The following is a 57671-nucleotide window of genomic DNA, read 5'->3' as shown; positions in this document are numbered from 1 at the left end:
GTGGAGCTCATCACCACCATGGCCAAGCCGGTGGTGGCCGCCGTCAACGGCGTCGCGGCGGGCGCCGGCGCCTCACTCGCCTTCGCCTGCGACCTGCGGGTCGCCTCGGAGCGGGCCAAGTTCGCGCTCGCGTTCTCCGGCATCGGGCTCGCGCCCGACTCGGGGGCGTCCTGGACGCTGCAACGCCTCGTCGGCGCGGGGCGCGCCGCCGAGCTGATGCTGCTCGGCGAGCCGGTCGACGCCGCGCGGGCGCTGGAGCTGGGGCTCGTCACGCGGGTGGTGCCGCCGGACGACGTGCTCAAGGCCGCCGGTGAGCTGGCGGTACGGCTCGCGCAGGGGCCCACGCGCGCGTACGCGGCCACCAAGCGGGCGCTGGCCTACGCCGCCACGCACACGCTGCCGGAGGCGCTGGAGCTGGAGGCGGTCCTGCAGGACGAGTGCGCCGCCACCCGCGACCACCGTGACGCCACCCGGGCCTTCCTGGCCAAGGAGCGCCCGTCGTTCACCGGCCGCTGAGCACGCCCGTCGCCGGGGTGCGCGCCAGGCAGCCCTCGATGTGGTCGTTGACCAGGCCGATCGCCTGCATGAGCGCGTAGGCGGTGGTCGGGCCGACGAACTTGAACCCGTGCCGCTTCAGCTCCTTGGCCAGCGCCTTGGAGCCCGGCGTGACGGCGGGCACGTCGGCCATCGTCCTCGGCGTCGGGGAGTCCGGGTCGGCGTGCCGCCACACCAGCTCCGACAGCCCGCCGGGCAGGTCGAGCGCGACGCGGGCATTGTTGATCACGGCCTCGACCTTGGCGCGGTTGCGGACGATCCCGGCGTCGCCGAGCAGCCTCTCGACGTCCTTCTCGGTGTACGCGGCGACCTTCGGGATGGCGAAGCCGTCGAAGGCGGCGCGGAAGTTCTCCCGCTTGCGCAGGATCGTCAGCCACGACAGCCCGGACTGGAACGCCTCCAGCGCCACCCGCTCGAACACCTTGTCGTCACCGTGGACGGGACGGCCCCACTCGTCGTCGTGGTAGGCCGTGTAGAGGGGGTCGGCCAGGCCCGGCCAGGTACAGCGGATCAGCTCGGTCACGCGCGCTCGTCCCCGTCCTTGCCCGCCACCGCCCGCACCGGCTCCTCCCGCGTGCCGGCGGCCTTACCGCGCGGGTCCGCGACCTCTTCGCGCGGGTCCGCGGTCTCCTCGTGCGGGTCCGCAGTCTCTTCGCCGGTGTGCGCGGCCTTCTCGCCGAGCCGGGGCTCGGGCTGGGGGCCGGCGGGAACGCCGCCCGCATCCGCCGGAACGTCGTCCGCGGCGGACGTGCCCGGCTCTTCGGCGGGCGCGACCTCGGCGGCCGGGACCGCGGTCGGCTCGGGCTGAACGGCGATCGAGTCAGTCTGGGCGGCGACCGGGTCGCCGTCCTCGGGCAGGCTGGGCAGCTCGGCAGGACCGTCGGGCTCGTGGTCGGTGCGTGGCGCACCGCCGGGCGAGGCGTACAGCTCCTGGCGCGCGTGCAGGCGGCTCGACATCAGCTCCGAGACCCGCTGCTCCAGCACGGCGATGCGCGTGTCGCGGGCGCTGATCGCGCTGGCCGCTCTGCGCAACGTCTCGTCGACGCTCTGTGTGTGATAGCCGACGAGGTTGACCGGAAGCTGGAGCGCCATGAAGTCGACAGCCGTGAGCCGCGTGGCCTCGGGCAGGTCGAGGGGCGGCACGTCCGGCGGGAACTCGGTCAGCTCACCGCCCCTGCCAAGGGAGACCAGCACCACGCAGGCGAGGATCGCGAGCGCGGCGATGGCGAGAATGACCAGCACATGGGCATCGTACTCATACCATCGGTGCATGAGTCCCGCAGTTGTCGCACCCGGTGCGTCTCCGGACCCCGCCTGGACCCCTGCGGGCTCGCCCGCCGAGGCCGCCGCGCTCGCGCGGGCGGGCGCGACCGTGCTGGTCACCCTGCCACCGGAGCTCGACGCCGCGCTGGCCGCGGCGGCCGTCTACTGCTGGCACGGCGCGCGGGTGTTCGTCACCGAGCACACCGACCAGGTACGCCTGGCGCTGGAGATGACGGAGTCGCTGGCCGGCCGCCGTCCCCCGGCCCTGGCCCGCCGCGCCCTGGCCTGAAAGCCGTCCGGGCCCGAGGCTCCGTGACCTGAGGCCTCTGGATTCAGCCCGTGGCCTCGCCCAGCTCCTCCGGCGTGGGGCGCACAGGCTGCGCGCGGCTCTCGATGTGGTCGAGCGCCTCCTCCACCGACGTCGTCCACGAGATCGCGTCGAAGACGTTCGCCCGGGTGAACCCCTCGTCGTACATCCCTTCCACGAGCGCGCGCAGCGGCGCGTACAGACCCCACGGGTCGAGGATGACAAGGGGCCGGTCGTGGATGCCGAGGACGCGGGCCGTCCAGATCTCGAACAGCTCCTCCAGGGTGCCGATGCCGCCCGGCAGCACGAGGAAGGCGTCGGACCGCTCGTCCATGACGCCCTTGCGCTCGCGCATGCCGGGGGTGACGATCAGCTCGTCGGAGTCGCGGTCGGCGATCTCGATGTCCACCAGCACCTGGGGGATGACGCCGATCGTGCGCCCGCCCGCCGCCCGGGCGGCGGCGGTGACGGCGCCCATGCAGGAGACGGTGGCACCGCCGCTGACCAGCGTGTGGCCACGTCTGGCCAGCTCGGTGCCGGCATGCGTCGCCAGCTCCACGTACTTGGGGTCGATCTTCTGACTGGACGCACAGAACACGCAGACATTCACGAAATGTCAGCCTATTGGGGTTCGGCGGAGTGGCCCGCGGCCGCCTCGATCTCCTCCTGGCGCAGCCGGGAGCGCGCCTGGTCGGACTCCACGACGATGCGCACGGCCTCGTCCACGTCGTCGGTGACGGTGATCAGGTCGAGGTCCTGCTCGGCGATCTTGCCGGTGCCCAGCAGCGTGCTCTTGATCCAGTCGATCAGGCCGCCCCAGAACTCCGACCCCATGAGCACGACCGGGAACGAGGTGACCTTGTGCGTCTGCACCAGCGTGAGCGCCTCGAACAGCTCGTCCAGCGTGCCGAAGCCGCCGGGCAGGGCGATGAAGCCGCACGAGTACTTCACGAACATGGTCTTGCGGACGAAGAAGTAGCGGAACTCGATGCCCAGGTCCACGTAGTCGTTCATGCGCTGCTCGAACGGAAGCTCGATGCCGAGTCCCACCGAGACGGCGCCGTCGACCTCGGAGGCGCCGCGGTTGGCCGACTCCATCACGCCGGGCCCGCCGCCGGTGATGACGGCGTAGCCGGCCTCGGCGATGGCCCGGCCGAGCGCGCGGCCCATGGCGTACTCGCCGGAGTCGGAGGGGGTGCGGGCGGAGCCGAAGACGGTGACGGCGCGCGGCAGCTCGGCGAGCTGGCCGAAGCCCTCGACGAACTCCGCCTGGATCCGCAGCACCCGCCACGGGTCCATGTGGACCCAGTCGGCGGGGCCCTGCCGGTCGAGCAGGCGCTGGTCGTGCGTGGATTCGGGGACGAGGCTGCCACGGACCACGGCCTGGCCCTGGCGGCGCTCGCGACGTGTCGTATCCATGCGGATCACGCTAGCCCTCCTTCTGTGCCCCCTGAACCAGGGGCCGTTCCCTCCGGCGCCGGCGCACCTCCCTGCGGACCGGGCCGTGGACGGCCCAACGACTGGGCCGTGCGAGCAAAATAGCAGGTCAACGCCCGTATGGGGGGTGGCAAAAAATCATGAAAAAAGAGGGGAACCGGATTTCGACTCACCTGCGTCTAACTGCCGAGGGTGCTGCTCGGGACTGAAAGTGGCTTTCCCCGCCAAATGGCCGGCGAGGAAAGCCACTTTCATGTTCCGGGGTCTCGTGTCAGGCCGAGAGCCAGTCGAGCATCGCCCGCTCGCTCTCCACGATCCTCTGCCGGGAGACGTACTCCCCCTGCTGGTGCGCCAGGTTCGGGTCGCCGGGGCCGTAGTTGACGGCCGGGATGCCCAGCGCCGAGAACCTCGCCACGTCCGTCCAGCCGAGCTTGGCCCGCGGCTCGCCGCCCACGGCCGCGGCGAAGGCGGCCGCCACCGGGTGCGTCAGGCCCGGCCGGGCGGCCGGGGCCCCGTCGGTGAAGCTCACCTCGAACCCGTCGAACACCTCCCGCACGTGCGCCCGCGCCTGGTCCTCGGTGAGGTCGGGCGCGAAGCGGTAGTTGACCGTGACCACGCACGTGTCCGGGATGACGTTGCCCGCGACCCCGCCGCGCACACCGACGGCGTTCAGCCCCTCGTGGTACTCCAGCCCGTCGACGACCGGCCGGCGCGCCTGGTAGGCGTTCAGCCGGGCCAGGACCGGCTCGATGCCGTGGATGGCGTTGACCCCGAACCACGACCGGGCGCTGTGCGACCGCTTGCCCGTGACCAGCACCTCGGCCCGCAGCGTGCCCTGGCAACCGCCCTCGATCACCCCGTCCGTCGGCTCCATCAGCACGGCGAAGTCGGCGGCCAGCCAGTCGGCGTGCTCGCGGGCGACCCGGTTGAGCCCGTTGCGCTCGGCCTCGACCTCCTCGCAGTCGTAGAAGACGTACGTGACGTCGCGGTTGGGCGCGGGGAGCGCCGCGGCGAGCTTCAGCGCGACGGCGACGCCCGCCTTCATGTCGGAGGTGCCGCAGCCGTAGAGGAGGTCGCCCTCGACGCGGCTCGGCAGGTTGGCGTGGACCGGGACGGTGTCGAGATGCCCGGCGATCAGCACGCGCTCGCCCCGCCCCAGTGTGGTGCGGGCGACCACCGTCTCGCCGGACCGGTCGACCTTCAGGTGCGGCAGCGCGCCGAGCGCCATCTCCACCGCGTCGGCCAGCTCGCGCTCGTCGCCGCTCACCGACTCGATGTCGACGATCGCCGCGGTCAGGTCGCGGACGTCCTGGGTCAGGTCCAGCATCACGTGTTCACCCCGTGCTCGCGCAGCGCCTCGTTGAGCGCCGCCTTGTCGTGCCGCTGCCCCGGCTCCAGCCGCTTGATCACCAGCACGCACGGCAGGCCGAACGTGCCGCCGGGGAACTCCTTCTGACGGGTGCCGCCGACGGCCACGCACCAGTCGGGCACCCGGCCACGGGCCAGCTCCTCGCCTGTCTCCACGTCTATCACGGGGATCGACGCCGACAGGATCGTGCCCGCCCCGACGACCGCGCCACGCCCCACCCGGGCGCCCTCGACGAGCATGGCGCGGCTGCCGACCAGCGCGTCGTCCTCCACGACCACCGGCAGCGCGCCGGGCGGCTCCAGCACGCCGCCGATGCCCACGCCGCCCGACAGGTGCACGTTGGCGCCGATCTGGGCGCACGATCCGACCGTGGCCCACGTGTCGACCATCGTGCCGGCTCCGACGTGGGCGCCGATGTTGACGAACGACGGCATCAGCACCACACCGGGTGCGGCGTACGAGCCCCAGCGGGCGATCGCGCCGGGCACCACGCGCACCCCGTCGAACGTGGTCTTGAGCGGCACCCGGTCGATGTGCTGGAAGTCACCCACCTGCGACCTGGCCATGCCGAGCACCTTGAAGGCGAGCAGGATCGCCCGCCTGGCCCGCTCGTCCACCACCACCTCGTCGTCCGACACCTCGGCCACCCGGGCCTTGCCGGTGTCGAGCAGGTCGATCGCGCCCACCACCACGGCACGCGCCTCGGTGTCCCGGGGCGACAGCTCCGCGCGCAGCTCCCACAGGGCGTCGATCGCCGTCGGGATCGGTGACGACGTGCTCTGGTCACTCATGGCCACGGAGCTTATCCGGCCGGGTAGGTTCTCCAGAGTGCGCGTGCGCTTCTCCCGCGGTGTCATCACGATCGCGGCCATCGTCGTCGTGCTCGCGGTGGCGATCTCCGTGGGCCTGTTCAAGCTGCTCAGCAAGGCGCAGCCGCTCGCCCCTCCGGAGGCCTACTGCAGCGTGCGCACCCCGGAGGGCGTCCTCGACCTCGACATCGAGCAGGCGCAGATCGCGGCCACCATCGCCGCCGTCGCGGCGCGCCGCAGGCTGCCGGAGCGGGCCGTGGTGATCGCGTACGCCACGGCGCTCCAGGAGTCCAAGCTCTACAACCTGCCCGGCGGCGACCGCGACTCGGTCGGGGTGTTCCAGCAGCGCGAGTCGCAGGGCTGGGGCAAGAAGAAGCAGCTCATGGACCCGGTCTACGCGACCAACAAGTTCTTCGCGGCACTGGTGAAGGTCAAGAACTACCGGAAGATCCCGCTGGCCGAGGCCGCCCAGGAGGTGCAGCGCTCGGCGGGCGGCTACGCCTACGCCCCGCACGAGGAGGACGCCAAGATCCTCGCCGCGGCGTTCACGGGCCGGGTGCCGCGCGCGCTCCACTGCTGGTACCCGCCGGCCAAGGGGCAGACGGCGCCGCCGAAGCCCAAGGCCGCCGAGGCCCGCCGCCAGCTCGCACGGGCCATCGGCGACCCGGCTGTCACGAGCACGCGCCGCGGATGGCTGATCGCCTCCTGGTCGGTGGCGTACGCGCAGAAGTACGGGCTGAGCCGGGTGGGGTTCAGCGGCGCGGTGTGGGACAACGACGCGGACGTGGAGGGCTGGAAGGCGAGTGGCAAGGCCGGCGGCGCCCAGGTGGAGCTGTCGTAGCCGGACCCGGACCCGCCCGGGGTCAGGGGGCGCGGCTGACGATGGCGATGGAGCCGGGGGCCAGCGGGCTGGCGTAGCTGGCGGTCCACGAGCCGCCCTGGATCCGCTCGAAGGACAGCAGCCTGCCGTCGGAGGCGCGGTAGTCGGCGAAGTCGAGCAGGCCGCGCTCCGGCAGGCCGGTGTCGCCCTCGCACCGGAAGGCCGCCGTGCCGCGCTCGATGGGGAAGAACTCGACGCCCTCCATGATGAGCATGCTCTTGGCGGGGACCATGCCCTGCGTGGGCACCTCGGTCCACATGAACACCTCAAGGTGCGGCGGGTCGCCCTGGCGCATCTCGACCGACAGCCACTGCCGGCGGCGGGCGGTGTCGCGCAGGAGGAACTCCGTCCACTCCTGCCCCTGCCAGGAGACGAAGATGGCGCCCAGCACGCGCGCGGGCGAGCCGTGGACCTCGATCCCGTCGCCGACCTTGATCGTGCGGGGGTCGGCGTAGTCGGACCCGGCATACCCCACCACGCCCACCGGCGCCGGTAACGGGGTCTCGAGGGGAGCGACCTCGACCGGCGGCTCGGCCGTGCGGCCCTTCCTGTCCTGGCGCAGGGTGGCCAGGAAGGCCCCCAGCAGCAGGAGGACGGTGGCGATGCTCAGTCCGAGTACGACCATGGAGGTCATGCCCATAGCTCAGCTCGCTCCACTCGCGGTCTGTCTCGGCGAACGCCCTTGTCAACGCCCTTGTCAACGTGTACGCGCCCGCGGGGCGGGCTGTGCCGGGATCCTACTGGAGGCGGCGTACCGCCGCATCGACGCGCTCGTCGGTGGCGGTCACCGCGATGCGCACGTGCTGCCCGCCCGCCGCTCCGTAGAATTCCCCCGGCGCGACCAAAATACCGATATCAGCGAGCTTGCCGACCTGATCCCACGATTTTTCTCCGTTGGACGCCCAGAAGTAGAGACCGGCCGTCGAATGGTCGATGCGCCAGCCGGCCGCCTCCAGCGCCGGGCGCAGCCGCGCGCGGCGGGCCGCGTAGAGCTCCCGCTGCTCGTCGGCGTGCCCGTCGTCGGCCAGCGCGGCGGCCATCGCCGCCTGCACCGGGGCCGGCATGATCATGCCCGCGTGCTTGCGGACCTCCAGCAGGCGCTTCACCAGCGCCGGGTCGCCCGTGACGAAACCCGCTCGGTAGCCGGCCAGGTTGGACCGCTTGGAGAGCGAGTGGACGGCGAGCAGCCCCTCGTGGGAGCCGCCGCAGACGTCGGGGTGCAGGACGGAGATCGGTCGCTCCTCCCAGCCCAGCTCGATGTAGCACTCGTCGGAGGCCACGATCGTGCCGCGCTCGCGGGCCCAGGCCACCACCTTGCGCAGGTGCTCGGCCGGGAGCACGCGGCCCGTGGGGTTGCCCGGCGAGTTGATCCACACCAGGTCGGGACGCTCGGGGCCGAGCGCCAGCAGGCCGTCCGAGGCCAGCGTCGAGGCGCCCGCCAGCCGCGCGCCCACGTCGTACGTGGGATAGGCCAGCTCGGGCAGCACCACCCGCTTGGCGCCGAGGTAGGTCGGCAGCCAGGCGACGAACTCCTTGGACCCGATCAGCGGCAGCACGTCGCGCTGGTCCACCGTGACCTCGTGCCTGCGCCGCAGCCAGCCCGCCGCCGCCTCGCGCAGCCGCTGGGTGCCGTGCGTCATCGGGTAGCCGGGGCTGTCGGAGGCCGCGGTCAGCGCCTCCTGGACCGCCCGGGGCACCGGGTCGACCGGGGTGCCGATCGACAGGTCGACGACCCCGTCGGGATGGGCGCGGGCGCGCTCCTTGTAGGGCTCCAGCTTGTCCCAGGGAAAGTCGGGCAGGGTGTTCACGGAACTCCAGGTCTCGGTGGTGCGGGCCGTACCGCGACGGCGCACGTCACGGCACCGGCGCGCACCGTGGCGCCGGACCGGCCGGGCGACCGCCCACGGCGTGCGGGCGGCTAGTCGCCCTCACCCTGAGGCGGCAGCGCCGCGACGACCGGGTGGTCCTTCTCGATCTTGCCGACCTTCGAGGCGCCGCCGGGCGAGCCCAGGTCCTCGAAGAAGTCGACATTGGCCTTGTAGAAGTCCTTCCACTGCTCGGGAAGGTCGTCCTCATAGAAGATGGCCTCGACGGGGCACACCGGCTCGCAAGCGCCGCAGTCCACGCACTCGTCCGGGTGGATGTACAACATGCGCTCGCCCTCGTAGATGCAGTCGACGGGGCATTCCTCGATGCACGCCTTGTCCAGGACGTCCACGCAAGGCTGCGCGATGACGTAGGTCACCTCGAGCTCCTTCTTCTCCGCCACCATGGCTGACTCTGACCGCGGTTTGCTAGGCCCTAGTATTGCCGTGCTTGTCGGCTGGCCGAAACGGAGGGTGGCAAACTCATGGCCGCTCGTCTCGTGATCAGCGTCACAAGCGCCGATGTCGGCGCCCGGATCACCACGCGCAGGCGGGTTCCCGGCGGGTTCAGCGACGCGGTCGGCGTCCTGGAATCGTGGGAGCACGGCGTGTTGCGGGTGCGTAAAAAGAACGGCACGCTCGTGGAGATCTCCGAGGAGAGTCTGGTGGCGGCCCGGATCGTACCGGCCGCGCCTCCTCGACCTGAGCGTCCGTAACGGCGAGTATTCGCCGTGTGACCGTACGTATGTGTGCCGCCGCGGCAGCCATCCTCGTCAGCGCCGGGTGCGGCGCGTCCACCACCAGCACGCCGTCCAAACCGCTCCCGCCGGTGAACGTGCGGGCCCTCTCCCTCAAGGAGGGCTTCGGCGACATGGACCGGCTCGTGGCGGCGGCCCGCCAGGAGGGGTCGCTCAACGTGATCGGGCTCCCCCACGACTGGGTGAACTACGGGGGCCTCCTCGCCGCCTTCACCGACAAGTACGGCGTCAAGGTGAACGAGGTCGAGCCGAACGCCAGCAGCGCCCGCCAGCTCCAGGCGGCGGTGCAGCCCAAGCCCGACGTGTACGACCTCACGCTGGACGTGGCGGTGGCCCACGCCGGCCACTTCTCGCCGTACAAGGTGGCGGGCTGGCAGGACCTGCCGGACGACGTCAAGGACCCGACCGGCGCCTGGTACGCCGCCTACGGCTCGTACATGTCGATCGGTTACGACCCGCGCGTCCCCGCGCCCACCTCGTTCGCCGACCTCACCAAGCCCGGCTACACGGTCGCGCTCGACGGCGACCCGCTGCGCGCGGAGACGGCCTTCGACGGCGTCATGGCGGCCTCGCTGGAGCGCGGCACGCCGCACCCGCGGCGCGGGGTGGAGTTGTTCGGCAGGCTCGGGCGCGCCGGGCGGCTCACCGAGCCCGCCAAGGCGAACGTGATCGTGAGCTGGGACCACGTCAACGCCCGCCGCGCCGCGCAGAACCCCGACGGGTGGAGGGTCACGATCCCGAAGGACGCCCCGCTCGGCTCGTACCACGTGCAGGCGATCTCCAAGACCGCGCCGCACCCGGCCGCGGCCCGGCTGTGGGAGGAGTTCCTCTTCTCCGACGAGGGCCAGAATCTGCTGCAGCGCGGCTACGCCCGGCCGGCGCGCGCGGAGGCCATGCTCATGCGCGGCAAGCTCGACACCGAGCAGGCCGCCAAGCTGCCCGTCCCGCCCGGACCGCCGGTCCTGCTCACGATCCCGCAAACCGACGCGGGAAAGTCCTATCTAAAGAGAGAATGGACAAAGAGCGTCCGGTGAGACCGATGTGACTTGGTATGTCATAGCGACGCTCAGCCTCTAAAGTGAACGGACAGCACGGCCACGGGGGCCCGATGTCTGACGAATGTGAGCTGATCGTCTTGCGATATGACGCACCGAGCTTGGAGCGGTGGAGCAGTCGCGCCTACGACGGCAGTTTCGGCTACGTCTCCACCCAGGGCGCTCCCCTGGTCGACCTGCTGGATCCGCGGCCCGGGGAGCGCGTTCTCGACCTCGGCTGCGGCACCGGAGTGCTGACGGCCCAGATCGCCGCGCGCGGCGCCGAGGTGCTCGGCATCGACGGCTCCCCCGCCATGATCGAGAAGGCGCTCGCGCAGCACCCCGGCATCGACTTCATCGTCGGCGACGGCCACGACTTCACCGTCGTCCAGGCCTACGACGCCGTCTTCTCCAACGCGGCGCTCCACTGGATGAGCCGCGACCCGGCCACCGTCATCGCCAACGTCCGCGAGGCCCTGGTCCCGGGGGGCCGGTTCGTCGCCGAGATGGGCGGGGCGGGCAACTGCGCCGAGCTGACCGCCGCCATGCTGACGGCCTGGCGCGAGTACGGGCTGCGCGAGCCCGACCTGCCCTGGTACTTCCCCACGCCCGCGGAGTACGCCCGCCGCCTGGAGCAGGAGGGCTTCGTGGTGCGGCTGCTGGAGTACTTCGACCGCCCCACGCCCCTCGACGAGTGCCCCGGCGGAGCCGCCGACTGGGTGCGGATGTTCGCCTCCTCGGTCATCGAGGGGCTGCCTCAGGAGATCGTCGCGCCGCTGCTGGGCCGGGTCAACGAGCTGGCCGCGCCCGCGCTGCGCAGGGAGACGGGCTGGATGGCGGATTACGTGCGTCTGCGCTTCGCCGCTGTCCGGCGCTGATGCGTAGTCCATGATGCGTAGGGCTGTTTTGCCGGACTATGGTCTGTTCCGTGGGCGGCGAGACTGCGCCCGCACCGCGATACGCACGTTTTGATCAGCTTGACGAGCCTTGCGACGACACGGCGGCGTGAGGGGCCGGTGAACGGAACGGGATGAACTTCTGCCTGAGCGACCTCGTACCACCGTTGAGGTGGAGCGACGCGTCCACGATCACGCTGCTCACCGGGCAGCCGGACCTTCCGGACGCCTGGTGGCGCAGCCTGCCGCTGCCCCGCGTCCTCGCGGTCATCGGGCCGGAGGCGCTGGGAGAGCTGCTCACGGAGATCGCTCTGGAGCAGTGGCCCGCCGCCGCCGTGGGTGACATCCTGCCCGCGCTGCACGTGCTGGACCCCGAGGAGGCGGACGAGCCGCACGTCGCCATCGCGCTCGACCGGGCCGGCTCGTGGGCGGGGCTGCTCGCCCTGACCGGCCGGGAGCTGGTGGACCAGCCGTTCATCCAGGCGCGGGCGGTGCTGGGGACGCTGTTCTCCGCGGTGTTCGCCCGGGTGTCCCCTCTGCCCTCCACCGCTGCCGCGTCCGTCGTGCCGCCCGCCGCCGTGCCCGCCGCCGTGCCCGCCGCCGTGCCCGCCGCCGTGCCGGTGGTCGCCGAGCCTGCCGTGGACGCGCCTGTCGCGGCCGAGCCCGCGCCTGAGCCGGTCGAGGCGCCGGTCGAGGCCGTGGACGCCGCCGGGTCCGAGGAGCCCGAGCCGGAGGACGTCGAGGCCGAGGACGTCGAGGCCGAGGCGGCCGAGGCTGAGGCTGGGCCCGATGTGCCGGAGATCGTGGACGAGGTCGCGGACTCCGAGGCCGAAGAGATCGCGGAGCCCGAGGCTGTGGAGCCCGAGCCCGCGGAGCCCGAGGCTGTGGAGCTGCACGCGGAGGAGTCCGAAGCCGAGGAGCCGCAGGACGAGGAGCCGCAGGCCGCTGAGCTCGACGACCGCCGGCCGGAGGGCGACGGCCCCGCGACGGAGGACGACGAGACCGAGGACGACGAGACCGACGAGGAGCCGGAGGCCGAGGGCGGGCAGGCGGCGCGGGACCTGTCCCAGCTGATCGAGGCGGCCTTCGCCGGGCTCGACGACAAGAGCTGGGCCGTCGCGCAGAACCGGGTCTTCACCGACGAGCCGTCCGCCGTGGACCAGCTCGCCAAGTTGTTCGCCGTGCCGCCGACCGAGATCTCCGAGACCGAGGAGCGGCTGCGGGCCCGCCTGGACCAGTGGCTGGCCAGCGACGAGGCGGCCCCGTACCGGGAGCACCTGGACGAGCTGCGCAGGACGATCGGCCCCGCCGCGCCCCGCGACCGGGTCATCGGAGCCGCGCCCTGGCACGCCAAGGAGATCAAGGCGCTGGAGGTGCCGGCCTGGCAGTTCGTGCTGGCCACCCTGCCGGCCCGGCCCCCGCAGGCGGCCGGGCCGGCCGCCAACGGGGTGCCGGCCGTCCCACCGGCGTCCCCCGCGCCCGAGCTCCCCGTCCGGAAGCCGAGGCCGCCCGCGCAGCCCGGACCACCCGGACCACCCGGACCGTCCATGTTCCAGGCGTTCCTGCCGGCCACACCGGTGCCCGGGGAGAGCAACGGGGGGTCCGGCGAGCACCACGTGGACGAGCCTCCCGCCGCCGGTCAGCACGGGGCCGACCAGCAAGACGCCGATCAGCACGGGGCCGATCAGCACGGGGCCGGTCAGCACGGGAGCGAGCAGCACGGTAGCGGGCAGGGGGCCGGCAAGCCGTACCAGCCGCTGAAGGACGTCTCGCAGACACGGCGCTGCTTCCGGCAGCCGGACGGCAGGTGGTGGCTGCGCGTGGACGTGACGGCGGAGCAGCTCGGCGGGGGCGAGTGCCCGCTGCCGACCGGGTTCGCCGCGTACCTGGGGCTGTCGCCCGGCGAGACGCGGACGGTGCGCAGCGCGGCGGGAGAGCTGACGATGACCTGGCACGGCAGACCAGTGCTGGAGTCGGTGGAGCGGCTGCTGGTGGACGTCGGCGCGAAGGAGGGCGGCCACCTGTTCCTCACCCTGTCGGACGAGGGCGTGCTGCGGGCCAGGCACCTGCCGGTGGCCGCGCAGGGCGCCGAGAAGATCACGAAGGCGCTCCGCCTGGTCGGCTACACCGCTCCGGGCGGCACCCGCGACCAGGCCGCCCGGGTGATCGCCACCCGGATCGGCCTGACGGGGCCCGTGGCCCTGCCGGACCTGCTGAACCGGCTGCGCGAGCGCGGCGACCGCGACCTGCTCGCCCTGCTGGACTGAGCGGGCGTGCCGCGGCTCGCGATCGGCCCCGGGTTCCCCGGGCGGCTCAGCGCACTGGCTCCGCCGGTGCGCAGGGACGCCGTGGTCGCGTTACGCCGGTTCCTGCTCAACGTGGCGGGCGGCCCGCACCCCGAGCGGGTGCGGGGCGCGCGTGACGCGCGGGTGGCGACGCTGCGCCTGGGCGAGGGCCATCGCGGCGTGGTGGTGCGGCAGCGGGACGTGTACTGGCTGCGCACGGTGCTGCCCGACGCCGAGGCGTGGTCGCACGCCCGCCGCCACCGCTTCGGCATCAACCCCGTCCTGGGCGTCGTGGAGGAGTGGGACGCCGACGCGCTGGAACGGGTGGAGCCGGCGCTGCGCAGGTCGGCGGGCCCGGCACGGCTGTTCGACCCGATCTGCGACGGCGACCTGCTCGCGCTGGGCATCGACGTGCGGGCGCTGCCCCTGATCCGGCTGATCACCACCGAGGCCGACGTGGACGCGCTCGAACCCCTCCTGCCGCCCACCCAGCACGCCCCCCTGTCCGTGCTGGCCCGTGGCGGAACCCTGTCGGAGGCGTGGCGGGAGCTCGACGGCTGGCGCGCCGTGGACGAGGAGCCGCGCCAGATCGACACGGAGGACCTGCACGCCGCGCTGCGCCGCAGCCCGGACCGGGCGGCGTTCGTCGCCGACAAGGTGGAGCTGGAGCGGGTGCTTACCGCGCCGGAGTGGTGCACGTTCCTGCACCCGCCGCAGCACCGGCTGGCCCACGCCCCCCGTTACGAGCAGCCGCTGCTGGTCATCGGCGGCCCGGGCACCGGCAAGACGCTCGTGGCGCTGCACCGGGCCGCCCATCTGGCCGCGCGGGGCAAGGGGCCGGTGCTGCTGGTGACGTTCTCCCAGAGCCTGGGCGAGGACCTGTCGGCCCGGCTGGACACGCTCATCGCCGACGAGTCCGTGCGCAAGCGGGTCGAGGTGGACAACCCCGAGCGGCTGGCCATGCGCATCGTGAGCGACGCCGAGGGCCGCCGTCCCGCGCTGATCGGGCCGGGGGCCCGGACGCTGGCCGAGCTGACCGACGAGGCGCTCCGGCTGCTGTCGAGGACGACGGGCGACCTGCTCGACGACGTGGACCCGGGACGCAAGCCGTACCGTCACATCGTCGTGGACGACGCGCAGGACTACAGCCCCGCGCAGTGGCGGCTGCTGCGGGCGGCGGCGCCGCACACGCACGACGACCTGTTCATCGTCGGCGACCCGCACCAGCGGGTGACCGACACGAGCGTGGCACTCGGCGCGCTCGGCATCCCGGCCGAGCAGCGCGAGCTGCGGCTCTCCCACCGGCTGCCGCAGGAGCTGCTGACGTTCGCGGTCCGCGTGCGGGGCGGCGGGCCGGTGGACGGGCTGGTCAAGGGTATGTCTCCGTTGTACGGCCTGCGCGCGACGCGCGACGGCGGGCGGCCGGTGGTGCTGGCCTACGAGTCGCCGGAGGCGGAGCTCGCCGGCCTGGCCGGAACGGTCGGCGCCTGGCTGGCCGAGGGGGTGCCGCCCGGTGAGATCGCCGTGGCCGCGCGCACGCCCGCGCTGGTGCGGGAGGCCCGGCGGGCGCTCGGCGACCGGGAGGTGCGGGTGTCGACGTTCCAGAACCTGAAGGGCCTGGAGTTCGAGAGGGTGGCGGTCATCGGTGTGGCCGCGGGTGTGGTGCCCGAGACGCCGCCCGAGGACCCGGCGGCCCGGGCCCGCGCGCTCCAGCGCGAACGCGGCATGCTGTACGTGGCGTGCACGCGTGCGCGATCGATCCTTTACGTCTCCCATTCAGGAAGGGGCAGCCCATTTCTGTCGTTCTGAGTACATAGTCTGAACTGCGGATATCTTCCCATTGCCGGTTGGACCCGAATGAACCTCAGCCTGAGCGACCTCGCGCCACCTGTGCGCTGGACCTCTCCTGGTCAGGTCGCGCCCATCGTGGAAGATCCCCAGCTGCCAGAGGCATGGTGGCAGGCGATCCCGCTCGACCGCGCCTGCGCCGTCATCGGCACCCAGGGCGTCGCCGCCCACCTCGCCGACCTCGCCGTGGCCTGCTGGGGCCACCTGCTGCTCGGCGACATCCTGCCGCTGCTGCGCTTCTCCGACCCGGCCGAGGCCGAACGCACGCCGGAGATGCTGGGCAAGGACGTGGTGCAGAAGCTGTTCGGCGGGGTGTTCGAGCGCCTGCTGGAGCCCGCCGCCGACGCGCCGGCCGCCCCCGTCCGGCGCGACAAGCCGCTGCCCGACCTTGTCGACGGCCTCTTCAGGGCCATGGACGACCGGCAGCGGGCCATCGCCCGCGACCGGCTCTACGCGATCCAGCGGGTCACCCTGGACGAGCTGGCACAGCGCTTCTCCGTCACCCGGGAGCGCATCAGGCAGATCGAGCGGGACCTGCGCGACCACGTGGAGGGCTGGCTCGGCGGCCCCGACGCGGTGCCGCTCGTCGCGCACGTCACCTGGCTCCGCGGACGGCTCGGGTCCGCCGTGCCGTCCGACGACCTCGCCGCGGCCGTGCCGTGGCACCGCGCGGAGCTGCGCACGCTCGGCATCCCCGCCTGGAGGTTCGTGCGGACGCTGCTGACCGGCTACGAGCAGTCCGAGGGCTGGCTCGTCGCGGGCGGCGCCGAGGAGCTGCGGGAGAAGACGCGCCAGCTCTTCACCGACGGCCCACGGCCGCTCGCCGAGGCCGTCACCATGGTCGCCCAGCTCGGGGTCCGCGAGGACGTCGCCGAGCGCTGGATCAAGTCCGTTCCGCAGCTGCGCGTGCTGGAGCAGCACGTGGTGCCGTGGCCGCGCAGCATCAACGAGAAGACCGAGGCCGTCCTGGCCGTGGCCGGCCAGCCGCTGTCGCCGGAGGAGATCCAGGAGCGCATCGGCGAGGACTACAGCCTCGTCGGCATCCGCAACCAGCTCACCGCCGACGACCGGTTCCTGCGGGTCGACCGCAACAAGTACGGGCTGACCCAGTGGGGCGGCGACGAGTACCTCGGCATCCGGGAGATGATCGCCCGCGAGATCGAGCGGGCCGGCGGCGAGGCGTCGGTCAGCACCATCGTCACCAACCTCACCTCCCGCTACGACGTCAGCGAGAGCTCGGTCCGCGCCTACTCGGGCGGACCGGGGTTCGAGCGGACCCAGCGCGGGTGGATCCGGGTGGCCGGCACCGCGCCCGCCGGCGGCGCGGCGGAGCCGTACCAGCCGCGCAAGGACGTCTCGCTGACGCGCCGCAGCTTCCGCAGCCGCGACGGGCGGTGGTGGCACCGGGTCGACGTCAACGCCGAGCACCTGCGCGGGTCGGGCTCGCCGCTGCCGACCGGGTTCGCGGCGTACCTGGGCATGGCTCCCGGCGGGCAGCTCACCGCCTCCACACCGTCCGGGGACGTGGTGGTGAGCTGGCACAACCAGCCCACCATGGGGTCGATCCGCAACGTGCTGGCCGACTTCAAGGCCGGCGAGGGCGACCACGTCTTCCTGACCGTGTCCGACGGCGGCGAGCTGCTGACGCGCTACCTGCCGGCCGCGCCGGTGGCGATGCCGCCGCTGAACCGGGCGCTGTACCTCATCGGCTACACCGCGCCGGTGACCTCCGAGGCGGAGGGGCTGCGGCTGATCGGCGCCCGGGTGGGGCTGCCGGACACGGCGACGCGCGACGAGGTGCTGGCCCGGCTGCGGGAGCGCGGCGACCGCGACATCCTCGGCTTCCTGGGCGGCTGAGCCCTCGTGTGCCGGCCCCGGAGTCCGGCGCGCGGCGGCGCGGCGATCTCCGGGCCTGGCCGGGCCGGTTAGGCTCGGAGCCATGCTACGGATCCACGACAGCCGGACCGGGACGACCGAGGAGATCGCCGCCGGGCGGGCACTGCGGACGTACGCGTGCGGGACCGCCGTGGCCGGATGGCCGGGCGGGGTGCCCGGCGACGTGCCGGACGGGCGGCCGGACGGGCGGCCCGGACTCGGTGAGCTGCGGTCGCTCCTGCTGGCGGACCTGATCCGGCGGATTCTCGAACGCGGTCGGGTGCGGGTGGTGGCCTGCTCTCCGCGCGGTCCGGGCGAGGCCGGCGAGCAGGCGCTCCGCGACGCCGCCGCGCTGAACTGCCGGCCGGCCGAGCACGCGCCGTCCGTGGCCGAGACCATCCCGTACGTGGTCGAGCTCGTCGGGGCGCTGGTGGAGAAGGGGCACGCTTACGTGACCCCGGACGGGCATGTGTTCTTCGACGCCGGCTCCTTCCCCGGCCTGTCGCCGCTGCCCGCCGGTGAGCGTTCCGAGGGCGGGCGCTCCCCCGCCGACTGGGCGCTGTGGCTTCCCTCCGGCGGCGAGCCCTCCTGGGACTCGCCCTGGGGGCGGGGCGTGCCGGGTGCGCACGTGGTGTGCTCGGCCGTGGCGCTGGGCCTGCTCGGGGGGCGCGTCGACGTCCACGTGGGCGGGGCCGGGCCGCGTGCGCCGTACGAGGAGCGTGAGCGCGCCCAGTCCGACGCGGCGGCCGGGCGCGAGGTGGTGCGGCGCCGGGTCCACGCTGCGGACGTGCGTTTCGACGACCGCGAGCCGGGCGGGCACACGCCGGAGGGCGAAGCGCCGCCGCCCGGCACGGGGGACGCCGGGGGCGGCGGGGTGTCGCTGGCCGAGGTCGTGGGTGCCGGGCTGGATCCGCTGGCCGTGCGGATGGCGTTCCTGGAGCACCACTACCGGCGGCCGACCGTCCTCACCTGGGACTCCCTGCGCGCCGCCGACCGCGCCGTACGCCGCTGGCGGACCCTGGTGGCGGAGTGGTCGGAGTCGCCCAGCGCGCCCATGGCCGCCGAGCACGTCAAGCGCGTCGAGGCCGCCTTCGAGGACGACCTGGACACTCCGGGCGCGCTGCGGGTGCTGCGGGAGCTGGCGGACGACGCGTCGGTGCCGCCGGGGACGAAGTTCGAGTCGTTCCTGCACGTGGATCAGGTGCTCGGGCTCGACCTGTCCAGCGACATCGGCAAGAGCCGCTGAGACCCTCGCCACGGGCGTTCCCGCACGGAACGTGATCATGAATGAATGCGCCGTGACCAGGCGGATTCGGGAGCTCCCGGAGCCGGTGCGAACCGGGCGAGAGGAGTGATCAGGGGCTGTCAGACTAATGGTCCGGCGCGGGAGGACGCGGAGGATCGGAGGTATTCGTGAGGTTGAGGCCCTACGCCTGGCTGCCCTGGCCGTTGCGCTGGCTGGCGCGGGCGCTGACCGTTCTCCTCGCCCTCGCGCTGGTGCTGTCGGGCGTCGTCGCCCACACCGTACGGACGTCGTACCCTCAGGTGGACGGGTCGCTCCGGCTGCCCGGCTTAACCGGGAATGTAGAGATTTATCGCGATAAATCAGGAATCCCGCAGATCTACGCGGACACCTCCGAAGACCTGTTCATGGCGCAGGGGTTCGTCCACGCGCAGGACCGGTTCTGGGAGATGGACTTCCGGCGGCACGTCACCGCCGGGCGGCTGTCGGAGCTGTTCGGCAAGGCGACGCTCGACAGCGACAAGGCCATCCGCACCATGGGCTGGCGCAGGGTGGCCGAGCAGGAGCTGACCGAGCTGTCCGAGCGCACCCGGCGCTACCTCGACGCGTACGCCAAGGGCGTGAACGCCTGGCTCCGGGCCAACCCGAACGCCTCCGACCGCAGCCTCGAATACTCCCTGCTCAAGGTGACCGGCGTCGACGCCGAGCCGGAGCCGTGGACGGCGCTCGACTCCGTCGCCTGGCTCAAGGCCATGGCCTGGGACCTGCGCTCCAACATGGAGGACGAGATCGACCGCGCGCTCGCCCTCACCAAGCTGCCGCGTGACCGGGTCGAGCAGCTCTACCCGGGATACCCGTTCGACGAGCACGCGCCGATCGTCACGCGGGGCGCGATCCGGCAGGACCGGTTCGACCAGACGGCCGGGCCGCGCCTCCGCCTGGGCACGCGCCCTCGCGGACCGGCCGCCGCCGCGCTCGCCCAGGCCGCGCGGACGCTGGACGCCGTGCCCGGCACGATGAGCACCGCCGAGCGCGACGGCATCGGCTCGAACTCGTGGGTCGTCTCCGGCGAGCACACCAGGAGCGGCAAGCCCCTGCTCGCCAACGACCCGCACCTGTCCGCCGCGATGCCGTCGGTCTGGTACCAGGCCGGGCTGCATTGCCGCGAGCTGTCGGAGCGGTGCTCGTACGACGTGACGGGCTTCACCTTCTCGGGCGTCCCCGGCGTCGTCATCGGCCACACCGACAAGCTCGCCTGGGGGTTCACCAACCTGGGACCGGACGTGGCCGACCTGTTCCTGGAGCAGGTGACGGGCGACACGTACCTGTACCAGGGCGAACAGGTCAAGCTGGAGAAGCGGCAGGAGAAGATCAAGGTGGCGGGCGGCGACACCGTCACCATCGAGGTACGCAGCACCAGGCACGGGCCGCTGATCAACGAGGTCATGGGCGACGTCAAGCCGTCGGCCGGCGCGAACGCGGTGGCGCTCCAGTGGACCGCGCTGATGCCCGGCCGCACCGCCGACGCGATCTTCGCGCTGAACGAGGCGGGCGACTGGCACGAGTTCCGGGCGGCGGCCGCGCTGTTCGAGGTGCCCGCACAGAACCTCGTGTACGCCGACACGTCCGGCAACATCGGCTACCAGGCGCCCGGCCGCATCCCGGTGCGCGAGAAGGGCGACGGCACCTGGCCCGTGCCCGGCTGGACGGGCGAGTACGACTGGAAGACCGCGCCCATCCCGTACGACCGCCTCCCGTCGGTGGAGAACCCGCCCGAGGGCTACATCGTCACAGCCAACAACGCCGTCATCGACCCGCGCCGCTACCAGCCGCTGCTGACCAAGGACTGGTCGTACGGCTACCGCTCGCAGCGCATCACCGACCGGCTGCGGGAGGCCGTCGCGAAGGGTGACGTCGACGCCTCCACCATGTCCTCGATCCAGCAGGACACCCGCAACGGCCTGGCGGAGACCCTGGTGCCGGCCCTCATGGACGTGGAGCTCGCCGGGCCCACCGCGCGGGCCAGGGAGCTGCTGAAGGGCTGGGACGGCTCGCAGGGCGTCGACTCGGCGCCGGCCGCGTACTTCAACGCCGTCTGGCGCCACCTGCTGAGCGCCACCTTCGACGACGACCTCCCCGAGGGCGCCCGCCCGAGCGGCGGCGACCGGTGGTACGTGGTGATGCGGCGGCTGCTCGACACGCCCGACGACCCGTACTGGGACGACACCACCACCGAGGGCCGCACGGAGACCCGCGACGACGTCCTGAGGCAGGCGATGGCCGACGCCTACCAGGAGGTGTCCGGGCTGCTCGGCCCCGACGTCCGCGGCTGGCGCTGGGGCGACCTGCACCGGCTCACGCTCACCAACGCCACGCTCGGCACCTCGGGCATCGCGCCGGTGGAGGCGCTGTTCAACCGGGGCCCGCTCAGCGTGGCGGGCGGCAAGGACGCGGTGGACGCCACCGGCTGGAACGTCGCCAAGGGGTACGCGGTCACGTCGGTGCCGTCGATGCGGATGGTGGTGGATCTGGCGGACCTGGACAAGTCCCGCTGGATCAACCTGACGGGCGCCTCGGGTCACGCCTTCCACGCCAACTACTGGGACCAGGCGGAGATGTGGGCCAGGGGCGAGCTGCTGCCGATGCGCTCCAAGCCGGACTCGGTCAAACAGGCCGCCGTCCACACCCTCCGCCTCCGCCCCTGACACCCCCTCCGGCGCGTACGACCGTGGGCCTACCGCGGAACCAACCCTGAGGTTGACGCGCCGAGGCCCCCCGTTTCCGCACCATGGACGGCATGACCCGGTTCTGGTACGCGATCGGCGCGGTGATGGTCCTGGCGGGGCTCGCCCATCTGGGCGTGCTCCTGGTCGACGGCGGCCCGTGGGACGGCCCCGTGTCGTGGCGCAAGCCGTTCACGTTCGGGGTGTCCTTCGGGCTGAGCGTGGCGACGCTGGCCTGGGTGACCGGGCTGGCCGGGCTGCCCCGGCGGTCGCGCCAGCCGATGGTCGGCGTGTTCACGGCGGCGGCGGCCGTCGAGCTGACGCTGATCACGACGCAGGCGTGGCGGGGGGTGCCGTCGCACTTCAACTTCTCCACCGGCCTCGACGCGCTGGTCAGCATGACCCTCGCGACCGGCGGCCTCGTGCTGGTCCTGGTGACGATCTGGGCCACGGTGGCGGTCTCGCGCCGGCGGGCCGGCGTGTCGCCCAGCGTGCTGCTGGCCGTACGAGCGGGGTTCGGCACCTTGCTGGGGGCGATGGCGTTCGGCGCCCTGATGATCGCCCAAGGGGTGACCCAGTCACGCTCGGGCAACCAGGAAGCCGCCTACACGGTGGCAGCGGCCCTCAAGCCGGCCCACGCGGTGCTCATGCACGGCATCCTTCTCCTGCCCGCGCTGGCGTGGCTCGCGGGCCGCGTCCTGCCCACCGAGCGGCGACGGCTCCGCCTCGTCCGGCTGGCGCTGGCGGCGTACGTGGCGGTGGCGGTGGTGGTGTGCGGGTTGTCGCTGGCGGGGGTCACGGCGGCCGCACCGGCGACGGCCTCGGTGCTGTCGGCGGGCGTCATCTCCTCCCTCGGCCTCACCGCGGTGCTCTGGGGCCACCTGCGTCAGGACTCCCCGGCGCGGACGAAGCAGCCTTCAACGTCTTCTCCACACTGACGGCCACGCTGACCACCCACTGCGGACCGGCTCGCCGGTCTGCCTCCGGGTGTGGCGCTGCTCGTGGCGGCGCTGCCCGGCCAGGCGGATCGGGGCGGTCAGGACCGGCTCGCCGCCGGCGCGCCGGCCGTGGCCTCCTCGCGGGTGGTCCGGTGGCCCGGCTCCCTGTCGTGCGTCCGGCCGGCTTCCCGCCTCGGTTCACGACCCGACGCGGAAGCCGCCACGGGCATGGACGACCGCACAGGCACAGGCGACGACACCGGCACGCGCTCCTTGCCGCCGACCGGGGTGAAGGTGCGGGACTCGCCTACCGCGAGGTCCCACAGGTCGTCGCGGTCAAGGCCGTGGGCCTCCCACTCCTGGCGCGCCTGCTCGATCGGCGCCAGCAGCGGCTCACTCGACAGTACGAACGTCCCCCAGTGCATGGTGGCCATCCGCCGGGCCCCCACGTCCAGGCAGCCGCGCACGGCCTCCGCCGGGTTGACGTGGGCGGCCTTGGCGAACCAGTGCGGGTCGTACCCGCCCACCGGCATGAGGGCCAGGTCAAGTCCCGGGTAACGCTCGCCGATCTGCGCCAGCCGCTCGCCGTACCCGGTGTCGCCGGCGAAGTAGACGGAGCCGCCGATCACCCACCCGCCCCACAGCGTCCGGCAGGTGTCGAAGACGCCGCGCCGGCTCCAGTGGTGGGCCGGGACGAAGTCGAGCGTGACGCCGCCGACGGTGGCGGACTCCCACCAGTCGAGCTCGGTCACGTCGGTGAAGCCGCGCCGGTCGAACCAGGGCTTCAGCCGGGCGGGGACGAACATCGGCGTGTCCCTCGGCAGCCGGCGCACCGTGGGGGCGTCCAGATGGTCATAGTGGTTGTGGCTGATCACGACGGCGTCGATCTTCGGCAGGTCGCTCCAGGCCACCCCCGGAGGCGTGAGGCGTCCCCGCACGCCGGGGATCTTGCGCGACCACACCGGGTCCGTCAGGATCGTCAAGCCCTCGACCTGCACCACGAACGTCGAATGACCCACCCACGTCACCATGCTCTCGCCGTCGACCGGGCGGGGCAGGCCGCCCTCGCGGCGCACCGGGATGAGGTCGGCGTCGCCGATGTCGGGGCGCAGACCTCCGTTCCAGGTGACGCTCAGCAGCTCCCGGTATTCGGGGAGGGGCGCGGTGAGTCGGTCCTTGAAGCTGTCTGGCCACTTTCGCGGAGGAATGGGGGAAATCGTCATGATCCGCCCCTTCCCTGCGTGACGGATCAGTCACGTAAGCCGCTTCTCACCTGCGTGCCTACCGGTCCGGCGGTGACTCTCCACGTGGTCTGCGCCAGCGCGGGGGCGCGTGCGGATAGCCGCCGTCGTCGAGCCCCGCCAGGCGCTCGAACACGTTGTACGACGCCTGATGCCCGCACACGACCACCGAGACCAGCATGGAGACCACGTACAGCGGCAGCATGGGCAGGCCCGCGCACCAGGCCCACTGGGTGGCGTGCCGCCCCTCGTGCAGGACGAGCCGCTCGTCGAGCTCGGGCCTTCGGGTGAGGACGACGTTGCCCACGGTGAACGCGCCCGCGATGGGGAAGCGGTAGCGGTAGCCGTGGGCGAGGATGAGCCCGTTGGGTCCGGGCTGCCTGGAGGCTCCGCCGATGACGGAGATGAGCAGACCGAGCGGAGTGGAGAGATTGACATAGTTCGCCACCCGCCGGAACCGATAGCGCCGGTTCATACGTCTCAGCCTTGACCAATCTTGACAAGTCGGAATAATGATCTGAGTCCTGAAATCTCCCCTGAGAGCAGGATCATGAGATTGACGACCCTGGGCGCGCTGCTCGGTGCACTGGCCTTGGCCGGCGCCGGCGGCATCGCCGTCACGCAGACTTCAGCGACCGATCCCCTGGGCTTATCCGCTCCCCCTCTCCGCGTGGTGGTGGCGTCCACCAACACGCCCACGCCCACGTCGTCCCCGACGCCCACAGTCGGGACGTACACCGCGAAGACGAAGGTCGTCAAGAAGGACGGCGTCTCCCATCTGAACGTCTCCATCACGTACGACGGCGCGGCACGCTTCACCGTCAAGCAGAAGGTGTGCAGAGGCAAGTCCTGCAGGACGGCCACCACCGAGCTGCCCGTGACCACCGGCGCCGGGCAGGTCACCAAGAAGCTCGGCAAGGGCACGTACAAGGTACGGGGCAAGCCGAAGGTGCGGGCCAAGGCCCTGCCGTGGCCCACGCGGACCGTGACGGCCACTCCCACGGCGGCCCCGACGGAGACGGTGACGGTCACCGCCGCCCCGGAGCCCGCCGGCACCGTCACGATCTCGGCGACGGAGACCGCCACCGAGCAGGTCACGACGACCGTCACGGCCCCGGCCGAGACGGTCACCGAGACGGCGCCCGCCGAGACGGTGACGGCCACGGTGACGTTCACGTGCCGGCCGTCCACGGAGACGCCCGTGCCCGAGGCGCCGCCGGAGGGCGCGTCCCCGTCCACGACGCCGTCGATCACGCCGCCCTCGGCCACGCCGGTCCCGGAGACCCCGACGCCGACGCCACCTGCCGGCACGCCACCTGCCGACACGGTCTCGCCCACGAACACGGGCGGACCGACGGACACGCTCACACCCACCGACACGGGCACGGTCCCGGCGGAGCCCGTCCCCGCCTGCCCACCGGCCACGGAGCCCCCGGCGGAGCCGCCGTCCGTGTCACCCACGCCGGAACCCACACCGCAGGCGGCCACGACGACCGCCCCGCCCACCCAGGCGCCGCCTCAGTAACCCTTCCATGACCACCACCCCGGAGGACCCGGCCACTGATACCGGCACCGGCTACTCCGGGGTGGGTTAGGGATGGCCGGCACCGCAGGAGCCACGGTGGTGGCTCACGTCGCGCGCGTCGCGGCGCCCGGCCCCGCACGCTGGACGGGCGTGCCCCTGGACGGACGCCCGCCACGTGCGGCGACTGGGCCTTCCCGTGCTGTGCCGTAAAGGGCTGTGCCGTAAAGGATGGAGAGACCCAGGGCCCTGCCGTGCTCTGCCGTGAAAACGCTCAGGAGAACGAGCTGTACCCGCCGGCGTGATACACGAGCGGATCGTCGTCCGAAGGGGTGCCGAGATGGGTCACGGCGCCGACGATGATCGAGTGGTCGCCGCCCGGATGCACCGCCGACGTCGTCGCCTCCAGCGTCGCGATCGCCCCGTCGAACAGCGCCACCCCCGCCGGCGACCGGTGGTGCGGCCAGCGGGCGAGCTGGCCGTCGAGCGCGCGTCCGCGGTGCGCGAAGAAGCGTGAGGCGTCCTCCATCGACGCCGGGAGCACCGACACCCCCCACACCCCCGCCTCCAGCACCGCCGCGTGGAAGCGGGCCACCTTCTCGGCGCAGAAGAGCACCAGCAGGGGATCCAGCGACACGGACGTGAACGAGTTGACGGTCATCGCATGATCCACCTCGCCCACGCGGGTCGTGACGACCGCGACTCCGGTGGCGAACCTCCCGACGACCTTCCGGTACGTCTGCCGGTCCACGTGCCGCTTGAGGGAATCATGGTGCACGGATGTACTTTACGTCGGGTTTCGTGGCATCTGCCCGCGCAGCAGCCACGAGCCGCGCGACGACGCCGGCGACAGCAGGAAGGCGGCCACCACCGCGACCATGCCCCCGTACAGGTAGACATAGCCGGCGGCGCCGCCCGAGATGACCAGATCGCCCTGGGAGAGCGGGAACGAGAACGGCATCGACACCAGCAGCCAGCCCGCGGCCGTCACCGCCGCCCCGGCCCGGGACCGCAACATCCGGCCCGCCCCCAGACACACGGCGAACAGCACCAGCAGCCAGCCGATCGCCGCGACCGGAACGGGGCCGGCGTGCCAGGCGGCCTGCGTGAACCCGCCGACGACGCCCATGACCACTCCCAGCACGAACAGCATGCCGTAGGCCGCGCCTCCCAGCGCGGACTCGCCCTGGCCGCGTCGCTCCGTGTCGAAGCCGCGTTCCTCCATGTGTGACGAGGTTAGTGGATCCCGGCGAACAGGTCGTTCTCGCGGTTGTGGGGCTCCCCGAGGCCGCCCGCCTCGGCCGGGGCCCCCGGCAGCGCGGGCCCCGGCACCCCGATGGCCAGCACGAAGTGCTCGACCCCGAGCGCCTCCTGCCCGATCCCGTTCGACAGCGCGAACCACGGCTCCCGCACCGTGACCTGCGTCTCGTGGGCCCGCAGGGCCGCCAGCTTGGCCCCCACCCACGGCCGCGCGTCGATCTCCGTGGTGATCGCCTCGTCGGGGCTGCCGAACGGCACGTCGTCCACGTCCTCGGCGATGAAGCCCGAGCGCGACTCGCGCAGCGCCTCGGCCGTGCGCCGCATCACGGACCTGGCCGCGGCCGTGTGGTAGAGCTTGGCGATCTGCCACGGCTCGCCCTCCCCGAACGCCGGGTCCGCGGCCAGCGCGAACGCCCGCCACGACACCCGGTGCGCCTGGATGTGGTCCGGGTGCCCGTAGAAGCCGTTGGCGTCGTAGGTGACGAGCACCTGGGGCCGCACCTCGCGGATGACCTTGACCAGCTCCCCGGCGGCCTCGTCCAGGTCGGCCTGCCAGAAAGCGCCGGGACGGTCGTTGGAGGCGACGCCCATCATCCCCGAGTCGCGCCAGCGTCCCGGCCCGCCGAGGAAGCGGTGGTCGCGCACCCCCAGTGCCGCGCACGCCGCGGCCAGCTCGCCGATCCGGTGCGGCCCGAGCGCGTCGTCGCGGTCGGCGGCCAGGTGCGCGAGGTGGCCGGGGATGACCTCCCCCTCCTCGCCGAGCGTGCAGGTCACGAGCGTGACGTGGGCGCCCTCGGCCACGTAGCGGGCCATGGTGGCGCCGGTGCCGATCGACTCGTCGTCGGGGTGAGCGTGAACGAGCAGCAGCCGTCGATCGGTCATGAGTCAGAGCGTAACCAACCACCGCCTCCTGGCAGGATTGGGCCCATGAGTGAGAGCTTCCCGCGTCTGTCGGCCAGGACCCGCCGGTTCACCCTCGGGGTGCCCAGGGGCTTCACGATCTCCCCCGACGGCTCCAGGGTGGTGTTCCTGCGGACGAAGGCCGGCACCGACCCGGTCACCTGCCTGTGGGAGCTCGACACCGAGACCCACGTCGAGCGGCTGGTCGTCGACCCGCGGGCGCTCGACGCCGACGAGGGCGACCTGCCGCCCGAGGAGCGCGCCCGGCGCGAGCGCAGCCGTGAGCAGGCGGGCGGCGTGGTCGCCTACAGCACCGACGCCGCGGTGACGGCCGCCGTGTTCGCCCTGGCCGGCGGCCTGTACGTGACGGAGCTGGCGAGCGGCCGGTCGCGCCGCCTGGACGCGCCGGGCGCGGTGATCGACCCGCGCCTGTCCCCGGACGGCCGGCACGTCGCGTACGTGTCCGAGGGCGCGCTGCGCGTCCAGGACCTCGCCTCGGGCGAGGACCGCGCGCTGGCGACGCCGGAGTCCCCCACCGTGACCTACGGCCTGGCGGAGTTCATCGCGGCCGAGGAGATGGACCGGATGCGCGGCCACTGGTGGTCGCCCGGCGGCGACGCGCTGCTGGTGGAGCGGGCCGACGAGGCCCCGGTCCACACCTGGTACATCGCCGACCCGGCCAACCCCGACCGGACTCCGACGGCCCAGCGCTACCCGGCCGCCGGCACGCCCAACGCGGTCACCGAGCTGTTCGTGCTCGGGCTCGACGGCTCGCGGGTGGCGGTGCCGTTCGAGGACGAGTACCTGACCACGGCCGCCTGGGACTCCCACGCGCTGTCGATCGTGACGATGCCGCGCCACCAGAAGGCGCTGCGCCTGTTCGAGGTGGATCCGGCGACGGGCGCCTCGACACTGGTGCGCGAGGACACGGACCCGGCCTGGGTGGACATCGTCAACGGCGTGCCGGCCCACCTGGACGACGGCTCACTGGTGTGGGTGGCCTCCGCCGACGGCGGCCACCGCCTGTTCGTCGGCGACCGCGCGGTCACGCCGCCCACGCTCCAGGTGCGGGCCGTGCTCGACGTCGACCACGACAGCGTGCTGTTCAGCGCCAGCGGCGACCCGACCGAGATCCAGCTCTGGACGTGGGACGGCCACTCGCTGCTGCCGGTCTCGACCCGTTCCGGGGTGTTCTCGGGGCGGATGGCCGGCGGCGTCGGCGTGCTCACCGAGCAGAGCCTCGACGCGGAGGGCGTGTCCACGACGGTCGTCCGCCGTGACGGCATGGCCATCCCGATCCCGTCCATGGCCGAGCGCCCCGGCCTGGACCTGCGGGTCTCGCTCGGCCGTTCCGGCCGCCGCGAGCTGGCCACCGCCGTGGTGCTGCCCTCCTGGCACCAGCCGGGCTCGGGACGGCTGCCCGTCCTCATGGACCCGTACGGCGGGCCGCACGCGCAGCGCGTGCTCAACCGGCGGGGCGGCTACCTGGAGAGCCAGTGGTTCGCCGAGCAGGGGTTCGCGGTCATCGTGGCCGACGGCCGCGGCACGCCCGGCAGGGGGCCGGCGTTCGAGCGGGAGGTGCTCGACGACCTGGCGACCCCGGCCCTGGAGGACCAGATCGACGCGCTGCAGGGCGTGGCCCAGCAGTACCCCGACGACCTCGATCTCGGGCGGGTGGCGATCCGCGGCTGGTCGTTCGGCGGCTACCTGGCGGCGCTGGCGGTGCTGCGCCGGCCGGACGTGTTCCACGCGGCCGTCGCGGGGGCGCCGGTGACCGACTGGCGGCTGTACGACACCTGCTACACCGAGCGCTACCTGGGCCACCCGGAGGAGCAGCCGGACGTGTACGACAAGTCCTCGCTGTTCGGCGACGCGGCCAAGCTGGAGCGGCCCCTGCTGCTCGTGCACGGCCTGGCCGACGACAACGTGGTGGCCGCCCACACGCTGCGCCTGTCCTCCGCGCTGCTCGCGGCGGGCCGCCAGCACACCGTGCTGCCGCTGTCGGGCGTCACCCACATGACGCCGCAGGAGGTCGTCGCGGAGAACCTGCTGCTGCTCCAGGTCGACTTCCTGAAGCGCGCGCTGGGCGACTGACACCGGCCCCGGCACCGGAGGACAGAAGGTGGCCGCGATCCTTCCTAGGGTCGCGGCTATGTCTTCACCGACCCCTTTCACCATCGACGTCCCCGAGTCCGACCTCGACGAGCTGCGGCGCCGGCTCGACGCCACCCGCTGGCCCGCCGACCTGCCCGGCACCGGCTGGACCCGCGGCACCCCCGTGGACCACGCGAAGGAACTGGCCGCCTACTGGCGCACGGACTTCGACTGGCGCGCCCAGGAGCGGCGGCTCAACGCGCTGCCGCAGTTCACGACCGTCATCGACGGCCAGACCGTCCACTTCGCCCACGTCCGCTCGGACGATCCCGGCGCGCTGCCGCTCGTGCTGCTGCACGGCTGGCCGATGTCCTTCGTGGAGTTCCTGGAGGTGGTCGAGCCGCTGCGCAAGGACTTCCACCTGGTGATCCCGTCGATCCCCGGGTTCGCGTTCTCGTCGCCGCTCGCCGAGCCGGGCTGGACCGCCGGCCGCGTCGCCGGGGCGTTCACGCGGCTGATGGAGATCCTCGGCTACGACCGGTACGGCGTGCACGGCGGCGACACCGGCGCGTTCGTCGCCCCGGAGATGGCCCGTCTGGCCCCCGAGCGGGTCGCCGGCGTCCACCTCAGCGGCATCCTGTCGTTCCCGGCGGGCGACGAGGAGGAGGACGCCCGGCTGACGGACGTGGAGCGCGAGCGGGCCGCCGCCCTTGAGGAGGCGACCGCCGGGTACGTCGCGATCCAGTCGCGCTCCCCGCAGACGCTCGCGTACGGCCTGACCGACTCCCCGGCCGGGCAGCTCGCCTGGATCGCGGAGATGTTCCACCGCTGGGCGGGCGGCCCGGTGGACCGTGACCTCTTCCTCACCAACGTCACCCTCTACTGGCTGACCGGCACGGCCGGCTCGGCGGCGCAGATCTACTACGAGCAGGTCAACGACCCGGCGGGCTGGGAACCCAAGCCGCGCGGCACCGTCCCCACGGGCGTGCTGCTGGCGGGGACGAACGAGTACGGCATCCGGCCGTACGCCGAGCGCGACCACGCGATCGTGCACTGGTCGCAGCAGGACGCCGGCGGCCACTTCCTCGCCATGGAGGAGCCGGGGGTGTTCGCCGAGGACGTCCGCGCGTTCTTCGGCACCCTGACCTGACCCTTGGGTTGATCGCGGTCGGTTACCGGCCGCGATCGGTGGCAGAGTCGTCGTGTGCTCGAGACCTCTGCCCGCCTGCTCCGCCTGCTGAGCCTGTTGCAGGGACGCCCCTACTGGCCGGGGGCGGAGCTGGCCGGGCGGCTCGGGGTCAGCCCCCGAACGCTGCGGCGCGACGTCGGCAAGCTGCGTCACCTCGGTTACCCCGTCGACGCGGTGGGCGGGGTGGGCGGCGGCTACCAGATGGGCAGCGGCGGCGCGCTGCCGCCGCTGCTGCTCGACGAGGAGGAGGCGGTGGCCGTGGCGGTGGCGCTGGGCACGGCCGCGGGCGGCGCGGTCACCGGCATCGCCGAGACGTCCGTGCGCGCCCTCGCCAAGCTGGACCAGGTCCTCCCGTCGCGGCTGCGCCACCAGGTGGGAACACTCGGCGCGGCGATGGTGGCCATGCCGGCCGGCGGTCCCACGGTGGACCCCGCGACGCTGACCGCCATCGCCGCGGCGGTGCGCGACCGGGAGCGGCTGCGGTTCGGGTACGTCGCGCGCGAGGGCGAGGAGAGCGTGCGCGACGCCGAGCCGTACCGGCTGGTCAGCGGCGGCCGGCGGTGGTACCTCCTCGGCTGGGACACGACTCGGGACGACTGGCGCACGTACCGGGTGGACCGCATGTCCCTGCGGGTGCCGAACGGCCCGCGCTTCGTCCCGCGCCCGCTGCCCGACGAGGACGTGGCGCGCTACCTGGCCGCGGCCACGGCCACCCGGCCGCACCGCCACCAGGCCGTCCTGACCATGTACGCCCCGGCGACGGAGGTGGCCGGCGAGGTGCCCGTCACGCTCGGCGTGGTGGAGCCGATCGACGAGCGCACGTGCGTCCTGCGGATCGGCTCCGACAGCCTCGACCACCTGGCGGTGTGGGTGGCCGCGTTCGGGTTCGAGTTCGAGGTGAGGGAGCCGCCGGAGCTGCTGGAGCGCCTGCGCACGCTCACGGGGCGCCTCCAGCGCGCCGCCTGGCCGCCAGAGCGGCCCCTGGGCGGGTGACGCGGGCGGAGCAGGGTCAGCCGCCCGTGCGGGCCGGGGCGCCGTGCCAGCTGCTCCACAGCGCCGCGTACGAGCCGCCCGCCGCCACCAGCTCCTCGTGCGGGCCCAGCTCGGTGATCCGCCCGTCCTCCACCACCGCGACCCGGTCCGCGTCGTGCGCCGTGTAGAGACGGTGCGCGATCGCGATGACCGTGCGCCCGTCCAGCACCGCCGCGAGCGAGCGCTCCAGGTGCCGGGCGGCGCGCGGGTCGATCAGCGAGGTGGCCTCGTCCAGCACCAGCGTGTGCGGGTCGGCCAGCACGAGCCGGGCCAGCGCGAGCTGCTGCGCGTGCGCCGGCGAGACGGCCGTCCCGCCGGAGCCCACGACCGTGTCCAGGCCGTCCGGCAGGGCGAGGAGCCAGTCCAGCGCGTCCACGGCCGCGAGCGCGTCGCGCACGGCCTCGTCATCGGCCTCCGGCCGGGCGATGAGCAGGTTGTCGCGGATCGTGCCCTTGAACACGTGGTGCTCCTGGGTGACCAGCGCGACGTGCCCGCGCAGGTCGTCCAGCGGCAGCTCCACCAGCGGGACGCCGCCCACCGACACGGTGCCCTCGCGCGGGCCGTGGATGCCGGCCAGCAGCCTGCCCAGCGTGGACTTGCCCGCCCCAGACGGCCCGACCATGGCCAGGCGCTCGCCGGGCCGCACGGTGAGGGACACGCCGTGCAGCACGTCGCGCCCCTCCCGGTAGGCGTAGCGGACGTCGTCGGCCGCCAGCAGCTCGCCGGAGGGCCGGGCGCCGGAGGGGGCGCGGTCGTCGCGCACCTCCGCGACGCCGAGCAGCCGGGCCATGGCCGCCCCGCCGACCTGGAGCTCGTCGATCCACATGAGGAACCGGTCGAGCGGGTCGATGAGCTGCTGGGCGTACAGGGTGGCGGCGGTGACCTGGGCCAGCGTGACCCAGCCGTCGATGTAGAACAGGCCGCCGACGAGCAGCGTGGACACGACGGGGACGACGTAGCCCAGCTCCACGGCCGGGAACCAGACCGTGCGCAGGCCCAGCGTGTAGCGCTCGGCCGCGAAGGAGCGGGCGATGTCGCGGTCGGTCCGCTCCCGCCGTCGCCCCTGGAGGCCGAGCGCCTCGACGGCCCTGGCGCCCTGCACGGTCTCGGCCAGGCACTCGGTCATGTCGGCGTAGGCGGCGTTCTCGCGCAGGTAACCGTCCCGGGCCCTTCTGAGGTACCAGCGGGTGGCGAACCACAGCAGCGGCGCGGCCACCAGCATCGGCAGCATGAGCAGCGGTCCGACCAGGACGAGCGCGCCCATCGTGATCGCGAACGTGACGACCGCGATCAGCGTCTCGGGCACGGCGTGCCGCACGGTCCTGGACAGCGAGTCGACGTCGCGGGACGTGCGCGTGATCAGGTCGCCGGAGCCGGCCCGCTCCACCGTGGACAGCGGCAGGGCGAGCACCCGCTCGACGAACTCCTCCCGCAGCTCGGCCAGGACCTTCTCGCCGAGCCGGGCCGAGGCCAGCACCGCGTAGCGGACCAGCACCCCCTGGAGCAGCAGGAAGGCGCCGATGCCGCCCGCGACGAGCGCGACGTTGACGCCGGCGCCCTTCTCGACGTCCTGGACGAGCCGGCCGAGCTGCCACGGCACGGCCAGCCCGGCGACGGCGGCCAGCCCGTGCAGGGCGAGGGCGGTGGCCAGCCGGCGCGGGTACCTCAGCGTCAGCCGCCGGGCGTAGGCGCGCACCCGCGCCTGGTCGGCGACCGGCAGGATCTCGCGGGCCATCGTCAGTCCTCCCCTCGGGTCACGGTGGCGGCGTAGGCGGGCGAGAGCTCCAGGAGCTCCCGGTGGGTGCCCTCGGCGAGCACCCTGCCGTCCTCGACGTAGATCACGTGGTCGGTGCGGTCGAGCACCAGCGGGCTGGTGGTGCACACCAGCGTCGTACGGCCGGCGCGCGCCCGGGTCAGCCGGTCGGCGATGCGGGCCTCGCTGTGGGCGTCCACGGCGCTGGTCGGCTCGACCAGGATGAGCACCTCCGGGTCGGCGACCAGGGCGCGGGCCAGCCGCAGCCGCTGCTGCTGGCCGCCGGAGAACTCCCGGCCGCCCTCGGCCACGGACGCCTCCAGCCCGTCGGGCAGCGCCTCCACGATGTCCTCGGCGCAGGCCGCCCGCAGCGCCCGCCGTACGTCGTCATCGGAGGCGTGGCCGCGGACGTCCAGCTCGTCGCGGAGCCGGCCCGTGAACAGGCGGGCGCCGTTGTCGGCGACCAGGATGCGGGAGCGGACCTCGTCGATCGGCAGGGCGGCCAGCTCGGCCTCGCCGAAGGTGACGTCGCCGCCGGTGTAGCGGCCGAGCCGGTCGGCGATGGCGATCGCGTCCTCGGGCTCGGCGGCGGCCACGGCGGTGAACGTGCCCGGCTGGAGGGTGACGCCGCTGAAGGTGTCGCGCAGCACGCCGCCCCCGCTGGTCCCGGTGCCGCCGGACACCTCCGGCTCCATCGACAGGATCCGCACCACCCGGCGGGCGGCCACGTGGCCCTTGGTGAGCTTGTCCGCGGCCTCGGTGAGCGTGCGCATGGGGCCGATCAGGAAGACCGCGTAGCCGTAGAAGGCGACGAGCTGGCCGGCGGAGATCTCCCCGTCGAGCGCGAACGAGGCGCCGACGCCGGTGACGGCCGCGATGAGCAGGCCGGGCAGCAGGATCTGCGCGCCTTCGAGCAGCGACTCGACCCGGGAGACGGCGACCCCGGCGTGGCGGACGCGCTGCGACTCCTCGCGGTAGCGCTCGGCGAACACCCGCTCACCGCCGATGCCGCGCAGCACCCGCAGGCCGGCCACGATGTCGGCGGCCCTGGTGGACAGGTCGCCGGACAGGTCGCGCTGGGTCTTCTGCCGGCTGTGCAGCGGACGTAACAGCGGCCCGACCGCCGCGGCCATGATCGGCACGCCGACGAGCACCATGAGCCCCAGCGGCAGCGAGGTCGAGATGAGGATCACGGTCACGGTGACGATCGCCACGATCGAGCCGACGCCCCGCAGCAGGATGTCCATCGAGTTGCCGATGTGCGCGATGTCGGAGTTGCCGACGCTGACGACCTCGCCCGTCGAGAGCCGCTTGGGCAGCGTGGCGCCGAGCCGGGCGGCCTGGCGGGCGGTCACCTGGACCGTCCGGTACGCGGCGGCCAGCCAGTTGTAGACGGCCAGCCGGTGCCGCATGATCCCGGTGTACGCCTGGACCAGGCCGAGCCCCAGCAGGGCGAGCGACCAGAGCACCAGCGACCGGGCGTCCTTGGCGGTGACGGCGTCGACGCCCTTCCCGAGCACGGCCGGCACGAGGGCCTGCACGAGCCACCAGACGGTCGCGAAGCCGATGCCGCCCAGCAGGGACGGCAACTGGCGGCGCGCGTTCCACCACAGGTAGCGGAGCGGGCCGCGGATGTCGGGCATGCCGGGATCGGCTTCAGGAAGGGAGCGCATGGCCAGTCAAGGTTGACAAACGGTTCGACGCGCGGCAAACCATTTTCACGCTGTGGAACGTCACTCCCAGGGCCGTCACAGTCAACCCGAGCCGGCCGGTGCGCCGGGCGTGGCGGTAGGCCAGAATCGGTCTCTGTGAGGCACGGGTACACCAACAGCACGGTGGGCGACGGCGCGCTCGTCGTGAAGTGTTACGAGGGCCCCGAGGCGGAGGTCCGGCTGCGCACGGAGAGCAGGTTCCTGCGCCGGTTGAGAGGCCGTCTGCCGGTGCCGCGCGTCCACAAGATCACGCCGACGAGCGTGACGACCCGTTTCGTGCCCGGGGAGCACGGCCAGGACCTGCTGGACGACGGCCGGGCCGCCGAGGTGCTGGCCGCCTGCGGGCGGGCGCTGGCGGGCATCCACCGGCTGGGGATCGTCCACGGCGACTACGGCCCGCAGAACATGCTGTTCGACCCGGTGACGTTCGAGCCGGTGGCGATCCTCGACTGGGAGTGGGCGCATCCGGGTCCGCCGGTCGAGGACCTGTCGTGGTGCGAGTGGATCGTCCGCACGCACCATCCGGAGCACGTGCCGCTGCTGCCGCGCTTCTTCGAGGCGTACCGCGGGGAGGGCGGCCTGGAGGTGCCGTCGTGGGGCGAGCGGCACGCGGCGATGCTGACCCGCTGCCACGATCTGCTGGACTTCACGGCCCGCTGGGAGCCGGGAGGCGGCGGCGAGAAGCTCTGGCGCGACCGCCTCGACACGACCTCCGCCTGGACCGCCTGGACCGCCTGACCGCCCTGCCGACGTACAAACACCCGCGCCGCGTCGACGACGTCCGACGTGGCGCGGGTGTGTCGACTACTTCGAGTTGGCCTGGAGGTAGTCGCTGTTCATCTGGGCGATCGTGTCCAGCGGGATGCCCTTGGGGCACACCGCGGTGCACTCGCCGGTGTTGGTGCAGCCGCCGAAGCCCTCCGCGTCCATCTGGTCCACCATGGCCTTGGCGCGGGTCAGGCGCTCCGGCTGGCCCTGGGGCAGCAGGCTCAGGTGGGTGATCTTGGCGGCGGTGAAGAGGGAGGCGGAGCCGTTCGGGCAGGCCGCGACACAGGCGCCGCAGCCGATGCAGGTGGCCGCGTCGAAGGCGTCGTCGGCGTCCTCCTTGCGGACCGGCACGCTGTGGGCGTCCGGGGCCGAGCCGGCCGGCACCGAGACGAAGCCGCCCGCCTGGATGATCCGGTCGAACGCCGACCGGTCCACGACGAGGTCCTTCACGACCGGGAACGGCGCGGCCCGCCACGGCTCGATGGTGACGGTGGCGCCGTCCTCGAAGTGCCGCATGTGGAGCTGGCAGGTCGTGGTGGCCCGCTGCTCGCCGTGCGCGACGCCGTTGATGACCATGCCGCACATGCCGCAGATGCCCTCGCGGCAGTCGTGGTCGAAGGCCACCGGGTCGTCGCCCTCGAGGATCAGCCGCTCGTTGAGGACGTCCAGCATCTCCAGGAACGACATGTCGGGCGAGACGTCCTCGACCTTGTACGTCACCATGCGCCCGGCGTCGGAGGGGCCGCTCTGCCGCCAGACCTTCAAAGTCAGGTTCACTTGTAGCTCCGCTGGGTCATCTTGACGTACTCGTACTCGAGCGGTTCCTTGTGCAGCACCGGCACGCCGTCCGGGGAGTGCTCCCACGCCGACACGTGCGCGAAGTGCTCGTCGTCGCGCAGCGCCTCGCCGTCGGCGTCCTGCGACTCGGCCCGGAAGTGGCCGCCGCACGACTCGGTGCGCACCAGGGCGTCCAGGCACATGAGCTCGGCCAGGTCGAAGAAGTCGGCGACGCGGCCGGCCTTCTCCAGCACCTGGTTGAGCTCCTCGGGGGTGCCGCTGACCTTGACGTTCTCCCAGAACTCCTTGCGCAGCTCGGGGATGCGCTCCAGGGCCTTGCGCAGCGACTCCTCGGTGCGCTCCATGCCGCAGTAGTCCCACATGAGCTTGCCCAGCTCGCGGTGGAAGGAGTCGGGGGTGCGGTTGCCGTTGACCGACATCAGGCGCTCGATCTTGGACCGGACCTTGACCTCGGCCTCGGCCACGGCCTCCTCGTCGACCTCGCCGAACGGGCCGGCCGCCAGGTAGTCGCCGATGGTGGTGGGCAGCACGAAGTAGCCGTCCGCCAGGCCCTGCATCAGCGCGGAGGCGCCGAGACGGTTGGCGCCGTGGTCGGAGAAGTTCGCCTCGCCGATCACGAACAGACCGGGGATCGTAGACTGCAGGTCGTAGTCCACCCACAGGCCGCCCATCGTGTAGTGGACCGCCGGGTAGATGCGCATCGGGGTGTCGTACGGGTTCTCGCCGGTGATGCGCTCGTACATCTCGAACAGGTTGCCGTACTTCTTCTCCACGGCGTCCCGGCCGAGCCGGTTGATGGCGTCGCGGAAGTCGAGGTACACGCCGAGGCCGCCGGGGCCGACGCCGCGGCCCTCGTCGCAGACGTTCTTGGCGGCCCGGGAGGCGATGTCGCGGGGGACGAGGTTGCCGAAGGCCGGGTAGATGCGCTCCAGGTAGTAGTCGCGCTCGTCCTCGGGGATGTCGCCGGGCACGCGGTCGTCGCCCTTGCGCAGCGGCACCCACACGCGGCCGTCGTTGCGCAGCGACTCCGACATCAGCGTCAGCTTCGACTGGTACTCGCCGGACACCGGGATGCAGGTCGGGTGGATCTGCGTGTAGCAGGGGTTGGCGAAGTACGCGCCGCGCTCGTGGGCCCGCCAGATGGCCGTGGTGTTGCAGCCCTTGGCGTTGGTGGACAGGAAGAACACGTTGCCGTAGCCGCCGGTGGCCAGCACGACCGCGTCGGCGACGTGCCGCTCGATCTCGCCGGTCACCATGTCGCGCACGATGACGCCGCGGGCCCGCCCGTCGGCGACGATCAGGTCGAGCATCTCGTGGCGGGTGAACATCTCCACGGTCCCGGCCGCCACCTGCCGCTCCAGCGCCTGGTAGGCGCCGAGCAGGAGCTGCTGGCCCGTCTGGCCGCGGGCGTAGAAGGTACGCGAGACCTGGGCGCCGCCGAACGAGCGGGTGTCGAGCAGGCCGCCGTACTCGCGGGCGAACGGGACGCCCTGGGCCACGGCCTGGTCGATGATGTTCACCGAGACCTGGGCCAGGCGGTAGACGTTCGACTCGCGGGCGCGGAAGTCGCCGCCCTTCACGGTGTCGTAGAACAGCCGGTAGACGGAGTCGCCGTCGCCGCGGTAGTTCTTGGCGGCGTTGATGCCGCCCTGGGCGGCGATGGAGTGGGCGCGCCGGGGCGAGTCCTGGTAGCAGAACGACTTGACGTTGTAGCCCAGCTCGCCGAGCGTCGCGGCGGCCGAGCCGCCGGCCAGGCCGGTGCCGACCACGATGACGTTGAGCTTGCGCTTGTTGGCCGGGTTGACGAGCTTGGCGGCGAACTTGCGCGTCTCCCACCGGTCCTCGATGGGACCCTCGGGCGCCTTGGTGTCCCGGATCTCCGAGCCCTCTACGTATTTCACTTCACGACTCCGAAGGTGATGGCGAGCGGCGGGGCGAGGAAGCCGACGACGAGGACGGCGGACACGACGGAGGCGGTGGCGCGCAGCGCGCGGTAGCGGGCGCGGTTGGCCCAGCCGAGCGTCTGGAAGGCGCTCCAGATGCCGTGCCGCAGGTGCAGGCCCACCATGACGACGGCGACGAGGTAGATCAGCGTCACCCACCAGCGCGACGCGGCGAACCCGGCGATCATCCGGTCGGCCGGGGCGGAGTCGAAGCCCTTGGGGTTGACCACGCCGAAGGTCAGGTCCAGCAGGTGCCAGACCAGGAAGAGCAGGATCGTGATGCCGCCGAACCGCATGATGTGGGTGGCGTAGCCGCCGGCCTGCGACTTCTTGGCGACGTACTTCACCGGCCGCGCGCGGTGCGCCCGTCTGGCGAGGGAGATCGCGGCCCACATGTGCAGGACCACGGACACGACGAGGCCGATCTCGAGGATCGTCAGCACCGTCCGGTACGGGGCGATGGGCTCCAAGAGGGTGCGCAGCGCGTCGGCGTAGTCGTTGAACGACTCGCGCCCCAAGAAGATCTTGAGGTTGCCCAGCATGTGCAGGATGAGGAAGGAGACCATCACGGCGCCGGTGACCGCCATGACGGCCTTCTTGCCGTTGGAGGAGGCCAGGAACTTCTGCGGCTTCCGGGCGGCGGGCGTCTTCGCCGGTGGAGCGGACTTGGGGGAGCTAACAGGCGCGGTGGCGGCGCCGCGCTCTATCGTGGCAGTCACGTTTTCTGACGCTAGGTATCCAGCGATGATCCGTCCAAGTCATGACGGGCCTGGTTTCCATAGCCTCCGGCTATGATGTCTGGTTTGTACGGCCGGCGCGCGGAAACAGCCCAGGCCAGTGCGAGGAATATCACATGCAGTTGCAGCAGCTCTCCTACTTCGTCGCAGTGGCCGAGACCAGGCACTTCACCCAGGCGGCCGAGCGGATGCGGGTCGCCCAGCCCTCGCTCAGCAAACAGATCAAGGCGCTGGAGACCGACCTCGGCGCGCCGCTGTTCTCCCGGGCGCGCGGCAACGTCACCCTGACGGCCGCCGGCGAGGCGCTGCTGCCCCTGGCCCGCCGGATGCTGGCCGACGCCGAGACGGCCCGCCAGGAGGTCGCCGAGCTGGCCGGCCTGCGCAAGGGCCGCGTACGGCTCGGCGCGACGCCCTCGCTGTGCACGGGGCTGCTGGCCGACGCGCTGGCCCGCTTCCACCGTGACTATCCGGGCGTCGAGCTGCTCGTCGAGGAGGGCGGCTCGCGGGACCTGGTCAGGGCGCTGGCCCGCGGCCAGATCGACCTGTCCCTGATCATCATGCCGTTGCAGGGCGACGACCCGGCGCTGGTCACCGAGGAGCTCCTGCGGGAGAACCTGGTCGTGGTGACCTCCTCCCACGAGCCGCTGCGCAAGTCGCACCTGCGCATCGAGGATCTGCGCGGCCGGCCGATGGTGATGTTCCGGCGCGGCTACGACCTGCGGGAGGCCACGCTGGCCGCCTGCCGGCAGGCCGGGTTCGAGCCGCGGCTGGCCGTGCAGGGCGGCGAGATGGACGCGGTGCTGCGCTTCGTGGAGGCGGGGCTGGGGGTGGCGGTCGTGCCCTCGATGGTGCTCGACGGGCGGCCGGGGCTGACCGCCACGCCGCTCGCGCCGCCGGGGCTCAGCCGTACGGTGGCGCTGGCGCACCGCCGGGACGTGGAGCCGACCAGGGCCGCGCAGGCGTTCCGGGCCACGCTCCTGGCATTCGTGGTCGAGGCGGGACACGAGGGGACGCTTCCGCAAGGGGTCGAGCTCATCGCACAATGAGCTGCAACAGTTCCACCCTGCGAAGAGGCCCGCGTGTGACGGCAACGCTTTCCGAGACATTGACGCTGCTCCTCGTCGAGGACGACGACGGTGACGCCTTCCTGGTGGAGGAGCTGCTCAAGGAGGCGGAGGCGCCGCCGAGGATCACCTGGGTGCGCAGTCTCCGCGAGACCAGGCCGAAGCTGACCACCGCGATCCAGTGCGTGCTGGTCGACCTGACGCTGCCGGACGCCTCGGGCCTGGAGGCGCTGGAGGAGGTGCTGCGCCTCGCGCCGCACGCGGCCGTGCTCGTGCTGACCGGCCTGCGCGACGCGCACGTGGGCGTCGCCGCGGTGCAGGCCGGCGCCCAGGACTACCTCGTCAAGCAGGACATCGACGCCCGGCTGCTGGCCCGGGCGATCCGCTACGCGATGGAGCGCAAGCGGGCCGACCTGGCCCAGCTCCGCCTGGTCGAGGCCGAGCTGATCGCCAAGGAGAACTCCCGGCTGGAGCGCGGGCTGCTGCCCGTCGCGCTGCTGCGCACCGACGCGGTCGAGCACTCCACCCGCTACCTGCCCGGCAACCAGGGCACGCTGCTCGCGGGCGACTTCCTCGACACCGTGCAGACCTCCGACGGCGCGATCCACGCCGTGGTCGGCGACGTGTGCGGCCACGGCCCCGACGAGGCGGCGCTCGGCGTCGCCCTGCGCATCGCCTGGCGCACGCTCGTACTGGCCGGGCAGACCGGCGAGCGGATGCTGCACACGCTCGACGCGCTGCTGCGGGCCGAGCGCAAGGCTCCGGAGATCTTCACCACGCTGTGCATGGCCACGATCACCCCCGATTTGCGTCATGCCCGGATGCGGGTCGTGGGCCACCCGCCGCCCCTGCTGGTGCGCGACGGCGCGGTGGACGTGGTGGACGGCACACCGTCCGGGCCCCCGCTCGGCATCTTCACCGACGCCGAGTGGAAGGTCATCGATGTCCCCCTCGGGGAGGAATGGGCGATCATGATGTACACCGACGGCCTCATCGAGGCCGCGGCCGGCGAGGACGGCCTGCCGCTCGGCGTCGAGGGCCTGGTCGAGCTCGTCCGCGAGCACGGCTCCATCGACCTCGACCGGCTCGTCCGCCACGTGGGCACCCCGGACGACGACCTCGCCATGGTGCTCCTCAGGAAGGGGACGGCATGAGCGACGTGTCGGGCATCCGGCCGCTGCCGCCGCCCCGTGTGGCCACCGGGCTGGGCGGCCTGCCGATGGGCCGCTGGTTCGCGGTCGTCGGCTCGGTCGTCACGCTCGCGTTCGCGACCGCCATCGTGTTCACGATCCTGCTCATCGATCAGATCCGCGCGGCCCGGCCACGCCCGGAGGTGGAGGCACACCTCGGCAGGCTGTACGTGGCGCTGATCGTGCTGCTGCTGATCCTGCTGGTGACCGGCGTGGTGCTGGGCTGCGTCCTCAGGTACGTCGTCCTGAAGCCCATCGCCCAGCTCACCGAGCAGGTGCGCCAGGTCGCGGCCGGCGACTTCGACCACCGCCCGACCGTCGAGCACCCGGCGGAGCTGGCGGAGCTGTCCGGCCACGTCGACGCCATGCGCGAGCGCATCGTCACCGCCTGGCGCCGCGCCGAGGAGCAGGCGGCCGAGCTGCGCCGCTCGAACGGCGAGCTGGAGCAGTTCGCCTACGTGGCCAGCCACGACCTCCAGGAGCCGCTCCGCAAGATCGCCAGCTTCACGCAGATGCTCGACCAGCGTTACGGCGACCGGCTCGACGAACGCGCCAGGCAGTACATCCACTACGCGGTGGACGGCGCCAAGCGCATGCAACTCCTCATCAACGACCTGCTCGACTTCTCGCGGGTGGGCCGGGTGAGCGGCGAGCGGACGCCCGTCGACACGGGCCCGGCGCTGTCCGCGGCCCTGGACAACCTGTCGGCGGCCCTGGAGGAGACGGACGCGACCGTCACGGCGGACCCGCTCCCCCGCGTGCTCGGCAACCGGCTCCAGCTCACGCAGCTCTTCCAGAACCTCGTCGAGAACGCCGTGAAGTTCCGCTCCGCGGAGCCGCCCCGCGTCCGGATCGAGGCCGTGCGGAAGGACGACATGTGGGAGTTCAGCTGCTCGGACAACGGGATCGGGATCGAGGGCAAGTACGCCGACCGGATCTTCCTGATCTTCCAGCGCCTGCACCCGCGCGACGTCTACCCGGGAACGGGCATCGGGCTGGCGCTCTGCCGCAAGATCGTCGAATATCACGGCGGCCGGCTCTGGCTCGACGGCGACGCCGAGGGGCCCGGCGCCACCTTCCGCTGGACGCTGCCCGCGGTGGGGGACGACGCATGAGCGCCGGCCGCCCGATCGAGGTGCTGCTGGTGGAGGACGACCAGGGCGACATCCTGCTGACGCGGGAGGCGTTCGAGTTCAACAAGGTGAGCAACCACCTGCACGTGGTGAACGACGGCGAGCAGGCGATGGCCTTCCTGCGCCGCGAGGCGGCCTACCAGGAAGCGCCACGGCCCGACCTGGTGCTGCTCGACCTCAACCTGCCGCGCATGGACGGGATGGAGGTGCTGCGCGAGGTGAAGGCCGACCCCGACCTGCGCGCCATCCCGGTGGTCATCCTGACGACGTCCGAGGCCGAGGAGGACATCCTCCAGGGCTACCGGCTGCACGCCAACGCATACGTCTCCAAGCCCGTGGATTTCGAGCAATTCATCCGAGTTGTCCGGCAAATAGATGATTTTTTCGTCACGGTGGTTAAGTTGCCGCACCGGGGGAAGCGCCTCTGACGCGTGGACGTGACAGGAATCACAGCGGGTCATCGAAAAAGTGAGTGACCCTTGTCACAAATGCTCACGCGGGCGTCGTAACGTATCCCCCACCAATGCGCGCCCGAGCGGAGACGACGCCCCGCACCGCGCGCAACAGCGAACGACCCGGACCCCAGGCGAGTGAAGGGTCCGCGGGAGGTGGAGAGGTCCCCGATGAGCCAGACGACGCCCGACGCGCCCGTCAGAAGGCAACGTGCGCAGATCAAGGTGCGCACACTGCGCACAGACCGATGGTGGCTGGCCCCGCTGCTGACCTTCCTGGGGCTCAGCTCCTTCCTCGTCTACGGCGTGTGGGCCATCTTCGACACCCCGTACTACGTGCCGGGGCCGGAGTACATCGCGCCGTTCTCCTCGCCCTGCCTGGCGACCTCCTGCCCCGAGGGGGCGAGGCTCTTCGGCTTGGCGCCCTTCGGCGACTGGTACACGCTGCCGCCCGGCCTGCTGATCCTCGGCCTGCCCGGTGGGTTCCGGCTGACGTGCTACTACTACCGCAAGTCCTACTACCGCTCGTTCTGGCTGTCGCCGCCCGCGTGCGCCGTCCAGGAGCCGCACGGCAAGTACACCGGTGAGACCCGCTTCCCGCTGATCATCCAGAACATCCACCGGTACTTCTTCTACGGCGCCATCGTCATCGGCGCCATCCTCGCCTATGACGCGATCCTCGCCCTCGTCCACCGGCCGATCGGCCTCGGCTCCTGGATCCTGCTGCTCAACGCCGTCCTGATCGCCGCGTACACGCTGTCGTGCCACTCATGCCGGCACATCACCGCGGGCCGGCTGAACCACTTCTCCCGTCACCCCCTCCGCTACCGCGCCTGGACCTTCGTCTCCAAGCTCAACGCCAAGCACCAGCCCCTCGCGTGGGCCTCGATGTTCTCCGTCATGGGCGCCGACTTCTACGTCCGCCTGGTCGCCAAGGGCATCATCGCCTTCCCGTACGCGTAAGGAATCTCAGTGGAAATCGAGCGTCACGAATACGACGTCGTCGTCATCGGCGCGGGCGGCGCCGGGCTTCGGGCCGCCATCGAGGCCCGCCAGCAGGGCAAGCGCACCGCCATCGTGTGCAAGTCGCTGTTCGGCAAGGCCCACACGGTCATGGCCGAGGGCGGGGCCGCCGCCGCGATGGGCAACGTCAACTCCGACGACAACTGGATGGTGCACTTCCGCGACACCATGCGCGGCGGCAAGTTCCTGAACAACTGGCGGATGGCCGAGCTGCACGCCAAGGAGGCCCCCGACCGGGTCTGGGAGCTGGAGGCGTGGGGCGCGCTGTTCGACCGCACCAAGGACGGCAAGATCAGCCAGCGCAACTTCGGCGGCCACGAGTACCCGCGCCTGGCGCACGTCGGCGACCGCACCGGCCTGGAGCTGATCCGCACCCTCCAGCAGCGCGTGGTCGCCCTCCAGCAGGAGGACTACGAGCGGCACGGCGACTACGAGGCCTACATCAAGGTCTTCGCCGAGTGCACGATCACCCGCCTGCTCAAGGACGGCGAGCGCATCTCGGGCGCCTTCGGCTACTGGCGCGAGAGCGGCAACCTCATCGTCCTCGACGCCCCGGCCGTGGTGCTCGCCACCGGCGGCATCGGCAAGTCGTACGTGGTGACCTCCAACTCCTGGGAGTACACCGGCGACGGCCACGCCCTGGCGCTGCTCGCGGGGGCCAACCTCATCAACATGGAGTTCATCCAGTTCCACCCCACGGGGATGGTCTGGCCGCCGTCCGTGCGCGGCATCCTCGTCACCGAGTCGGTCCGCGGCGACGGCGGCGTGCTGCGCAACTCCGACGGCGAGCGCTTCATGTTCAACTACATCCCCGAGGTGTTCAAGGACAAGTACGCCACCACCGAGGAGGAGGGCGACCGCTGGTACACCGACCAGGCCAACAACCGGCGGCCCCCGGAGCTGCTGCCCCGTGACGAGGTGGCCCGCGCCATCAACTCCGAGGTGAAGGCCGGACGCGGCTCACCCCAGGGCGGCGTCTTCCTCGACGTCTCCACCCGCCTGCCGGCCGAGGAGATCAGGCGGCGGCTGCCGTCGATGTACCACCAGTTCAAGGAGCTGGCCGACGTCGACATCACCGCCGAGCCCATGCAGGTGGGCCCGACCTGTCACTACATCATGGGCGGCGTCGAGGTCGACGCCGACACGGGCGCCGCCGCGGTGCCCGGCCTGTTCGCCGCGGGCGAGGTCTCCGGCGGCATGCACGGCTCCAACCGCCTCGGCGGCAACTCCCTGTCCGACCTGCTGGTCTTCGGCCGGCGCGCGGGCGCGGGCGCCGCCGCGTACGTGGACGCGCTGCCCGCCCGGCCCAAGGTCGTCCAGGAGCTGGTGGACGAGGCCCGTGAGGAGGCGCTGGCCCCGCTGCAGCGCGCCGGCGAGAACCCGTACGAGGTGCACCACGAGCTCCAGCGCACGATGAACGAGCTGGTCGGCATCATCCGCAAGGCCGAGGAGGTCTCCGAGGCGCTGGAGGTCGTCGAGAAGCTCAAGGAGCGGGTCCGCCTCGTCGGCGCCGCCGGGTCCCGGATCTACAACCCCGGCTGGCACCTGGCCCTCGACCTGCGCAACATGGTCCTGGTCTCGGAGTGCGTGGCCCGTGCCGCGCTGCTGCGCGAGGAGAGCCGCGGCGGTCACACCCGCGACGACTTCCCCGGCATGAACCCCGAGTGGCGGCGCAAGCTGCTCGTCTGCTCCACGTCCGACGGCTCCTCGGTCACCGTCGAGGAGAAGACCCAGCCGGCGATGCGCGACGACCTGATCACGTTGTTCGAGCGCGACGAGCTGAAGAAGTACCTCACCGACGAAGAGATGACAGAGTTCGACGGGATTTCGAGATGAGCTACAAGGCGAAGTTCAAGGTCTGGCGCGGTGAGGGCGGAGAGGGCAAGCTCGAGGACTTCACCGTCGAGGTGAACGAGGGCGAGGTCGTCCTCGACATCATCCATCGCCTCCAGGCCACCCAGGCGCCCGACCTGGCGGTCCGCTGGAACTGCAAGGCCGGCAAGTGCGGCTCCTGCTCCATGGAGATCAACGGCAAGCCGCGGCTGGGCTGCATGACCCGGATGTCCACCTTCGAGGAGGACGAGACGATCACGGTCACCCCGATGCGGACCTTCCCCGTCATCAAGGACCTGGTCACGGACGTCTCGTTCAACTACCAGAAGGCACGCGAGATCCCCTCGTTCACGCCCCCTTCGGGGGTGCGGCCGGGCGAGTACCGCATGAAGCAGATCGACGTCGAGCGGTCCCAGGAGTTCCGCAAGTGCATCGAGTGCTTCATGTGCAACAACGTCTGCCACGTCATCCGGGACCACGAGGAGAACAAGACGTCCTTCGCGGGGCCGCGCTTCCTCATGCGCATCGCGGAGCTCGACATGCACCCGTACGACGTGGCCGAGCGCCAGGAGTCGGCACAGGAAGAGCACGGGCTCGGCTACTGCAACATCACCAAGTGCTGCACCGAGGTCTGCCCCGAGCACATCAAGATCACCGACAACGCGCTGATCCCGATGAAGGAGCGCGTGGTGGACCGCAAGTACGACCCGCTGGTGTGGCTCGGCAACAAGATCTTCCGTCGCCCGAAGTGACCCGCGCCTGAAAGCGCCGAGGCGGCCGGTGGGATTCCACCGGCCGCCTCGGCGTTTCGGTCAGGGTCCTGCGCGGAGCGCTCAGTGCTTGCGGCGGTGCCTGCCGCCGTCCTCGTCCGGCAGCAACTGGATCAGCGTCGCGTCCGGCTCGGGGCCGGACGGGGGCGCCTGCCACGGCTCCGCGTCGCCCGTCTCGGCGGCCGAGGCCGGGCTCACGGGGTGCTCCGGCGGCTCCTCGTACGGCGCGGCGCCGCCCGCCGGGATGTCGGCCGGCGGCTGCTCCGGCGGGACCAGCGGCTCGAACGGCGCCCGGTACGCCTCCTGGCGCTCCTCCTGGACCGGCTCGTTGCTGTACAGCACCACCGGCTCGGCGGCCGACTCGGGTACGAGACCGGGCAGGGCGGGCAGAACGGGAGCACCCGCGTCGGGCCGGCCGTACGGGCTCGGCTCCTGGTAGACGGCCCCGTACTGGACCGGACCGCCGGGATACGTCTGGACCGGCACGAAGCTGAGGATCGGCGCGTACGCCGTCGGGCCCGGGTAGCCGTGCGGACCCGCGGCGTAGCCGGGACCCGCGGGGTAACCGGCGGGCGGCGGGTAGCCGGGACCCGCGGGGTAGGGCCCGCCGGGCGGATAGCCGGCGTACCCCGGGCCGCCCAGGTCGGGCCGGGGCACCTGCGGTCCGGCCCTGCGGACGGCCGCAGCGTGCGCCATCCGGCGCAGCCGCCCCTCGAAGATCAGCACCGCGAACAGCACCAGCAGCACCATGATCAGCGCCGGGATGCTGAGCTTGCGGGTCATCTCGGCCTGGTCGAACTCCGGCGTCGCGGCGCGCACCTCAAGCTGGACCGACTCGCTCGTCGAGGTCTCCTGCGGTGTGGCCGTGGGCGTCGCCGAGGGCAGCTCGGTGCCGGCGACGCTCGGCAGCAGCACGCTCTGCTCCTGCGTGGGCTCCTCGCTCGGCGTCGTGAGCGGGACCTCCACCGAGGCCGACGTCTGCGGCGGCACCACCGCCGGGATGCTCTGCTCCGGCGTGCTGGGCGGCGGGGTGGCCGCCGCGCTGGTCCTGGTCTTCTTCGGCGTCGGCTGGGCCGTCTTGGTGGCGGGCGGCGACTTGGTGATGGTCTTGGTGATCGTGGTCTCCGGCTCCTCCTCAGGCGTGGGGAGCGTGGTGGTGACCGTGATCGTGACCTCGGGCGAGCTCTCGCAGGCCTGGTCGGTGTCGCACGGATCGACGACGGGGTCGTAGGCCGACACCGAGGCGCTGGCGCTCTGGATGACGAACGGCGCGGCGCCGATGCCGGTCAGGCCCAGCGAAAGGACCATCGCGGAGACAGCCGTCGCTCGCGTGCGTGCCACCTGTGCCCTCCGCACGATCCGAAACCATGGTCATGAGGATCTTAATCGTCAAAGGAATCTTAGCCCGGTAAAAGGCACAGTAAAGACGGAACTATCCCCAGATTCCCCGACAAATCCCGGTTAACCTGCGCGCAAAACCTCCTCCACCGCCCGCATGACCGGCAGGTCCGCCCCCAACCAGGCCACGTCGAAGTACTCGCCCGGCGCCAGCCACCGCAGCGCCAGGTGCTCCTTGGCCTCCGGCGTGCCGGCGGCGAGCGAGCAGAGCCACACCCGCATGACGTAGCCCTCGGCCAGCGCCCAGTCGCCGCCGACCCGCTCCCCCACGGCGACCTCCACGCCGAGCTCCTCCCGGCACTCACGCACGAGTGCCTCGGCCTCACTCTCGCCCGGGTCCACCTTGCCGCCCGGGAACTCCCAGCCGCCGGCCAGCGCGGGCGGCTCGGCACGCTGCGCGGCGAGCACCCGCCTCCGCGCGTCGACGATCACCGCCGCCACCACGACCACCGTCATAGCGTCCGCAGTTTCTTGAGCTGTTCGAGGGTGTCCGGGTTCTGCAGCGGCCGGGTGAAGCCCACGATGTTCGTACGCGACTCGTACGTCGTCACCTTGATCGGCCCGCACAGCCGGCACCGCGCCTCGATCATCTTCCCCTTCGACACGACCATCCCCACATGTCCGGGGTTGTCGGGCGACGTGCCCGGCCCCGCGTTGAAGAACACCAGATCGCCCGGCTGCTCGTCGCCCTGCGACACCTTCACGCCGTACGGCCACTGCTGGAACGTGGTGCGCGGGATGTGCAGCCCCGCGGCCTGGTAGGCCGCGTAGATGATCCCCGAGCAGTCGAACGCGTCAGGACCCGTGCCGCCCCACAGGTACGGCTTGCCCCGCTGCTTCAGCGCGAACGCCAGGATCTTACCCACCACCTCGCTCGGCGCCGCCTCCACCAGCGGGTCGTCGCAGGAGCCGTCGGCCTCCGGCGGCTCCTGGACCTCGCCCGACTTGGCGTAGCGGCGGGCGATCTCCTCGACCTGGTCCACGTACCACCAGGCCCGGTTGTAGACGAACAGCGCCCGCCGCACGTTCTCCGGCGCGCCGTTGCGCTTGAGCATCTTGGCCGCGCCCAGGATCGCGTCGGCCGGGTTGTAGACGTCGCCGATCCCGTCACCGTCGCCGTCGGAGGCGTACCCGTTGACCTGCGACGACATCGGGACCTTGGCCTTGCCGCCCCACGTGCTGATGAGGAACTGCATCGGCCCTGCCGCGCCCGCGTAGTTGGTGCCGCTCTTGACGCCGGGCAGGTCGGACCGGCCGTGGTCGGTCTCGCGCTTGCCCACGGCCGCCAGGATCGTCCACTGCACGCCCAGCTTCTCGCCGTTCTTCTTGTACAGCTCCAGGTAGTCGGGCGGGATGTCGGAGGCTGCCGAGTCGGACGCCTCCTGCGCCTTCGCGTCGCTCCCGCAGTCGGGCTGCTGCCCGCCGTTGCCGATGAACGACGGGATCGAGGTCATGAGCATCGGCGACACGATGACCAGCGCGAGCAGGACCGCCCCGGCCGCGCCGAGTGCCAGGGCCACGCGGGTACGTGAGAGGTTCACCCTGTGGTGTCCCCGTCCTGGCCCTCTCCGGCGGGCTGCAGGTCGAACACCCGCCAGTCGGTGCCCATCTCGCTCACCGTCACGGCGTAGTCGTCGGTGAGCTGCTTGTTCCCGCTCTTGGCGGTGATCTGCTGGGTGCCGGTGACGACGAGGACCACGGAGGTCTTCTCCACCGACCTGATCTCCTTCACCTTGGCCGTGGCCGTGGACACCACCTCGTCGGCGCGGTTGCGCTCGACCGTGCCGGGCGAGGTGAGCGTGCGCGCCAGGACGGCGCCGAGGTCCGCCGTGGCGAACGCCTTGACCCGGTCGGCGTACGCCGCCGGGTCCTCGTCGTAGCGGAACGTGCCGTACGCGGCGGTGAACCGCTCGGCCAGGTCGGCCGACGCCGCGAGCTGCTCCTTCGACATCGGCAGGTACGCGTAGATGTCGAACGGGGCGTCACTCGCCGTCGCCAGGGGCGTGCTGCGCGGCACGGTCACCACGGCGCTCGGCGTACGGCCGGCGACCGGCTCCTCCTCGGAGGATTCGCCGGAGCCGGGCCACATCGTCACGTAGAGGCCGACGGCGGCGATCACCACCACGACGGCGGCGAACGCCAGCCCCCGCTTGTCACCGGACAGGGCCATCGTCAGTCCCTGTCCTGACCGCCGGGCTTGAGCCAGAACGGCACGGGCGGCTCGTCACCGCCGGAGCCGTTGCCGCGGCGGCTGGGCAGCCACAGCGGCGGCGGCTCCTCCGCGCGGCTTCGCGGCGCGTCGGCCGGCCGCGACGACCCGCCGAAGATCCCGCCGCCCGAGGAGCCGCGGCTCGACGACCGCCGGCCGCCCGAGTCACCCCACCGGGAGCCGCCCGAACGCGACCCGCCGGAACCGCCGGACCCTCGCGACCTCGACCCGCCGCCGAACAGCCCGCCGCCCGAGCCTCCGGACCGTGACCCGCCGGACCCCGAGCCTCCGAAGATCCCGCCGCCTGAGCCGCCCGAACCACCGGAACGGCCGCCGCGCGACGCCCAGCCTCCACCGGACCGGCCGCCGAACCAGCCGCCACCGCCTGATGAGCCGCCTGTTGAGCCGCCTGACGAGCCCGCGCCACCGCCGTCACCACCGGTGCTGCCGCCGCGGTTGCCGCCGCCGCCTGCTCCCGCCAGCCGGGACACCGCGCCACCCGACACCCGCGGACCGGTCCCGCCGGACACGCGCGGGCCCGGCCCACCTGACGCGCCACCGGCCGCACCACCCGCTGAACCACCGGCCGCACCACCTGCTGCACCACCGGCCGCGCCGCCCGCCGCCCGCGGTCCGCCCGAGGCCGCGGCGCCGCGCGTGCGGGCCGGCGTTCCGCCGAGGTTGAGCGGCGGCGCCGAGCCCGGACGCGGCGCCGGCGCCTGCCGGGACGCCGCCTTGCCGCCCTGCTGGTCGGTGGCCAGTGGAGCCGCTGTGGCGGGCACCCGCGTGCCCTGCTGCCCCCCACCGGCCGCCGCCTCCTCGCCGCGGGCCCGGCCCTGCGCCACGGCCGAGGCCGCCGCCGACCCCGCCGCCGCGCCGGTCGCGGCCGCCTGGATGAGCGGCTCCGCCTTGCGCACGCCCCAGCGCCCGATGCGGGCCGAGGCCACCGGCGGCAGCGCCACAGCCGACCGCTCCAGCGTGCGGGAGCTGGCCGCCTCGCCGAGCATGCGGGTGGCCAGCGTGTGGCCGTTCATCGAGGCGAACAGGTGCTGGAACGGCCTGCGGTAGAAGAACACCGCGATCGTCAGCAGGGCCATGAACAGGATCTGCAGCCCCCACGGCATCGCCGTGGAGATGATCAGCGCGTAGCCGTACACGAGCACGCCGAGCACCAGCGCCAGCACTGCCTGCCGCAGCAGCGTGCCGACGAGCATCTCCACCCAGCGCATCGCGATGATGCGCCCACTGCCCGGATGCACGCCGATCAGCAGGAACACCGGCCCCATGATCAGCAACAGCAGGAAGCCGACCTTCAGCACCAGCAGCGACACCGCCACCAGGAAGATGAGCACGCCCGCGACCAGGGCGGCGATCAGCGCGCCGATGGCCACGCCGAGCCGCGACGTCCAGTCCTTGCCCTGGAAGATCGCGAAGCGTGGGTCGTTCTGGAGCTTCTCCGCGATCTCGGCGTACTTGGCCTGGTGCGCCGCCGGGTCGGCGGCCTGCTGGCCCGCCTGCGGCGCCGGGATCGCCTGGGTCTCCAGCATGAGCCGGCCGTAGTCGCGCACCACGGGCGCGTTCGGGTCGGCCGTGCCGAACAGGCCCACCAGCCACGGCTTGCAGACGAGCGTGGACCACAGGGCGTCGGCGTTCTGGTCGACCCCCGGCGTGCCCGTCTGACCGTAGCCGCCGGCCTTCACCTGCGGGTTGGTCTGGCCGGGGCCGGGCAGGCAGGAGGCGCCGCCCGCGCCGGGCAGACCGGAGAAGGCAGAGTTGACCACCTCGCCGGTCTTGTCCGTGACGATCTTGCCGAGGCCCGTGAAGTCACCCGGCCGGCTGAAGAACCAGGTCGCCACCGTGACGGCCAGCACCATCCAGATGACGCCCTCGGCCGTCGTCGTGGCGCGCTTCCGGATCAGCCCGTACCAGGCGAGCCAGATCGCGCCGAGGATCACGATCGGCCGCAGGAACGGCCAGTACATCGCCTCCGACAGGTTCGTGACGATGTCGTCCACCACGTTCTTGATGGACTGGAGCGGCCCCTCCGTGGCGGCGGCCTGGTAGGTGGTGATCGTCACCCGGTCGATCGCCTTGGCCCACAGGAAGACCGTGTTGGCCCAGCCGTTGCCGAGGACGGCGACGATGTCGGAGCAGCCCAGCCCGTACGTGTGCCAGAACTGGCCGCTCATGCCGAACTGCGCGTAGTTGGTGGTCGCCGCCGGGACCGTGCCCTCGGGAGGCGGCGGTGAGATCATGCCGTCGACGCCGCTGCCGATCACCTCGGGGGTGAGCGCCGGCGACAGGTCGCACGGGGCCGCGGCGGCCGGCGACACGCCGCCCACCACGAGCGGGACCACGAGGATGCCCGCGATCAGGGCCAGCGCGAGCGCGAGCCGCCTGGGTAGCCGGACCTTCATGACCGTACCTCCTGCGCTCGGCCCACTCCCCCTTGAAGATCATGCCCGCTGTCGCCGGGTTTGTCGTGCGTCGGATTCGTGTCGAGCCAGCGCAGCAGCTCCTCCGAGATCAGGTCCACTGCGATGCGGCCGGCCCGGCCGTCCAGATCACGGAACACGCACTCGCCGTTGCCGAGCGAGCGCAGCACCGCCTTGTGCTCCTCCGACGGCTCCACCCCGAGCAGGGACATGACGTGGTCCACCTCGACCCGCTCGGTGGACCGGAACGCGAACACCGACGACAGGCAGTTGGTCACCTGCTCGTTCAGCAGGTCACCGGCGTTCTGCGAGACCAGGACGAGCGCGGTGTTACGGGACCGGCCCATCCGGCTGACCTCGGGCACCAGCTTGGCGCCCTCCGGCGTGGACGTGATCGCCCACGCCTCGTCCAGGAAGATCGCCTTCGGCGCGCGGCGGTCGAGCCCGTTCATCAGCCGCCGCGCGAACTGCGACACCAGGTAGAGCAGCGCCACCGACAGCCGCTGCTCGTAGGAGTAGTCGTCGCGGGTGGTCGCCGCGTCCGGCAGCGTCAGCCCGCCCAGCGTGAACACGGTCGTCCAGCCCTCGCTGTCGATCTGGTCGCCGCCCGACGGGTCGAAGCACAGCCGGGCCAGGTGCATCTCCGACATCGAGCGGAGCACGGCCCCGAGGTTCTTGGAGGCCGCGTCCCCCGACTGCTCCAGGAACTCCACGACCTTGCCCAGCGACGGGTCCGGCGCGTTGGACACGGCGGCGACGGCCTGGATCATGGCCGACTCCCGCTCCTCCGACATGCGCGGCAGCAGCAGGCGCAGCGTCTCCGTGGCCATGGTCTTCTTGGCCGCGATGTCGTCACCGAACGAGAACGGGTCCAGCAGCCCCGGCGCGGCCGAGCCGAGCGGGATGATCCGCGCCCTGCGCCCCCGCTTCTGCAGGAGCTGCACCAGCGACTCGGCGTCGCCCTTCGGATCGATCACCGCCACCGTGACGCCGCGCAGCGCCATCTGGTAGATCATCAACAGCGCGAGCGTGGTCTTGCCGCCGCCCGGCTCGCCGGTGATCGCGATGGCCGTCGGCCGGTTGCGGGTCGCCGCGACCAGCGGGTCGAAGTGGACGATGCTGCGCGCCCGGCCCACGGTCTCGCCGATGTACGGGCCGTGCCAGCCCTCGCTGCCCTCGCCGAGCCGGTCGCCGAGGTCGACGGTCGCCGTGGACATGCCGCCGGCGATCGTGCGCAGCGGCTGGCGCTGGGCGTAGGCGTTGACCCGCACCTTCTCGCCCGGCAGCGCCTCGCAGAACAGCGAGAACTGGTCGCCCGTCGAGTTGACCACGTCGATGCCCATGTCACGGTAGTGCTCGACGACCGCCTCCACCCGCTGCACGCAGATGTCCTCGGTCGGGGCCGACACGATGAGCCGGTGCCAGCCGTACACGAAGGGCAGGCGCTCCTTGGTGATGCCGTGCTCCAGCATGCGGGCCGCGTCGATCTGCTCCGCCAGCGCGATCGGCGCCTCCGCGCCCGCCTCGCGGATGTGGATGTCCATGTCGCGAGCGTGCGCCAGCTTGCGCGCGACGTCCTTGGACGCCTTCACCGGCGGGATCAGCCGCATCCGCGACGAGATCTCCACCGGGAACGGGAGCTGGTCGGCGAAGTGCATCCACGGCTCGCCGTCCGGGAACGGCATGATGTCGGGGAAGCGGGCGAACGACAGGTGCGCCACGTACGAGTCGCCCTGCGGCTGCACGATCCGCAGCAACGACCGGCCGTTGTGGATCTCACCCTCCACCAGCGACTCGATCTCGCCCTTTCCCCAGCGCCGCTTCGTGCTGGCCGACGGCGGCGGATCGCCGATGCCGCCCGCCGCCGCGTGCTGGAACAGCCACGCCACCTCGACGGAGGTGGCGTGCCGGGCGTACAGGGCGCTGGAGGCCAGCGCCCTGCCGAGCCGCTCGGCCTGCTCCGTCCAGCGGGCGATCTCGCCGTCCGGCACATGGTCGTCGGCGATGCCCAGCACCTTCTCGGTGCGCTGGTAGAAGCCGAACAGCTGCGACAGCACGCCGCCGCCGATCTGCCGGCCGCGCGGGCCCAGCCGTACGCCGAGGTAGACCTCCTTGGTCCAGAAGTCCTTCGCCCAGACGTGCCGGTACATCTCCTCCAGGTAGTCGCGCCAGCCCGGCCCCTCGTCGGAGGTGCCGTTCAGCGTCATCGCCCACTCCGCCGCGGGGTACGTGCGGTGCGCCACCCGCAGGTGGACCTCGGCGTCCGGCATCCTGATCGCGGCCAGCGCGATCGTGATGTTGGTGGCCAGCGCCTCGCGTTCCTCGGGGGTGACGAACTCGTAGCTGACCGTCGGCAGGCGGAAGTACGCCCATGCGCTGGTGTCCGTGAGCAGGATGCGGTCGTCGAAGTAACGGACCGCGAGGCGCTGGTGCGCTCTGGACGCCCGGCTCATGCCACCCCCTCGGCGCATGAGCCGGGCGTCCACGCTCGCTCGTTCACTTAACGCTCACCGATTCTCGTGCCGGGGGGGTCACTCGCCAACTCCTCTTCGCTCACTCGGACGGACTGTGCCGCGAAGCCCGCGACCACCACGCCGGCGAGGGCCAGGTAGGCCCGGCGACCGGCCGCGCGCAACTGCCCCGGGTCGGCGATCTCCGCGCCCCCCGGCGCCAGGTCGTCCTCCCAGGGGACCCGGACGATGGCCCGGCACCTGCCGCGGGCCACCGCCTCCGCCTGCTCGACGTCGGACATCGAGCGCCTGCTCACCCCGTTGACCACCATGACGGCCCTCCTGCGCAGGTCCGCGCAGCCGTGCCCGTCCAGCCACTCGTACGTCATCGCCACCGCCTCCGCAGCCTCCTCGCTCGCGGGCACCACGAGCACGAGCTGGTCCGCGTACGGCAGGACGCGGGCGGCCAGCGCGGCGGCCGGGTCGATGACGGTCAGCTTGTAGTGGCGGTCGAGCAGGTGGATGGCCTGGCCGAGGCGGTGGTCGGAGAACAGCGTGCGGTCCGACATCCGCCGCTCCGCATCCGCGTCGGTGTCGGCCCCGATCACCTCCAGCCCGGAGGCGGTTCGGGTGGTGTAGCCCCGCATCGACAGGTAGCCGCCGACATGGTCCAGCCCGGCCAGCAGCGAGGCCAGCGTCTCTGGCGTCTCGGGGGTCACCCTGCTCGTCATGGTCTCGCCGCCGGTGTTGGCGTCGACGGCGATCACCTTGTCGTCACGGTGGCGGGCCAGGGTGTGGCCCAGCATCAGCGCGGTCGTGCTCTGCCCGGCGCCGCCGGTGCAGCCGAGCACCACGATGCGACGGCTGCCGCTGAAGACGGCGCGGGCGCGGGCCTCGTCGATCTCGGACCCGTCGCTGCGCACACCGCCGCCGCCGACGACGACCTGCGCGATGCGCCGCCACCCACCGGAGTCGCGCCCGACGACGGACTCGACCCTCCGCACCCGCCCTTCCCGATTCCCAGCCGCCCCCACCACCCGCTGCCCACCCCACCCAGCCCCGCCCTCACGGGCGGCGGTTTCCTGGGGAGCGATCTCACGGGGGCCGACCTCACGGAGTTCGGCCTCACGATGCCCGGTCTCACGTGCGGCCTCACGGGGTTCGACCTCACGGGGTCCGGTTTCACGCGTAGTGGACTCGCGCGATCCGCCCTCCCGAACAGCACTCTCGCGCAGGCCACTCTCGGACGAGACCCGCTCAGACGAGACCTTCCCGGACATCGCCGTCTCAGACGCGACCGCCCCCGACACCGCCGTCTCAGACGCAACGGTCTCGGACACCGTCGTCTCGGACACGGCTGTCTCGGACACCGTCGTCTCGACCGCCGTGGGGCCTCCGTCGGCCGCTCCCTCCTTGGGAACCGTCACAGGAGCGGCAGCCCCTTCTGCATGCGCCTGCGCGACGCTCGCCACCTGCCCCTGCCCAGCCTCGGCGTGCCCGGCCTCCGCGTGCTCAGCCTCCGCGTGCGCAGCTTCGGCCTTGTCACTCTCTGGCTTGGCCTGCTCGGTCTTGGCGTGCCCCTGCTCGGGCTCGGTGTTGACCTGCGCGGGCTCGGTGTTGACCTGCGCGGGCTCGGCCTCGGAACGGCTGAGAACCGGTGGGATGAGACGGACCGGCTGGGAGTCGGGACCGAGCGGCGGCCGCACCTGCCTGGGCGGTTGCCCCTTGCGGTGCTGCATGCGGGCCACCTCGTCATCCCCCGGACGCTCACCGGCGAGACGACGACCGCCCCCTGCCTCCTCGCCGGGGCCAAGGCCCGCGGCCCCGCTTTCCACCGGAGACCCGTTGGAGCGCGGCGGTGCGGGGAGGTCGGTGCGGGAGGTGGGCGGTGCAGGAAGATCGGGCTGGGGGGCGGCCCCGGTCTGGGGGCCGGGGAGAGCGCGTGAGGCGCCTCGGGTGGGCGCGGAAGGCTGCGGGTCGGCGCTGGCCGCGAGCTTGCGCAGCCGGCGGAGGGCCTCCGTGTCGATGGGCTTGCCCACCACGGGCTCCTGCCGGGCCCCGGACCGCTCGTCACGCCGCCCTCCGGGCTCTCGCCCCTCACCTGGGGCGGGTCCACCAGCCGACTCCTGACGCGCGGGCCGGCCGCTCCCCGTCCCGGCCCCACTCTGACGTACTGGCTGCTTCTCCGCGCCGCCGTCACGGACGGACCGCGCCGCTGTCCCGGCCTCGCGCGGGGACTGCTCCTCCGCGCCGCCGTCACCCACGGAACGCGCCGCTGTCCCGTCCTCGCGCAGCGGCTGCGTCGCCGCCCCGCTCGGGTCGGCGGACCTGACGTCGTCTTCCCCGGACCCGCCCTCAGGCTGGGACCCGGCGTCCTGCCGTGCCGCCTCGTCGCCGTACAGCTCGCCCCAGCGGACGGGCGCCGGCTCTCCGCGTACGGTGACCTCTCCCTCCACGTGGACGTCCCCGCGCACCGTGACGTCGCCTCCGACCGTGACGTCGCCCCGCAGCGTGACCGTGGAGGACTCGCCCTGCACGGTCACCGGCTCCTCGCGGGCGGCGGCGACCGCGGCGGCGGTGCCGAGGGCGGGGGCCGTGCCGCGCCGGGAGGCGGCGCCGCGGACGGCCCGGCCGGTGCGGGTGGTGGCGACGGCGGCGGTCGTGGGCTCGGCGACCGGGG

Annotated in this window: 50 protein-coding genes (1 of these 50 running past the window's edge); 24 read left to right on the top strand and 26 right to left on the bottom strand. The window is 72.5% G+C overall.

What is annotated here, in order from left to right; translation table 11 throughout:
* On the top strand, window positions 1–516 hold the 3' portion of the coding sequence (locus AB0H64_RS31725; RefSeq protein WP_357632008.1) for an enoyl-CoA hydratase-related protein. It extends 261 nt beyond the left edge of the window; the window shows 516 of its 777 coding nt (coding positions 262–777); its start codon lies beyond the left edge, outside the window; the stop codon is at window positions 514–516.
* On the opposite strand, the gene AB0H64_RS31720 is transcribed toward AB0H64_RS31725, so the two are convergent.
* Both AB0H64_RS31720 and AB0H64_RS31715 read right to left on the bottom strand, forming a co-directional pair.
* Entirely contained in the window at window positions 503–1078 is a 576-nt protein-coding gene (locus AB0H64_RS31720; protein WP_357632006.1) for a DNA-3-methyladenine glycosylase I, read from the bottom strand. The two genes, AB0H64_RS31725 and AB0H64_RS31720, sit on opposite strands and share 14 nt — an antisense overlap.
* Window positions 1075–1797, bottom strand: a complete 723-nt coding sequence (locus AB0H64_RS31715; RefSeq protein ID WP_357632004.1) for a hypothetical protein — start codon at window positions 1795–1797, stop codon at window positions 1075–1077. Before AB0H64_RS31715 ends, AB0H64_RS31720 begins: the two co-directional genes overlap by 4 nt.
* 28 nt (window positions 1798–1825) lie before the next feature.
* Between AB0H64_RS31715 and AB0H64_RS31710 the strand changes: the two genes are divergently transcribed.
* Window positions 1826–2107 (top strand): hypothetical protein, encoded by a 282-nt coding sequence (locus AB0H64_RS31710; RefSeq protein WP_310712895.1) that lies wholly within the window; start codon window positions 1826–1828, stop codon window positions 2105–2107.
* Between the two features lie 43 nt (window positions 2108–2150).
* On the opposite strand, the gene AB0H64_RS31705 is transcribed toward AB0H64_RS31710, so the two are convergent.
* From AB0H64_RS31705 to AB0H64_RS31690, 4 genes are all read right to left on the bottom strand, one after another.
* Window positions 2151–2735: a TIGR00730 family Rossman fold protein gene (locus AB0H64_RS31705; RefSeq protein ID WP_357632002.1), complete on the bottom strand. Its 585-nt coding sequence runs from the start codon at window positions 2733–2735 to the stop codon at window positions 2151–2153.
* Window positions 2736–2746: 11 nt separating this feature from the next.
* A complete protein-coding gene (locus AB0H64_RS31700) occupies window positions 2747–3544 on the bottom strand; it encodes a TIGR00730 family Rossman fold protein (RefSeq protein ID WP_357632000.1) in 798 nt (265 codons plus the stop codon).
* Window positions 3545–3833: 289 nt separating this feature from the next.
* The gene (gene dapE, locus AB0H64_RS31695) at window positions 3834–4889 is read right to left on the bottom strand and encodes a succinyl-diaminopimelate desuccinylase (protein ID WP_357632085.1); all 1056 of its coding nucleotides are present in this window, start codon (window positions 4887–4889) and stop codon (window positions 3834–3836) included.
* Window positions 4889–5722 carry a 2,3,4,5-tetrahydropyridine-2,6-dicarboxylate N-succinyltransferase gene (locus AB0H64_RS31690; RefSeq protein ID WP_357631998.1) on the bottom strand — a complete coding sequence of 278 codons (834 nt, stop codon included), beginning with the start codon at window positions 5720–5722 and terminating at the stop codon, window positions 4889–4891. Before AB0H64_RS31690 ends, dapE begins: the two co-directional genes overlap by 1 nt.
* 37 nt (window positions 5723–5759) lie before the next feature.
* Here AB0H64_RS31690 and AB0H64_RS31685 point away from each other — a divergent pair, with 37 nt between their 5' ends.
* Window positions 5760–6581 carry a hypothetical protein gene (locus AB0H64_RS31685; protein ID WP_357631996.1) on the top strand — a complete coding sequence of 274 codons (822 nt, stop codon included), beginning with the start codon at window positions 5760–5762 and terminating at the stop codon, window positions 6579–6581.
* Between the two features lie 22 nt (window positions 6582–6603).
* Here the strand turns inward: AB0H64_RS31685 and AB0H64_RS31680 are convergent, their stop codons facing one another.
* The 3 genes from AB0H64_RS31680 to fdxA form a co-directional block, all read right to left on the bottom strand.
* Window positions 6604–7254 carry a DUF4178 domain-containing protein gene (locus AB0H64_RS31680; protein WP_357631994.1) on the bottom strand — a complete coding sequence of 217 codons (651 nt, stop codon included), beginning with the start codon at window positions 7252–7254 and terminating at the stop codon, window positions 6604–6606.
* A gap of 103 nt (window positions 7255–7357) precedes the next feature.
* Window positions 7358–8428 carry a succinyldiaminopimelate transaminase gene (dapC, locus tag AB0H64_RS31675; RefSeq protein WP_357631992.1) on the bottom strand — a complete coding sequence of 357 codons (1071 nt, stop codon included), beginning with the start codon at window positions 8426–8428 and terminating at the stop codon, window positions 7358–7360.
* Window positions 8429–8538: 110 nt separating this feature from the next.
* Entirely contained in the window at window positions 8539–8865 is a 327-nt protein-coding gene (gene fdxA / locus AB0H64_RS31670; protein WP_310713081.1) for a ferredoxin, read from the bottom strand.
* A gap of 105 nt (window positions 8866–8970) precedes the next feature.
* Between fdxA and AB0H64_RS31665 the strand changes: the two genes are divergently transcribed.
* The 9 genes from AB0H64_RS31665 (at window position 8971) to AB0H64_RS31625 (ending at window position 22085) form a co-directional block, all read left to right on the top strand.
* Complete coding sequence (locus AB0H64_RS31665; RefSeq protein ID WP_357631990.1) at window positions 8971–9201, top strand: hypothetical protein; 231 nt, start codon at window positions 8971–8973, stop codon at window positions 9199–9201.
* A gap of 17 nt (window positions 9202–9218) precedes the next feature.
* Complete coding sequence (locus tag AB0H64_RS31660; protein ID WP_357631988.1) at window positions 9219–10277, top strand: ABC transporter substrate-binding protein; 1059 nt, start codon at window positions 9219–9221, stop codon at window positions 10275–10277.
* A 74-nt stretch (window positions 10278–10351) separates the two neighbouring features.
* Window positions 10352–11155 carry a class I SAM-dependent methyltransferase gene (locus AB0H64_RS31655; RefSeq protein WP_357631986.1) on the top strand — a complete coding sequence of 268 codons (804 nt, stop codon included), beginning with the start codon at window positions 10352–10354 and terminating at the stop codon, window positions 11153–11155.
* Window positions 11156–11307: 152 nt separating this feature from the next.
* On the top strand, window positions 11308–13440 hold the full coding sequence (locus AB0H64_RS31650) for a hypothetical protein (RefSeq protein WP_357631984.1): 2133 nt from the start codon (window positions 11308–11310) through the stop codon (window positions 13438–13440).
* A 6-nt stretch (window positions 13441–13446) separates the two neighbouring features.
* Entirely contained in the window at window positions 13447–15267 is a 1821-nt protein-coding gene (locus AB0H64_RS31645) for a UvrD-helicase domain-containing protein (RefSeq protein ID WP_357631982.1), read from the top strand.
* A gap of 117 nt (window positions 15268–15384) precedes the next feature.
* Window positions 15385–17163, top strand: a complete 1779-nt coding sequence (locus AB0H64_RS31640; protein WP_357631980.1) for a sigma factor-like helix-turn-helix DNA-binding protein — start codon at window positions 15385–15387, stop codon at window positions 17161–17163.
* 82 nt (window positions 17164–17245) lie between these two features.
* Window positions 17246–18427 carry a cysteine--tRNA ligase gene (locus AB0H64_RS31635; RefSeq protein ID WP_357631978.1) on the top strand — a complete coding sequence of 394 codons (1182 nt, stop codon included), beginning with the start codon at window positions 17246–17248 and terminating at the stop codon, window positions 18425–18427.
* A gap of 173 nt (window positions 18428–18600) precedes the next feature.
* Window positions 18601–21129, top strand: a complete 2529-nt coding sequence (locus tag AB0H64_RS31630; RefSeq protein WP_357632083.1) for a penicillin acylase family protein — start codon at window positions 18601–18603, stop codon at window positions 21127–21129.
* Window positions 21130–21221: 92 nt separating this feature from the next.
* On the top strand, window positions 21222–22085 hold the full coding sequence (locus AB0H64_RS31625; protein ID WP_357631976.1) for a hypothetical protein: 864 nt from the start codon (window positions 21222–21224) through the stop codon (window positions 22083–22085).
* A gap of 98 nt (window positions 22086–22183) precedes the next feature.
* Here the strand turns inward: AB0H64_RS31625 and AB0H64_RS31620 are convergent, their stop codons facing one another.
* Window positions 22184–23308, bottom strand: a complete 1125-nt coding sequence (locus AB0H64_RS31620) for an MBL fold metallo-hydrolase (protein WP_357631974.1) — start codon at window positions 23306–23308, stop codon at window positions 22184–22186.
* 58 nt (window positions 23309–23366) lie between these two features.
* The gene (locus AB0H64_RS31615) at window positions 23367–23801 is read right to left on the bottom strand and encodes a hypothetical protein (protein WP_357631972.1); all 435 of its coding nucleotides are present in this window, start codon (window positions 23799–23801) and stop codon (window positions 23367–23369) included.
* A gap of 75 nt (window positions 23802–23876) precedes the next feature.
* On the opposite strand from AB0H64_RS31615, the gene AB0H64_RS31610 reads away from it, so the two are divergent.
* Window positions 23877–24851, top strand: coding sequence for a hypothetical protein (locus tag AB0H64_RS31610; protein WP_357631970.1), 975 nt, complete (start codon window positions 23877–23879; stop codon window positions 24849–24851).
* Window positions 24852–25122: 271 nt separating this feature from the next.
* Here AB0H64_RS31610 and AB0H64_RS31605 read toward each other — a convergent pair whose 3' ends face one another.
* Genes AB0H64_RS31605 through mshB form a run of 3 tightly spaced genes read right to left on the bottom strand, consistent with a single transcriptional unit; the run spans window position 25123 to window position 26990 of the window.
* Window positions 25123–25626, bottom strand: a complete 504-nt coding sequence (locus AB0H64_RS31605) for a flavin reductase family protein (RefSeq protein WP_357631968.1) — start codon at window positions 25624–25626, stop codon at window positions 25123–25125.
* 9 nt (window positions 25627–25635) lie between these two features.
* Window positions 25636–26073, bottom strand: a complete 438-nt coding sequence (locus AB0H64_RS31600) for a DUF6113 family protein (protein ID WP_357631966.1) — start codon at window positions 26071–26073, stop codon at window positions 25636–25638.
* A gap of 11 nt (window positions 26074–26084) precedes the next feature.
* Complete coding sequence (mshB, locus tag AB0H64_RS31595; RefSeq protein WP_357631964.1) at window positions 26085–26990, bottom strand: N-acetyl-1-D-myo-inositol-2-amino-2-deoxy-alpha-D-glucopyranoside deacetylase; 906 nt, start codon at window positions 26988–26990, stop codon at window positions 26085–26087.
* A 45-nt stretch (window positions 26991–27035) separates the two neighbouring features.
* On the opposite strand from mshB, the gene AB0H64_RS31590 reads away from it, so the two are divergent.
* From AB0H64_RS31590 to AB0H64_RS31580, 3 genes are read left to right on the top strand one after another with little or no spacing between them, the layout of a single operon-like run.
* Window positions 27036–29102 (top strand): prolyl oligopeptidase family serine peptidase, encoded by a 2067-nt coding sequence (locus AB0H64_RS31590; RefSeq protein ID WP_357631962.1) that lies wholly within the window; start codon window positions 27036–27038, stop codon window positions 29100–29102.
* Between the two features lie 58 nt (window positions 29103–29160).
* The gene (locus AB0H64_RS31585; protein ID WP_357631960.1) at window positions 29161–30252 is read left to right on the top strand and encodes an epoxide hydrolase family protein; all 1092 of its coding nucleotides are present in this window, start codon (window positions 29161–29163) and stop codon (window positions 30250–30252) included.
* Between the two features lie 54 nt (window positions 30253–30306).
* Complete coding sequence (locus AB0H64_RS31580; protein ID WP_357631958.1) at window positions 30307–31284, top strand: transcriptional regulator; 978 nt, start codon at window positions 30307–30309, stop codon at window positions 31282–31284.
* Between the two features lie 16 nt (window positions 31285–31300).
* Here the strand turns inward: AB0H64_RS31580 and AB0H64_RS31575 are convergent, their stop codons facing one another.
* Window positions 31301–33058, bottom strand: coding sequence for an ABC transporter ATP-binding protein (locus AB0H64_RS31575; protein ID WP_357631956.1), 1758 nt, complete (start codon window positions 33056–33058; stop codon window positions 31301–31303).
* Window positions 33059–33060: 2 nt separating this feature from the next.
* Complete coding sequence (locus AB0H64_RS31570) at window positions 33061–34749, bottom strand: ABC transporter ATP-binding protein (protein WP_357631954.1); 1689 nt, start codon at window positions 34747–34749, stop codon at window positions 33061–33063.
* A gap of 135 nt (window positions 34750–34884) precedes the next feature.
* On the opposite strand from AB0H64_RS31570, the gene AB0H64_RS31565 reads away from it, so the two are divergent.
* Window positions 34885–35526 (top strand): phosphotransferase, encoded by a 642-nt coding sequence (locus AB0H64_RS31565; protein ID WP_357631952.1) that lies wholly within the window; start codon window positions 34885–34887, stop codon window positions 35524–35526.
* A 66-nt stretch (window positions 35527–35592) separates the two neighbouring features.
* On the opposite strand, the gene AB0H64_RS31560 is transcribed toward AB0H64_RS31565, so the two are convergent.
* The 3 genes from AB0H64_RS31560 to AB0H64_RS31550 are packed head-to-tail and all read right to left on the bottom strand — an operon-like array spanning window position 35593 to window position 39016.
* On the bottom strand, window positions 35593–36333 hold the full coding sequence (locus tag AB0H64_RS31560) for a succinate dehydrogenase/fumarate reductase iron-sulfur subunit (RefSeq protein ID WP_355449561.1): 741 nt from the start codon (window positions 36331–36333) through the stop codon (window positions 35593–35595).
* The gene (locus AB0H64_RS31555; RefSeq protein ID WP_357631950.1) at window positions 36330–38255 is read right to left on the bottom strand and encodes a fumarate reductase/succinate dehydrogenase flavoprotein subunit; all 1926 of its coding nucleotides are present in this window, start codon (window positions 38253–38255) and stop codon (window positions 36330–36332) included. The genes AB0H64_RS31560 and AB0H64_RS31555 overlap by 4 nt, the downstream gene beginning before the upstream one ends.
* Window positions 38252–39016, bottom strand: coding sequence for a succinate dehydrogenase cytochrome b subunit (locus AB0H64_RS31550; protein ID WP_357631948.1), 765 nt, complete (start codon window positions 39014–39016; stop codon window positions 38252–38254). Before AB0H64_RS31550 ends, AB0H64_RS31555 begins: the two co-directional genes overlap by 4 nt.
* Before the next feature lie 134 nt (window positions 39017–39150).
* On the opposite strand from AB0H64_RS31550, the gene AB0H64_RS31545 reads away from it, so the two are divergent.
* From AB0H64_RS31545 to AB0H64_RS31515, 7 genes are all read left to right on the top strand, one after another.
* Window positions 39151–40080, top strand: coding sequence for a LysR substrate-binding domain-containing protein (locus AB0H64_RS31545; protein ID WP_357631946.1), 930 nt, complete (start codon window positions 39151–39153; stop codon window positions 40078–40080).
* A gap of 35 nt (window positions 40081–40115) precedes the next feature.
* Complete coding sequence (locus AB0H64_RS31540) at window positions 40116–41252, top strand: fused response regulator/phosphatase (RefSeq protein ID WP_357631944.1); 1137 nt, start codon at window positions 40116–40118, stop codon at window positions 41250–41252.
* Window positions 41249–42403, top strand: a complete 1155-nt coding sequence (locus AB0H64_RS31535; RefSeq protein WP_357631943.1) for an ATP-binding protein — start codon at window positions 41249–41251, stop codon at window positions 42401–42403. Before AB0H64_RS31540 ends, AB0H64_RS31535 begins: the two co-directional genes overlap by 4 nt.
* Entirely contained in the window at window positions 42400–42849 is a 450-nt protein-coding gene (locus tag AB0H64_RS31530; RefSeq protein WP_357631941.1) for a response regulator, read from the top strand. The genes AB0H64_RS31535 and AB0H64_RS31530 overlap by 4 nt, the downstream gene beginning before the upstream one ends.
* 195 nt (window positions 42850–43044) lie before the next feature.
* Window positions 43045–43836 carry a hypothetical protein gene (locus tag AB0H64_RS31525; protein ID WP_357631939.1) on the top strand — a complete coding sequence of 264 codons (792 nt, stop codon included), beginning with the start codon at window positions 43045–43047 and terminating at the stop codon, window positions 43834–43836.
* 9 nt (window positions 43837–43845) lie between these two features.
* On the top strand, window positions 43846–45732 hold the full coding sequence (locus tag AB0H64_RS31520) for a fumarate reductase/succinate dehydrogenase flavoprotein subunit (RefSeq protein WP_357631937.1): 1887 nt from the start codon (window positions 43846–43848) through the stop codon (window positions 45730–45732).
* Entirely contained in the window at window positions 45729–46481 is a 753-nt protein-coding gene (locus AB0H64_RS31515; RefSeq protein WP_310712822.1) for a succinate dehydrogenase/fumarate reductase iron-sulfur subunit, read from the top strand. Before AB0H64_RS31520 ends, AB0H64_RS31515 begins: the two co-directional genes overlap by 4 nt.
* An 81-nt stretch (window positions 46482–46562) precedes the next feature.
* On the opposite strand, the gene AB0H64_RS31510 is transcribed toward AB0H64_RS31515, so the two are convergent.
* The 7 genes from AB0H64_RS31510 to AB0H64_RS31480 form a co-directional block, all read right to left on the bottom strand.
* Window positions 46563–47840 (bottom strand): hypothetical protein, encoded by a 1278-nt coding sequence (locus AB0H64_RS31510; RefSeq protein ID WP_357631935.1) that lies wholly within the window; start codon window positions 47838–47840, stop codon window positions 46563–46565.
* 120 nt (window positions 47841–47960) lie between these two features.
* A complete protein-coding gene (locus AB0H64_RS31505; protein WP_357631933.1) occupies window positions 47961–48353 on the bottom strand; it encodes a (deoxy)nucleoside triphosphate pyrophosphohydrolase in 393 nt (130 codons plus the stop codon).
* Window positions 48350–49438: an NlpC/P60 family protein gene (locus AB0H64_RS31500; RefSeq protein ID WP_357631931.1), complete on the bottom strand. Its 1089-nt coding sequence runs from the start codon at window positions 49436–49438 to the stop codon at window positions 48350–48352. Before AB0H64_RS31500 ends, AB0H64_RS31505 begins: the two co-directional genes overlap by 4 nt.
* A complete protein-coding gene (locus tag AB0H64_RS31495) occupies window positions 49435–50067 on the bottom strand; it encodes a hypothetical protein (RefSeq protein ID WP_357631929.1) in 633 nt (210 codons plus the stop codon). The genes AB0H64_RS31500 and AB0H64_RS31495 overlap by 4 nt, the downstream gene beginning before the upstream one ends.
* Before the next feature lie 2 nt (window positions 50068–50069).
* Window positions 50070–52523, bottom strand: a complete 2454-nt coding sequence (locus AB0H64_RS31490; protein ID WP_357631927.1) for a type IV secretion system protein — start codon at window positions 52521–52523, stop codon at window positions 50070–50072.
* Window positions 52520–54994, bottom strand: coding sequence for an ATP-binding protein (locus tag AB0H64_RS31485; RefSeq protein WP_357631925.1), 2475 nt, complete (start codon window positions 54992–54994; stop codon window positions 52520–52522). The genes AB0H64_RS31490 and AB0H64_RS31485 overlap by 4 nt, the downstream gene beginning before the upstream one ends.
* Before the next feature lie 47 nt (window positions 54995–55041).
* A partial coding sequence (locus tag AB0H64_RS31480; protein ID WP_357631923.1) for a hypothetical protein occupies window positions 55042–57671 on the bottom strand: 2630 nt, incomplete at its 5' end.

Origin of the sequence: Nonomuraea sp. NPDC050733, from assembly GCF_040654215.1 — a bacterium.
Taxonomy (GTDB): Bacteria; Actinomycetota; Actinomycetes; order Streptosporangiales; family Streptosporangiaceae; genus Nonomuraea.
The sequence above is the reverse complement of the archived record's forward strand: the minus strand, read 5'-3'. Positions and strand labels throughout refer to the sequence as shown.

What these genes read in the sequence shown, in the direction of transcription:
- AB0H64_RS31710 (WP_310712895.1), top strand. Translation starts at nt 1,826, where the DNA reads ATGAGTCCCGCAGTTGTCGCACCCGGTGCGTCTCCGGACCCCGCCTGG.
- AB0H64_RS31700 (WP_357632000.1), bottom strand. Translation starts at nt 3,544, where the DNA reads ATGGATACGACACGTCGCGAGCGCCGCCAGGGCCAGGCCGTGGTCCGT.
- dapE (WP_357632085.1), bottom strand. Translation starts at nt 4,889, where the DNA reads ATGCTGGACCTGACCCAGGACGTCCGCGACCTGACCGCGGCGATCGTC.
- AB0H64_RS31690 (WP_357631998.1), bottom strand. Translation starts at nt 5,722, where the DNA reads ATGAGTGACCAGAGCACGTCGTCACCGATCCCGACGGCGATCGACGCC.
- AB0H64_RS31680 (WP_357631994.1), bottom strand. Translation starts at nt 7,254, where the DNA reads ATGACCTCCATGGTCGTACTCGGACTGAGCATCGCCACCGTCCTCCTG.
- AB0H64_RS31665 (WP_357631990.1), top strand. Translation starts at nt 8,971, where the DNA reads ATGGCCGCTCGTCTCGTGATCAGCGTCACAAGCGCCGATGTCGGCGCC.
- AB0H64_RS31655 (WP_357631986.1), top strand. Translation starts at nt 10,352, where the DNA reads ATGTCTGACGAATGTGAGCTGATCGTCTTGCGATATGACGCACCGAGC.
- AB0H64_RS31650 (WP_357631984.1), top strand. Translation starts at nt 11,308, where the DNA reads ATGAACTTCTGCCTGAGCGACCTCGTACCACCGTTGAGGTGGAGCGAC.
- AB0H64_RS31635 (WP_357631978.1), top strand. Translation starts at nt 17,246, where the DNA reads ATGCTACGGATCCACGACAGCCGGACCGGGACGACCGAGGAGATCGCC.
- AB0H64_RS31625 (WP_357631976.1), top strand. Translation starts at nt 21,222, where the DNA reads ATGACCCGGTTCTGGTACGCGATCGGCGCGGTGATGGTCCTGGCGGGG.
- AB0H64_RS31620 (WP_357631974.1), bottom strand. Translation starts at nt 23,308, where the DNA reads ATGACGATTTCCCCCATTCCTCCGCGAAAGTGGCCAGACAGCTTCAAG.
- AB0H64_RS31615 (WP_357631972.1), bottom strand. Translation starts at nt 23,801, where the DNA reads ATGAACCGGCGCTATCGGTTCCGGCGGGTGGCGAACTATGTCAATCTC.
- AB0H64_RS31610 (WP_357631970.1), top strand. Translation starts at nt 23,877, where the DNA reads ATGAGATTGACGACCCTGGGCGCGCTGCTCGGTGCACTGGCCTTGGCC.
- AB0H64_RS31600 (WP_357631966.1), bottom strand. Translation starts at nt 26,073, where the DNA reads ATGGAGGAACGCGGCTTCGACACGGAGCGACGCGGCCAGGGCGAGTCC.
- mshB (WP_357631964.1), bottom strand. Translation starts at nt 26,990, where the DNA reads ATGACCGATCGACGGCTGCTGCTCGTTCACGCTCACCCCGACGACGAG.
- AB0H64_RS31590 (WP_357631962.1), top strand. Translation starts at nt 27,036, where the DNA reads ATGAGTGAGAGCTTCCCGCGTCTGTCGGCCAGGACCCGCCGGTTCACC.
- AB0H64_RS31585 (WP_357631960.1), top strand. Translation starts at nt 29,161, where the DNA reads ATGTCTTCACCGACCCCTTTCACCATCGACGTCCCCGAGTCCGACCTC.
- AB0H64_RS31575 (WP_357631956.1), bottom strand. Translation starts at nt 33,058, where the DNA reads ATGGCCCGCGAGATCCTGCCGGTCGCCGACCAGGCGCGGGTGCGCGCC.
- AB0H64_RS31570 (WP_357631954.1), bottom strand. Translation starts at nt 34,749, where the DNA reads ATGCGCTCCCTTCCTGAAGCCGATCCCGGCATGCCCGACATCCGCGGC.
- AB0H64_RS31545 (WP_357631946.1), top strand. Translation starts at nt 39,151, where the DNA reads ATGCAGTTGCAGCAGCTCTCCTACTTCGTCGCAGTGGCCGAGACCAGG.
- AB0H64_RS31535 (WP_357631943.1), top strand. Translation starts at nt 41,249, where the DNA reads ATGAGCGACGTGTCGGGCATCCGGCCGCTGCCGCCGCCCCGTGTGGCC.
- AB0H64_RS31530 (WP_357631941.1), top strand. Translation starts at nt 42,400, where the DNA reads ATGAGCGCCGGCCGCCCGATCGAGGTGCTGCTGGTGGAGGACGACCAG.
- AB0H64_RS31525 (WP_357631939.1), top strand. Translation starts at nt 43,045, where the DNA reads ATGAGCCAGACGACGCCCGACGCGCCCGTCAGAAGGCAACGTGCGCAG.
- AB0H64_RS31515 (WP_310712822.1), top strand. Translation starts at nt 45,729, where the DNA reads ATGAGCTACAAGGCGAAGTTCAAGGTCTGGCGCGGTGAGGGCGGAGAG.
- AB0H64_RS31505 (WP_357631933.1), bottom strand. Translation starts at nt 48,353, where the DNA reads ATGACGGTGGTCGTGGTGGCGGCGGTGATCGTCGACGCGCGGAGGCGG.
- AB0H64_RS31495 (WP_357631929.1), bottom strand. Translation starts at nt 50,067, where the DNA reads ATGGCCCTGTCCGGTGACAAGCGGGGGCTGGCGTTCGCCGCCGTCGTG.
- AB0H64_RS31490 (WP_357631927.1), bottom strand. Translation starts at nt 52,523, where the DNA reads ATGAAGGTCCGGCTACCCAGGCGGCTCGCGCTCGCGCTGGCCCTGATC.
- AB0H64_RS31485 (WP_357631925.1), bottom strand. Translation starts at nt 54,994, where the DNA reads ATGAGCCGGGCGTCCAGAGCGCACCAGCGCCTCGCGGTCCGTTACTTC.